The 57,671-nt window shown below is 72.0% G+C and carries 43 protein-coding genes and 6 pseudogenes (2 of these 49 running past the window's edge); 27 read left to right on the top strand and 22 right to left on the bottom strand.

What is annotated here, in order from left to right:
* On the bottom strand, positions 1–1,602 hold the 5' portion of the coding sequence (gene yicI, locus AB0G79_RS11660) for an alpha-xylosidase (RefSeq protein ID WP_360803975.1). 681 nt of this gene lie to the left of the window's left edge; 1,602 of the gene's 2,283 nt are visible here — the first part of the coding sequence; its start codon is at positions 1,600–1,602; the stop codon falls past the left edge of the window.
* Positions 1,603–2,060: 458 nt separating this feature from the next.
* Between yicI and AB0G79_RS11655 the strand changes: the two genes are divergently transcribed.
* From AB0G79_RS11655 to AB0G79_RS11635, 5 genes are all read left to right on the top strand, one after another.
* Positions 2,061–3,737: an extracellular solute-binding protein gene (locus tag AB0G79_RS11655; RefSeq protein ID WP_360803972.1), complete on the top strand. Its 1,677-nt coding sequence runs from the start codon at positions 2,061–2,063 to the stop codon at positions 3,735–3,737.
* On the top strand, positions 3,737–4,807 hold the full coding sequence (locus AB0G79_RS11650; RefSeq protein ID WP_360803969.1) for an ABC transporter permease subunit: 1,071 nt from the start codon (positions 3,737–3,739) through the stop codon (positions 4,805–4,807). The genes AB0G79_RS11655 and AB0G79_RS11650 overlap by 1 nt, the downstream gene beginning before the upstream one ends.
* Positions 4,804–5,730 carry a carbohydrate ABC transporter permease gene (locus AB0G79_RS11645; RefSeq protein WP_360803966.1) on the top strand — a complete coding sequence of 309 codons (927 nt, stop codon included), beginning with the start codon at positions 4,804–4,806 and terminating at the stop codon, positions 5,728–5,730. Before AB0G79_RS11650 ends, AB0G79_RS11645 begins: the two co-directional genes overlap by 4 nt.
* A gap of 99 nt (positions 5,731–5,829) precedes the next feature.
* Positions 5,830–8,040, top strand: a complete 2,211-nt coding sequence (locus tag AB0G79_RS11640; protein ID WP_360803963.1) for a 1,4-beta-glucanase — start codon at positions 5,830–5,832, stop codon at positions 8,038–8,040.
* Positions 8,040–10,007: a beta-galactosidase gene (locus tag AB0G79_RS11635; RefSeq protein ID WP_360803960.1), complete on the top strand. Its 1,968-nt coding sequence runs from the start codon at positions 8,040–8,042 to the stop codon at positions 10,005–10,007. The genes AB0G79_RS11640 and AB0G79_RS11635 overlap by 1 nt, the downstream gene beginning before the upstream one ends.
* Positions 10,008–10,077: 70 nt before the next feature.
* Here AB0G79_RS11635 and AB0G79_RS11630 read toward each other — a convergent pair whose 3' ends face one another.
* The 3 genes from AB0G79_RS11630 to AB0G79_RS11620 form a co-directional block, all read right to left on the bottom strand.
* Positions 10,078–11,082, bottom strand: a complete 1,005-nt coding sequence (locus AB0G79_RS11630; RefSeq protein ID WP_360803957.1) for a LacI family DNA-binding transcriptional regulator — start codon at positions 11,080–11,082, stop codon at positions 10,078–10,080.
* A gap of 152 nt (positions 11,083–11,234) precedes the next feature.
* Positions 11,235–12,749, bottom strand: a complete 1,515-nt coding sequence (locus tag AB0G79_RS11625; RefSeq protein WP_360803954.1) for a glycoside hydrolase family 43 protein — start codon at positions 12,747–12,749, stop codon at positions 11,235–11,237.
* 311 nt (positions 12,750–13,060) lie between these two features.
* Complete coding sequence (locus tag AB0G79_RS11620; protein ID WP_360803951.1) at positions 13,061–13,867, bottom strand: AraC family transcriptional regulator; 807 nt, start codon at positions 13,865–13,867, stop codon at positions 13,061–13,063.
* A gap of 95 nt (positions 13,868–13,962) precedes the next feature.
* On the opposite strand from AB0G79_RS11620, the gene AB0G79_RS11615 reads away from it, so the two are divergent.
* The 4 genes from AB0G79_RS11615 (at position 13,963) to AB0G79_RS11600 (ending at position 18,941) form a co-directional block, all read left to right on the top strand.
* Positions 13,963–14,778: a phytanoyl-CoA dioxygenase family protein gene (locus AB0G79_RS11615; RefSeq protein WP_360803948.1), complete on the top strand. Its 816-nt coding sequence runs from the start codon at positions 13,963–13,965 to the stop codon at positions 14,776–14,778.
* The gene (locus AB0G79_RS11610) at positions 14,775–15,137 is read left to right on the top strand and encodes a hypothetical protein (RefSeq protein WP_360803945.1); all 363 of its coding nucleotides are present in this window, start codon (positions 14,775–14,777) and stop codon (positions 15,135–15,137) included. Before AB0G79_RS11615 ends, AB0G79_RS11610 begins: the two co-directional genes overlap by 4 nt.
* Positions 15,138–15,216: 79 nt before the next feature.
* Positions 15,217–18,087 carry a glycoside hydrolase family 3 C-terminal domain-containing protein gene (locus AB0G79_RS11605; protein ID WP_360803942.1) on the top strand — a complete coding sequence of 957 codons (2,871 nt, stop codon included), beginning with the start codon at positions 15,217–15,219 and terminating at the stop codon, positions 18,085–18,087.
* Between the two features lie 689 nt (positions 18,088–18,776).
* On the top strand, positions 18,777–18,941 hold the full coding sequence (locus AB0G79_RS11600) for a hypothetical protein (protein ID WP_360803939.1): 165 nt from the start codon (positions 18,777–18,779) through the stop codon (positions 18,939–18,941).
* Between the two features lie 335 nt (positions 18,942–19,276).
* Here AB0G79_RS11600 and AB0G79_RS11595 read toward each other — a convergent pair whose 3' ends face one another.
* Positions 19,277–20,248 carry a helix-turn-helix domain-containing protein gene (locus AB0G79_RS11595; protein WP_360803936.1) on the bottom strand — a complete coding sequence of 324 codons (972 nt, stop codon included), beginning with the start codon at positions 20,246–20,248 and terminating at the stop codon, positions 19,277–19,279.
* A 216-nt stretch (positions 20,249–20,464) separates the two neighbouring features.
* On the opposite strand from AB0G79_RS11595, the gene AB0G79_RS11590 reads away from it, so the two are divergent.
* The 4 genes from AB0G79_RS11590 to AB0G79_RS11575 all read left to right on the top strand — a co-directional run bounded on the left by AB0G79_RS11590 (position 20,465) and on the right by AB0G79_RS11575 (position 23,713).
* Complete coding sequence (locus AB0G79_RS11590; RefSeq protein WP_360803933.1) at positions 20,465–20,869, top strand: hypothetical protein; 405 nt, start codon at positions 20,465–20,467, stop codon at positions 20,867–20,869.
* A gap of 95 nt (positions 20,870–20,964) precedes the next feature.
* The gene (locus tag AB0G79_RS11585; protein ID WP_360803930.1) at positions 20,965–21,435 is read left to right on the top strand and encodes a nuclear transport factor 2 family protein; all 471 of its coding nucleotides are present in this window, start codon (positions 20,965–20,967) and stop codon (positions 21,433–21,435) included.
* Positions 21,436–21,761: 326 nt separating this feature from the next.
* Positions 21,762–22,808, top strand: coding sequence for a permease (locus AB0G79_RS11580; RefSeq protein ID WP_360803927.1), 1,047 nt, complete (start codon positions 21,762–21,764; stop codon positions 22,806–22,808).
* Positions 22,805–23,713, top strand: coding sequence for a TIGR03943 family protein (locus tag AB0G79_RS11575; RefSeq protein WP_360803924.1), 909 nt, complete (start codon positions 22,805–22,807; stop codon positions 23,711–23,713). Before AB0G79_RS11580 ends, AB0G79_RS11575 begins: the two co-directional genes overlap by 4 nt.
* A gap of 39 nt (positions 23,714–23,752) precedes the next feature.
* On the opposite strand, the gene AB0G79_RS11570 is transcribed toward AB0G79_RS11575, so the two are convergent.
* On the bottom strand, positions 23,753–24,523 hold the full coding sequence (locus tag AB0G79_RS11570; protein ID WP_360803921.1) for a hypothetical protein: 771 nt from the start codon (positions 24,521–24,523) through the stop codon (positions 23,753–23,755).
* Between the two features lie 400 nt (positions 24,524–24,923).
* Here AB0G79_RS11570 and AB0G79_RS11565 point away from each other — a divergent pair, with 400 nt between their 5' ends.
* Positions 24,924–26,270 carry a PHB depolymerase family esterase gene (locus tag AB0G79_RS11565; protein ID WP_360803918.1) on the top strand — a complete coding sequence of 449 codons (1,347 nt, stop codon included), beginning with the start codon at positions 24,924–24,926 and terminating at the stop codon, positions 26,268–26,270.
* Between the two features lie 65 nt (positions 26,271–26,335).
* On the opposite strand, the gene AB0G79_RS11560 is transcribed toward AB0G79_RS11565, so the two are convergent.
* Both AB0G79_RS11560 and AB0G79_RS11555 read right to left on the bottom strand, forming a co-directional pair.
* Positions 26,336–27,856 carry a catalase gene (locus tag AB0G79_RS11560; protein WP_360803915.1) on the bottom strand — a complete coding sequence of 507 codons (1,521 nt, stop codon included), beginning with the start codon at positions 27,854–27,856 and terminating at the stop codon, positions 26,336–26,338.
* A 170-nt stretch (positions 27,857–28,026) separates the two neighbouring features.
* The gene (locus AB0G79_RS11555; protein ID WP_360803912.1) at positions 28,027–28,965 is read right to left on the bottom strand and encodes a hypothetical protein; all 939 of its coding nucleotides are present in this window, start codon (positions 28,963–28,965) and stop codon (positions 28,027–28,029) included.
* A 155-nt stretch (positions 28,966–29,120) separates the two neighbouring features.
* On the opposite strand from AB0G79_RS11555, the gene AB0G79_RS11550 reads away from it, so the two are divergent.
* The gene (locus tag AB0G79_RS11550) at positions 29,121–29,582 is read left to right on the top strand and encodes a CU044_2847 family protein (RefSeq protein ID WP_360803909.1); all 462 of its coding nucleotides are present in this window, start codon (positions 29,121–29,123) and stop codon (positions 29,580–29,582) included.
* Here AB0G79_RS11550 and AB0G79_RS11545 read toward each other — a convergent pair.
* Positions 29,543–31,123 (bottom strand): chloride channel protein, encoded by a 1,581-nt coding sequence (locus AB0G79_RS11545; protein ID WP_360803906.1) that lies wholly within the window; start codon positions 31,121–31,123, stop codon positions 29,543–29,545. The genes AB0G79_RS11550 and AB0G79_RS11545 overlap by 40 nt on opposite strands.
* 399 nt (positions 31,124–31,522) lie before the next feature.
* Between AB0G79_RS11545 and fxsA the strand changes: the two genes are divergently transcribed.
* Genes fxsA through AB0G79_RS11530 form a run of 3 tightly spaced genes read left to right on the top strand, consistent with a single transcriptional unit; the run spans position 31,523 to position 34,253 of the window.
* Complete coding sequence (fxsA, locus tag AB0G79_RS11540) at positions 31,523–31,780, top strand: FxSxx-COOH cyclophane-containing RiPP peptide (RefSeq protein ID WP_360803903.1); 258 nt, start codon at positions 31,523–31,525, stop codon at positions 31,778–31,780.
* 2 nt (positions 31,781–31,782) lie between these two features.
* A complete protein-coding gene (locus AB0G79_RS11535; protein ID WP_360803900.1) occupies positions 31,783–33,003 on the top strand; it encodes an FxsB family cyclophane-forming radical SAM/SPASM peptide maturase in 1,221 nt (406 codons plus the stop codon).
* Positions 33,000–34,253, top strand: a complete 1,254-nt coding sequence (locus AB0G79_RS11530) for an HEXXH motif-containing putative peptide modification protein (RefSeq protein WP_360803897.1) — start codon at positions 33,000–33,002, stop codon at positions 34,251–34,253. The genes AB0G79_RS11535 and AB0G79_RS11530 overlap by 4 nt, the downstream gene beginning before the upstream one ends.
* Positions 34,254–34,286: 33 nt before the next feature.
* On the opposite strand, the gene fxsT is transcribed toward AB0G79_RS11530, so the two are convergent.
* The 4 genes from fxsT to AB0G79_RS11510 form a co-directional block, all read right to left on the bottom strand.
* Entirely contained in the window at positions 34,287–39,056 is a 4,770-nt protein-coding gene (fxsT, locus tag AB0G79_RS11525) for an FxSxx-COOH system tetratricopeptide repeat protein (protein WP_360804302.1), read from the bottom strand.
* Between the two features lie 65 nt (positions 39,057–39,121).
* Positions 39,122–40,258: a MoxR family ATPase gene (locus tag AB0G79_RS11520; protein WP_360803894.1), complete on the bottom strand. Its 1,137-nt coding sequence runs from the start codon at positions 40,256–40,258 to the stop codon at positions 39,122–39,124.
* On the bottom strand, positions 40,255–41,787 hold the full coding sequence (locus tag AB0G79_RS11515; protein WP_360803892.1) for a hypothetical protein: 1,533 nt from the start codon (positions 41,785–41,787) through the stop codon (positions 40,255–40,257). The genes AB0G79_RS11520 and AB0G79_RS11515 overlap by 4 nt, the downstream gene beginning before the upstream one ends.
* Positions 41,784–42,863 carry a trypsin-like peptidase domain-containing protein gene (locus AB0G79_RS11510; protein WP_360803889.1) on the bottom strand — a complete coding sequence of 360 codons (1,080 nt, stop codon included), beginning with the start codon at positions 42,861–42,863 and terminating at the stop codon, positions 41,784–41,786. The genes AB0G79_RS11515 and AB0G79_RS11510 overlap by 4 nt, the downstream gene beginning before the upstream one ends.
* Before the next feature lie 564 nt (positions 42,864–43,427).
* Between AB0G79_RS11510 and AB0G79_RS11505 the strand changes: the two are divergent.
* Both AB0G79_RS11505 and AB0G79_RS11500 read left to right on the top strand, forming a co-directional pair.
* A pseudogene (locus AB0G79_RS11505) lies at positions 43,428–45,089 on the top strand (N-acetylglutaminylglutamine amidotransferase); the annotation flags it as partial.
* Positions 45,090–45,619: 530 nt separating this feature from the next.
* Positions 45,620–46,735, top strand: a complete 1,116-nt coding sequence (locus AB0G79_RS11500) for a glutamate--cysteine ligase (RefSeq protein WP_360803886.1) — start codon at positions 45,620–45,622, stop codon at positions 46,733–46,735.
* A 151-nt stretch (positions 46,736–46,886) separates the two neighbouring features.
* On the opposite strand, the pseudogene AB0G79_RS11495 reads toward AB0G79_RS11500, so the two are convergent.
* Both AB0G79_RS11495 and AB0G79_RS11490 read right to left on the bottom strand, forming a co-directional pair.
* Positions 46,887–47,018, bottom strand: a pseudogene (locus AB0G79_RS11495) (aldehyde dehydrogenase family protein); the annotation flags it as partial.
* Between the two features lie 250 nt (positions 47,019–47,268).
* A pseudogene (locus tag AB0G79_RS11490) lies at positions 47,269–47,628 on the bottom strand (IS5/IS1182 family transposase); the annotation flags it as partial.
* Between the two features lie 110 nt (positions 47,629–47,738).
* On the opposite strand from AB0G79_RS11490, the gene AB0G79_RS11485 reads away from it, so the two are divergent.
* The 3 genes from AB0G79_RS11485 (at position 47,739) to AB0G79_RS11475 (ending at position 49,394) form a co-directional block, all read left to right on the top strand.
* The gene (locus AB0G79_RS11485; RefSeq protein WP_360803883.1) at positions 47,739–48,053 is read left to right on the top strand and encodes a hypothetical protein; all 315 of its coding nucleotides are present in this window, start codon (positions 47,739–47,741) and stop codon (positions 48,051–48,053) included.
* 544 nt (positions 48,054–48,597) lie between these two features.
* Positions 48,598–48,786, top strand: coding sequence for a hypothetical protein (locus tag AB0G79_RS11480; RefSeq protein WP_360803880.1), 189 nt, complete (start codon positions 48,598–48,600; stop codon positions 48,784–48,786).
* A gap of 371 nt (positions 48,787–49,157) precedes the next feature.
* Positions 49,158–49,394: a hypothetical protein gene (locus AB0G79_RS11475; protein WP_360803877.1), complete on the top strand. Its 237-nt coding sequence runs from the start codon at positions 49,158–49,160 to the stop codon at positions 49,392–49,394.
* 295 nt (positions 49,395–49,689) lie between these two features.
* Here the strand turns inward: AB0G79_RS11475 and AB0G79_RS11470 are convergent, their stop codons facing one another.
* Positions 49,690–50,100: a lipocalin/fatty-acid binding family protein gene (locus AB0G79_RS11470; RefSeq protein ID WP_360803874.1), complete on the bottom strand. Its 411-nt coding sequence runs from the start codon at positions 50,098–50,100 to the stop codon at positions 49,690–49,692.
* Between the two features lie 362 nt (positions 50,101–50,462).
* Between AB0G79_RS11470 and AB0G79_RS11465 the strand changes: the two genes are divergently transcribed.
* Positions 50,463–50,741, top strand: coding sequence for a hypothetical protein (locus AB0G79_RS11465; RefSeq protein WP_360803871.1), 279 nt, complete (start codon positions 50,463–50,465; stop codon positions 50,739–50,741).
* A 271-nt stretch (positions 50,742–51,012) separates the two neighbouring features.
* Here AB0G79_RS11465 and AB0G79_RS11460 read toward each other — a convergent pair whose 3' ends face one another.
* Positions 51,013–51,399, bottom strand: coding sequence for a fucose-binding lectin II (locus AB0G79_RS11460; protein WP_360803868.1), 387 nt, complete (start codon positions 51,397–51,399; stop codon positions 51,013–51,015).
* A gap of 384 nt (positions 51,400–51,783) precedes the next feature.
* A pseudogene (locus AB0G79_RS11455) lies at positions 51,784–52,505 on the bottom strand (IS5 family transposase); the annotation flags it as partial.
* A gap of 120 nt (positions 52,506–52,625) precedes the next feature.
* On the opposite strand from AB0G79_RS11455, the gene AB0G79_RS11450 reads away from it, so the two are divergent.
* On the top strand, positions 52,626–53,264 hold the full coding sequence (locus tag AB0G79_RS11450) for an SMI1/KNR4 family protein (RefSeq protein WP_360803865.1): 639 nt from the start codon (positions 52,626–52,628) through the stop codon (positions 53,262–53,264).
* A gap of 21 nt (positions 53,265–53,285) precedes the next feature.
* Here the strand turns inward: AB0G79_RS11450 and istB are convergent, their stop codons facing one another.
* From istB to AB0G79_RS11435, 3 genes and pseudogenes are all read right to left on the bottom strand, one after another.
* Positions 53,286–54,056, bottom strand: coding sequence for an IS21-like element helper ATPase IstB (gene istB / locus AB0G79_RS11445; protein ID WP_360804299.1), 771 nt, complete (start codon positions 54,054–54,056; stop codon positions 53,286–53,288).
* 21 nt (positions 54,057–54,077) lie between these two features.
* Positions 54,078–55,473 (bottom strand): annotated as a pseudogene (gene istA, locus AB0G79_RS11440) (IS21 family transposase); the annotation flags it as partial.
* A 129-nt stretch (positions 55,474–55,602) separates the two neighbouring features.
* Positions 55,603–55,737 (bottom strand): annotated as a pseudogene (locus AB0G79_RS11435) (IS5/IS1182 family transposase); the annotation flags it as partial.
* Between the two features lie 90 nt (positions 55,738–55,827).
* On the opposite strand from AB0G79_RS11435, the gene AB0G79_RS11430 reads away from it, so the two are divergent.
* Positions 55,828–56,076 (top strand): hypothetical protein, encoded by a 249-nt coding sequence (locus AB0G79_RS11430; RefSeq protein ID WP_360803862.1) that lies wholly within the window; start codon positions 55,828–55,830, stop codon positions 56,074–56,076.
* Positions 56,077–56,339: 263 nt separating this feature from the next.
* On the top strand, positions 56,340–57,188 hold the full coding sequence (locus tag AB0G79_RS11425) for a DUF5655 domain-containing protein (protein ID WP_360803859.1): 849 nt from the start codon (positions 56,340–56,342) through the stop codon (positions 57,186–57,188).
* A gap of 150 nt (positions 57,189–57,338) precedes the next feature.
* On the opposite strand, the gene AB0G79_RS11420 is transcribed toward AB0G79_RS11425, so the two are convergent.
* Positions 57,339–57,671, bottom strand: partial view of a TIGR03618 family F420-dependent PPOX class oxidoreductase gene (locus AB0G79_RS11420; protein ID WP_360803856.1) — the 3' portion only. The gene runs 84 nt beyond the window's last position; only the last 333 of its 417 coding nucleotides appear in the window; its start codon lies off the right edge, out of view — the gene reads right to left on this strand; it ends in the stop codon at positions 57,339–57,341.

The raw sequence follows: 57,671 nt of genomic DNA, 5'->3' as shown, positions 1-57,671 counted from the left end.
CGAGGAGAGCAGCCCGAACTGCACCCAGCGCTTGAAGACGGTGGGAGTCGGGGTGCCCTCGAAACCGCCGATGTCGTGGCTCCAGAAGCCGAAGCCGGACAGGCCCAGCGAGAGCCCGCCCCGCAGCGACTCGGCCATGGCGTTGAAGTGGGACTCGCAGTCGCCGCCCCAGTGCACCGGATACTGCTGGCCGCCGGCGGTCGCGGAGCGCGCGAACAGCAGCGCCTCGCCCTCGCCGCGCACCTCGCGCAGCAGCTCGAAGACCGCCTCGTTGTAGAGGTGGGTGTAGTAGTTGTGCATCCGTTCGGGGTCGGAGCCGTCGTGCCAGACGACGTCCGTGGGGACGCGCTCGCCGAAGTCGGTCTTGAAGCAGTCCACCCCCGTGTCGAGGAGCACGCGGAGTCTGTCGGTGTACCACGCGCGGGCGGCGGGGTTGGTGAAGTCCACGAGGGCCATGCCCGGCTGCCACAGGTCCCACTGCCACACGCTGCCGTCCGGACGGCGCACCAGGTGGCCCTCGCGCATGCCCTCCTCGAACAGCGCCGACTTCTGCGCGATGTACGGGTTGATCCACGCGGAGATCCTCAGCCCCTGGTCCTTGAGGCGGGCGAGCATGCCGGCCGGGTCGGGGAAGGTCTCGGAGTCCCAGTCGAAGTCGCACCACTGGTAGCCGCGCATCCAGAAGCAGTCGAAGTGGAACACGCTGAGGGGGATGCCGCGTTCGGCCATGCCGCCCACGAAGCGGTTGACGGTTGCCTCGTCGTAGTCGGTGGTGAAGGAGGTGGTGAGCCAGAGGCCGAGCGCCCAGGCCGGCGGCAGGGCGGGGCGGCCGGACAGCGCCGTGTAGCGCTCCAGGACCTGCTTCGGGGTGGGGCCGTGGACGACGAAGAACTCCAGTGAATGGTCCTCCACACTGAACTGGACCCGGCCCACCGCCTCGGAGCCGACCTCGTAGCTCACCTTCCCGGGATGGTTGACGAAGACGCCGTAGCCGCGGTTCGTCAGGTGGAAGGGGACGTTCTTGTAGGCCTGTTCGCTGCTGGTGCCGCCGTCCGCCTGCCAGATGTCCACGGACTGGCCGTTCTTGACGAACGGGGTGAAGCGCTCGCCGAGTCCGTACACCAGCTCCCCTACTCCCAGGGCGAGTTGACCCAGCATGTGGTGCCGTCCCGCGGCGTCGGTGACGAAGCCGAGGCCTCGCTCGCCCACGGAGGTCAGCACCCGGCCGCCCGCGGAGAACTCCAGGTGCCACGGACGGGAGGTGTCCACCCGCAGCGACAGCTCACCCGCGACCAGCTCGACCACGGCGCCGTCGCGGTGCGCCTTTCCGGCGTCCGGCCGCGCGCCGGGCAGTGCGAACTCCGGCCCCCGGCGCACCGAGCCGGCGTGGTGGGTGGCGCGGACGCCGATCACTCCCTCGGCCGGGGACCAGCACTCGACCGTCAGCAGCGCGCTGTTGAGCATGTCGCCGCGGCCGCGCACGTGCTTCACCGGCGCGTGGAGGGTCACGCGGTGCTCGTCGGCCCGGACGTCGGCGACCTCGGTGGCGTAGTGAGCGGTCACTCCGGGACGCATCAGCCAGTATCCGTCGGTGAACTTCATCGGGTGGTTTCCTCCCGGTACCAGTGGTAGCCGCCCTGGGGTGTCCGGGTGGCAGCTCGGTGGTGAAGCGCTTCGACGCTGTCATTGCGCGAGAGGCGATGTCAATCCTTCGTACGGCGACGAACCATGGGAAACGCCATGAGGAAGCGCTTCGATGAGGGCCCGCGCCGAACTTCCCCCACCGTCGGCAACCTTCCGGCCGTCGGCGGCAACAGAGAAGGGGCCGGCCGTACCGATTCACCGAGGGCGTGTGAAGCGCTTCGATGCTGTGGATTCCTGCAGCCACCCTTGTGCGCCCCTAGACGTTCACTTAACCTCGCTGCAACATCGAAGCGCTTCGACTGCGCGTCACGCCGCAGTGGTCGGACCTCCGCTTCCAGCTCAGCCAGTTCCAGTCACGACACCGCAGCCGACGGCCCACCGCCGGGTGTCCAGGTGCGCCACGAAGGGTTGACGCAATGACGCCGAACGCCGCCTCCTCCGGACTGAGCCGGAGAAGTTTCCTCGCCTCCACGGCGGTCGCCACCGCAGCGGTGGCCGGGGGGATGCCGCTCCTCACCGCCTGCAGCGACTCGGGCAGCGGCGGGAAGCGGGACGGGGCCACGTCTGGCAAGGCCGCGGACAAGATGCTTCCGGCGTACGTCGCCAGCACGGTCGCCCAGCCGGACATCCCGTCGAAGAACGGATCGGCGGCGGGCTACACCGGCAAGGTCGACCTCCCGGCCCTCGCCTCCTCGGTCCCGACGAAGCTCGGCACCGGCGCTCCCCTGGAGGTCATGGCGCCGCTCTGGGGCACCCCGCCGAAGCCCGGGTGCGCCTACTACACCGCGCTCGACGCCGCCGCGGGAACCCGGATCACCTGGCAGAACCAGGACGGCAACACCTACGGCGAGAAGCTCGGCGCCGTACTCGCCTCCAGTTCCGTACCCGACATGGTGGTCGTGCCGAGCTGGGAACTGGTCGGCAAGATCTCGAGCGCCGTCACCGCGAAGTTCATGGACCTCGGCCCGTACCTGGCGGGGGACAAGGTCAAGAAGTACCCCAACCTCGCCGCGATCCCGTCCGACTCCTGGCGCATGAGCATCTTCGGCGGCGCGCTGCGCGGGATTCCGATGCCCGCCGCCGCCGTCCCCAACATCGTGCCCTTCTACCGCAAGGACGTCTTCGACAAGAAGGGCTACACCGTCCCCACGTCGGCCGAGGAGTTCCTCGGCTGGGCCAAGGAGGCCACCAGCGCCAAGGCCAAGGTGTGGGCCTGCGGCGACATGAGGTGGTCGGCGGCGGGCATCTTCGGCGTCCGCCCGGCCGGGTCGCTCGGCTGGAACATCGGGAGCGACGGCAGGCTGACGTACCGCATCGAGCACCCCGAGTACCTCGAACACCTGGAGTGGGTGCGCAAGTTGTTCGCCGCCGGCGTCGTCCACCCCGACGACAGGGCGAACACGGGCGACGCGAGACAGCGGTTCACCGCCGGCCAGATCCTCGTCTACAACAACGACATGTCCTCCTGGTACGGCCAGACGGCCGAACAGGCCAAGTCCCACCCGGACTTCCGGACCTCCGGCATGGACTACTTCGGCGCCGACGGCGGCAGCCCGACCCTGTACGCCGGCCAGCCCGCCGGCATCTGGTCGATGATCAGCAAGGACGCCTCGAAGGAGACGGTCGAGAACGCGCTGGCAGCCGCCAACTTCGCGGCGGCGCCGTACGGCACCAAGGAGCGGATGTTCGTCGACTACGGCGTCGAGGGCACCCACTACACCGTGGAGAACGGCGCCCCGATCAAGAACGACCGGGGCATCCAGGAGGTGAACAACGCCTGGGTGCTCCTCGCGGCCCCCGCGCCCTACCTCGCCCATCCCGACCTCCCCGACATCGCCCGCATGCAGGTCGAGTGGCAGCAGCGGCAGGGCGCCTTCGTCAAGAAGACGTCCACCTACGGCATGAACATCGTCGAGCCGACCCGGTTCGCCACCCTCTCCAGCCAGTTCGAGCAGCTGGAGATCGACTTCGTCCGCGGCAACAAGAAGCTCTCCGACATCCAGCAGGCCATCTCCACCTGGAAGTCCTCCGGCGGCGACAAGCTGCGCGACTGGTACAAGGAGCTCCTCGACAAGAACGGCAGCGGCAACTGATGTCCCTCACGGCCGGGAGCAGGCCCGAAGGGACGCGACCCCCCGCGGCCGCAGGCGCGGCCGGGGCGACGCGTGCGGGAAGGGCCACGCGTACGGGACAGGCGACGCGTACGGGAAAGGCGGCGCGTACGGCAAGGGCGGGCAAGGTCCCCTTCCGGGTCCGGTGGCGCCGGGACCGCGCGCTCATCCTGATGACGTCACCCGTCATCGCCCTGCTCCTGCTCTTCAACTACGTCCCGCTGCTCGGCAACGTCGTCGCCTTCCAGGACTACGACCCGTACGTCTCCAGCACCGGCATCACGGCGATGTTCCACAGCCCGTGGGTGGGCGCGGAACAGTTCGCGCGGATGCTCGACGACCCGCTGTTCTGGAGCGCCACGAAGAACACCGTCGTCCTGTTCGTGCTCCAGCTGGTGCTGTTCTTCCCCGTCCCCATCGCGCTCGCGCTGGTCATCAACAGCGTGGTCCGGCCGCGCGTGCGGGCCGTGGCGCAGGCGATCATGTACCTGCCGCACTTCTTCTCGTGGGTCCTCGTGGTCACCGTCTTCCAGCAGATCCTCGGGGGCGCGGGCATCATCGCCCAGACCCTGGAGGACCACGGCTGGACCGGCTTCGACCTGATGACCGACGCGGACCTCTTCAAGTACCTGGTCACCGCGCAGGCCGTGTGGAAGGACGCCGGCTGGGGGATCATCGTCTTCCTCGCGGCGCTGTCCGCCGTCAGCACCGACCTGTACGAGGCCGCCGCCATGGACGGCGCGGGGCGCCTGCGACGCATGTGGCACGTCACGCTGCCCGCGCTGCGCCCGGTGATAGCCCTGCTCCTCGTCCTCAGGGTGGGGGACGCGCTGAGCGTCGGATTCGAGCAGTTCCTGCTCCAGCGGTACGCGGTCGGGGCCGGGGCCAGCGAGGTCCTCGACACCTACGTGTGGAACATGGGCATCCAGAACGGCGACTTCAGCTACGCGGCCGCGGTCGGCCTCGCCAAGGGGCTCATCGGAGTCTGTCTCGTCCTGGGCGCGAACAAGTTCGCGCACCTGCTCGGCGAACAGGGGGTGTACAGGAAATGAGCCTCGACACACGGCTCGTCCGCAGCCTCAAGGCCCCCGCCCGCCCCGTGTGGGAGGAGCCGCCGAGCAGGGCGGGACTCACCGCCAAGGGCGGCTTCCTCACACTCTGCTGTCTGGGGGTGCTCGGTCCCCTCTGGATCGTGATCGTCACCAGCCTCTCCCCGAAGGCCGTGATCGACCAGGCCGGCGGGCTCGTCGTGATCCCGCAGGGGATCACCTTCGTCAACTACACGGAACTGCTGAGCGGCGGGCAGGTGAGCCGGGCGATCATGGTCTCGGTGGGCGTCACGCTCTTCGGCACGCTGTTCTCGATGACGGTGTCGGTGCTGGCGGCGTACGGCCTGTCGCGACCGGGGAGCCTGGGCCACCGGTTCTTCCTCATGACCATCATGGCGACCATGTTCTTCGGGGCCGGCCTCATCCCGACGTACCTCCTGGTGCAGTCGCTGGGCCTCACCGACACCTACCTGTCACTGATCCTGCCGAGTGCCGTCAGCGTCTTCAACATCCTCGTCCTGCGGGCCTTCTTCATGGGCATCTCGCCCGAACTCACCGAGTCGGCCCGCATCGACGGTGCCGGTGAGGTGCGCATCCTGCTGACCGTCATCATGCCGCTGTCGCGCGCGGTGCTGGCCGTCATCTCGCTGTTCTACGCGGTCGGCTACTGGAGCGCGTGGTTCAACGCGTCCATCTACCTCAGCGACCAGGAGATGATGCCGCTCCAGAACGTGCTCATCCAGCTGGTCCAGAAGAACACCGAGGCCCCCAGCGGCCTCCAGCAGGCCGTGCGCACCGGCCAACTCTCCTCGCTGGGGCTCCAGATGGCCGTCATGGTCCTCGCGCTGATCCCGGTCGCGGTCGCCTCCCCGTTCGTCCAGCGGCACTTCAAGAAGGGCATGCTCACCGGCGCCGTCAAGGGCTGAGGCCCTGGCCGCTCCCACGCGGCGGGGCCGTGCACGGACACGGCCCCGCCGCCCCGGTCCCCGCTCGCTCTCCCCCTTTCGTCAGGACAGAGGTATGTCATGAGCAGGTTCCACCTCAGCAGGCGCTCCGTTCTCGCGGGCTCCGCCGCCGCCGCGGCGGCCGTCTCCCTGCCCGCCGTTCCGGCGCAGGCGCGGAACGCCGCCCCCTCGGCCGCCGACGCCACCGGCTACCGGTGGCGCACCGCCGTCATGGGCGGCACGGGCTTCGTCAGCGGCGTGCTGTTCCACCCGTCGGTACGAGGGCTCGCCTACGCCAGGACCGACATCGGCGGCGCCTACCGCTGGGACGACCGTACCGACCGCTGGATCCCGCTCACCGACCACCTCGGCTGGAACGACTGGAACCTCCTCGGGGTGGAGGCCATGGCCGTCGACCCGGCCCACCCGAACCGGCTCTACCTGGCCCTCGGCACGTACACGCAGCCCTGGGCGGGCAACGGGGCCGTGCTGCGGTCCGAGGACCGCGGCGCCACCTGGGAGCGGACCGACCTCGCCGTGAAGCTCGGGGCCAACGAGGACGGGCGCGGATGCGGCGAACGACTTCTCGTCGACCCCCGGAACAGCGACACGCTGTGGCTCGGCACGCGCCACGACGGGCTGCTCAGGTCGACCGACCGGGGAGCCACCTGGCAGCCCGCGGAGTTCCCCGCCGCCCCGGGCCCCACCGGCCAGGGCATCACCCTCCTGGTCGCCGCGGGCCGAACCGTCTACGCCGGCTGGGGCGACTCCGACGGCACCGCCGACCACCCCAACCTGTACCGCACGTCGGACGGAAGGACCTGGGAGCCGGTACCGGGACAGCCGGCCGGCACCGCCGCGAAGGTGCCGGTCCGTGCCGCGTACGACCGCCTCACCCGGGAGCTGTACGTGACGTACGCCAACGCGCCCGGCCCCAACGGCCAGTCCGACGGCAGCGTGCACAAGGTGCGCACGGACACCGGCAAGTGGACCGAGGTCACCCCCGTGAAGCCCGGCGGGACGACCGGCGACGGGGGGACCGACGCCTTCGGGTACGGCGGCGTGGCCGTCGACGCCCGTCGGCCCGGGACGCTCGTCGTCTCCACCAACAACCGCTGGTCCGCGATCGACACCGTCTTCCGCTCCACCGACGGCGGCCGCACCTGGACGTCCCTGAAGGACACCGCCGTGCTCGACGTCTCCGAGACCCCCTACCTCAAGTGGGGTGACGAGAAGCCCAAGTTCGGCTGGTGGATCCAGGCCCTCGGCCTCGACCCCTTCGACTCCCGGCACGTCGTCTACGGCACCGGCGCGACCCTGTACGGCACGCGCGACCTCACGCACTGGGCGCCGCAGATCCGCGGCCTGGAGGAGACCGCCGTCCTCTACCTGGTCTCGCCACCGGCCGGCGAGGCACATCTGATCAGCGGCAACGGCGACATCGGCGTGATGTACCACGAGTCGCTCACGGCCTCCCCCTCGCGCGGCATGGCGTCGAACCCCGTGTTCGGATCGACCACGGGGCTCGCCCAGGCCGCGGCCCGACCCTCGTACGTCGTGCGCACCGGCTGGAGCGGGGGCGCCAACGGCGCCTCGTCGCACGACGGCGGTCAGACCTGGTCGCCCTTCGCGTCGCAGCCGGCCGCCGCCAGGAACGCGCCGGGCCCGATCGTCACCAACGCCGACGGCGGCGTGCTCCTGTGGTCCCTCGGCTCCGCCAACCCGGCGTACCGCTCCACGGACGACGGCGCCACCTGGTCCGAGGCCGCCTCCGTTCCGCCGGGCGCCGTCCTGGTCGCGGACCCCGTCGACCCGGCGCGCCTCTACGCGTACGACACGGCCGCCGGCACGGTCCACGCCAGCACCGACGGCGGCCTGACCTTCACCGTCACGGCCACCGGCCTCCCCTCCGGCGACTCGCAGTACCAGCTGACCGCGGCACCCGGCCGCTCCGGTGACCTGTGGCTCAGCGCGAAGGAGGCCGGTCTGCACCGCTCCACCGACGGCGGCGCCACCTTCACCGCGGTCGGCACCTGCCAGTCCTCGCACACCCTGGGCTTCGGCAAGGCCGCCCCCGGCGCCGCGTACCCGGCGATCTACCTTGTCGGCGCGACCGAGGGCTTCAACGCCGTCCACCGCTCCGACGACGAGGCGCGGAGCTGGGTGCGGATCAACGACGACCGGCACCAGTGGGGCTGGACCGGCCGGGTCGTCACCGGTGACCCGCGTGTCCACGGCCGGGTCTACCTCGGCACCAACGGGCGCGGCGTGCAGTACGGAGACCCCGCCTGATGCCCCGCCTGAACGACGCGACCCGCGGCCGCCTCCTCTTCGGCGGCGACTACAACCCGGAGCAGTGGCCCGAGGAGACCTGGCACGAGGACGTCCGCCTGATGAAGGCCGCCGGGGTCAACTCGGTCACCGTGGGCGTCTTCTCCTGGTCGACACTCGAACCTGAGCCGGGTGCGCGGGAGTTCGGCTGGCTGGACACCGTGATGGACCTGATGGGTGACCACGGCATCGGCGTCGTCCTCGCCACCCCGACCTCCTCGCCCCCGCCCTGGATGGGCCGCCTGCACCCCGACACCCTGCCCGTCACCGAGGACGGCCGCACCGAGTGGTGGGGCGGCCGCCAGCACTTCTCCCACTCCAGCGCCACCTACCGGCGCTACGCCGCCGCCATCACCGAGGACCTCGCCGCCCGCTACGGCGGCCACCCGGCGCTGACGATGTGGCACATCAACAACGAGTACTGCACCGTCGACCACGGCGACGAGGCCGCGGCGGCCTTCCGCCGCTGGCTGCGCCGGAAGTACGGCAGCCTCGACGCCCTCAACAGGTCCTGGGGAACCGCCTTCTGGAGCCAGGGCTACGACACGTGGGACGGCATCCTCCCGCCCCGCTTGCCCCACTACATGCGCAACCCCACCCACGTCCTGGACTTCTGGCGCTTCACCTCCGACATGCTCCTGGAGTGCTTCGTCGCCGAACGCGACATCGTCCGCCGCCACACCCCGGACACCCCGGTCACCAGCAACTTCATGCCGTTGTGGGTGGGCCAGGACGGCTGGCGGTGGGCCGAGGAGGAGGACGTGGTCTCCGTCGACATCTACCCGGATCCGCGCGACCCGCTGGGCGCCCAGAGCGGCGCCCTCGTCCAGGACCTGACCCGCTCCCAGGCCCGCGGGCCGTGGATGCTCATGGAGCAGGCCGCCGGGCCCGTGAACTGGCGGGGCGTGAACCACCCCAAACCCCGGGGCCTCAACCGGCTCTGGTCCCTCCAGGCCGTCGCCCGGGGCGCCGACGCCGTCTGCTACTTCCAGTGGCGGCAGTCCCGGCAGGGAGCCGAGAAGTTCCACTCCGGCATGGTCAGCCACGCCGGCGAGGAGGGCCGGACCTACCAGGAGGTCAAGCGGATCGGGGCGGACCTGGAGCGGATCGCCGCCGAGACAGCGGGCCGGACCGTCACCGCCGACGTCGCCGTCCTGCACGACTGGGACGCGTGGTGGGCCGGGGAGCAGGACGGCCGCCCGTCCGGCCGGGTGGAGTACCCGGAGGTCCTGCACGCCTGGCACCGCGCCCTCTGGCAGGCGCACCTCACCACCGACTTCGCCCATCCCGAGCACGACCTGACGCCGTGGCCCGTGGTCGTCGTGCCGCAGCTCTACGCCCTCACGGACGCGGCGATCGACGGACTCCTCGCCCACGTCCGCAGGGGCGGCACCCTCGTCTGCGGCTTCCAGACGGGCGTCGCCGACGAGGACGACAGGGTCCGCGCAGGCGGCATGGACCCCCGGCTGCGCGAGCTGTTCGGCATCCGGACCCTGCACGAGTGGTGGCCGCTGGACGAGGGGGAGACCGTCACCTGCGAGGGCTTCACGGCGTCGCTGTGGTCGGAGGAGCTGGAGGCCGACGGATCCGCCGACGAGAGCCTGCCGTACAAGGGCGGCGAGCTCGACGGGCTGCCCGCCGTGCTCCGCAAGGGCCGTGCCTGGTACGTCTCCACGCTCCCGGAGCCGGAGGCGCTGCGCGACCTCTTGTCCCGCGTCGCCGCCGCCGCGGGCGTCCGGCCGGTGCTCGACGGCCTCCCCGAGCAGGTCGAGGCCGTCCGCCGGGGCGAGGCGCTGTTCGTGCTCAACCACGGCCGCGAACCGGTGACCGTCGAGGTGCCCGGCACGCACCGCGACCTCCTCACGGGGACGTCCGTCACCGACCGGGTCACCCTCGGGCGCTACGGCGTGGCGGTGCTCCGGCCGTGACCGCGGGCGAGGGGGCGCCGCGACCGTGACGGTCGCGGCGCCCCCTCGTACGGCTTCACCCGTCCACGCGTCAGGGCGCGGAACCGGAGCTGGACCGCACCGTCAACTCGGGTGCGATCAGCGAGACCTCCTTGGTGACGCGGCCGTCGATCTTGGCGACCAGCCGCTCCACCGCCAGCCGTCCCAGCTCCTGGGCCGGGATGGAGACCGACGTCAGCCGCACCGAGGCCTGGACGGCCACCTGTTCCGGGCAGATCGCGACCACCGAGACGTCCTCGGGGACGGCACGGCCCTGCCGGCGCAGCAGGGCGAGCAGCGGCTCGACGGCGTGCTCGTTCTGCACGACGAACCCCGAGGTGCCCGGGCGCTCGTCGAGGATGCGGGTGAGGACGGCGGCGATGGCGTCGTAGCCTCCCTCGCACGGGCGGTGCAGCACCCTGAGATCCAACTCCCGCGCGCGGGAACGGATTCCGGACAGGGTGCGCTCGGCGAAGCCGGTGTGCCGTTCGTAGACGGCGGGGGCCTCGCCGATGACGGCGAGGTCGCGGTGTCCGAGCGCCGCCAGATGGTCGACGCACAGGGCGCCGGTCGCCCGGAAGTCGAGGTCGACGCAGGTCAGCCCCGAGCTGTCGGCGGGCAGGCCGATCAGCACGGACGGCTGGTCGGTGCCGCGCAGCAACGGAAGCCGCTCGTCGTCGAGTTCGACGTCCATGAGGATCATCGCGTCGGCCAGCCCGCTGCCGGTGACGCGGCGGACCGCCTCGGGTCCCTCCTCGCCGGTCAGGAGCAGTACGTCGTAGCCGTGCGTCCGGGCGGTCGTGGCGACCGCGATGGCGATCTCCATCATCACCGGTACGTACATGTCGGTGCGCAGCGGAACCATCAGCGCGATGATGTTCGACCTGTTGCTGGCGAGGGCCCGCGCACCCGCGTTGGGGTGGTATCCCAGCTCGCGGATGCTCTGCTCGACCTGCAGCCGGGTGGCCGCGGAGATGGGGCGCTTGCCGCTGAGGACGTAGCTCACCGTGCTCGCCGACACTCCGGCGTGCCGGGCGACCTCGGCGAGGGTTACCATCCAGCTCTCCCGGCTCGTGAAGCGCTTCGATCATGTGTGGGGCGTGCGTGTGAGGCTCTTCCCCCGTCTCACGCGCACGCCGACCCTAGCTCCGGCCCGGAGTGTTGTCCATCCTGTTGTCGAAGCGCTTCGACAGTGCGGCGAGGCCTCGTTCAGTCGTCGAGGGGCTCGTAGTCGAACCAGTCGAAGCGGACGGTGCCCTCGGTGACGTACATGCCGATGACCCGGCCGGTGAATCCGCCGGCCACCTCCGTCGAGAGGTAGCGCCCGTCGAGGGTCGCGAGCTCGGTGAACACGCCGTCGGGCCCCTCGAAGCCGAGCGTCACGACGTCGGGGCCCGTGCAGGGTCCGTACGGTGCCGGGTCGCGGGTGATCCTGACGGCGAGGACCACCGGACCGGCGGGCACGGCCCGCGTCGCCACGACCGTGCGCAGGGAGCCGACGCGGGCGACGGCCCGCACCTCGCCGCCGGACACCTCGACGGCGTAGTGGTGCCGCTCGTCGAGCCGGACGGCGAGTCCGCCGCTCCCCTCCGCCGGGTCGACCAGCGTGCGCGCCCGGCACGCGAGGTGCTGCTGACGCCGGCCGGTGAAGACCACGTCCGGCTCGTCCAGGGAGCGTCCCCGCGCGCGCAGGGTCAGCAGGCCGGGGCGCTCCTTCGTCGTGCAGAGCTCGGCCGGCCGGTCGCGCAGGGAGATCCAGGACGGGCGCAGCTCGGGGAGGTCGAAGTCGTCCCGCCGTTCCTCGGCGGGCCCGGGGGAGAGCGGCCACGGGAGCGCGGGGAGGTCAAGGGCGACCTCGCCGACGACCGGCCAGCCGTCCTCCCAGGCCACGGGGGCCAGGAAGGTCTCCCGGCCGAGCACGTGCCAGCCCGGCGTGCCGCCGCCGGGGCGGACGCCGAGCAGCACCATCCACCAGGAGCCGTCGGGCCCCTGGACCAGGTCGGCATGGCCGGTGTTCTGGACGGGGTGGTCGGTGCCGCGGTGGGTGAGCACCGGGTTGGCCGGGCACGGCTCGAACGGGCCGGCGGGCGTGGGGCCGCGGGCGATCGAGACGCCGTGGCCGCGCTCGGTGCCGCCCTCGGCGATGAGGAGGTACCAGTAGTCCCCGATCCGGTACAGGTGCGGCGCCTCCGGGGCCTTGGCGCCGGGCCCGCCGGACCAGAGGCGCCGCGGTGTGCCGTACGTGTGTCCGGTGGACGGGTCGATGCGCACCTGCGAGACCCCGGCGACGGTGCACCAGCAGGTGCCGTCCTCCTCCCACGCGAGGTCGGGGTCGATGCCGGGGACGCCCGGTGCGTGGACGGGGTCCGACCAGGGTCCGGCGGGGTCGGTGGCCGTGACGACCAGGTTGCCGCCGCCCTCGGCGCAGTTGGTGACGATCAACCAGAAGCGGCCGTCGTGGTGGCGCAGGGTGGGGGCGTAGATCCCGCCGGAGGCCGGCACGGAGGCGGGCAGGCGCAGCTGCTCGGGCCGGTCCAGGGCGTTGCCGATCTGCGTCCAGTGCACCAGGTCGCGGCTGTGGAACAGGGGGACGCCGGGGAAGTACTCGAAGCTGGAGCAGGCCAGGTAGTAGTCGTCGCCGACGCGGCAGACGCTGGGGTCGGGGTGGAAGCCGGGGATCACGGGGTTGGCCGGGCGCGGGTCCGGCCGGTGCGGTGCTGACACCCGAGGGTCCTCTCGTCGATGCGTGATCAGGACGTGGCGCGACGGCGCTTCGGGGAGCGCCGGGTCCGTGAGTGGTTGCTCCGTGCGCGGGGCCGGGCGTCTTCGCGCCGACGTCGGCGGCCGTCCGGCGTGCGGCGGAACCGTGTGCGGGGAGCGGTGAAGGGGAACCGGCGCTCCGCGGAGCGGGCGAGTCGCCGTGCCTGCCGCCGTCGTCCCGGGCGGCCTCGGACTTCCGGCTGTCGGAGTCCGTGCGGTTCCGTCGCAGGAGAGTAGACAGGCGCCAAGTACCCGTCAAGGGTGACCGCATGCCGCTAGGGGGTCGCGCTCCCGCGTGCGGCGGGTCCGGCGGTACGGATCCCACGGGGCGACGCCCCGAGCTCGCGTCGGCACGCCTTGTTGAAGGCCTGCAGGTCGGGGATGCCCACCGACGCGGCCACGGCGGCGACGGAGAGCGTGGTGGCCCGCAGGAAGTGGTGTGCGCGTTCCATTCGGCGGGCCCGGATGTACCCGACGACGGTGTCCCCGGTGGCGGCGCGGAAGAGCCTGGTCAGGTGGTTGTGGGAGACGCCGGCCGCCCTCGCGATCTCCGGCACCGTCAGGGACTCCGAGAGCCGCGCCTCGATCAGGGCCGTCGCGGTCGCCACCGCCGGATGGACGGCCCGGGCGCTCTGCTCCCGCGGCGGGGGGAGCAGGGCGATCCGCCACAGGGCGGCCCACACCTCGGCGGTGGCGCGGGCGGGGGTGCTCGGCCAGGCGGCCAGAGCCTGCCGCAACTGTGCTTTCAGGGTGTCGAGTTCGGGCCCCGCGCGCTGGATCACCGGAACGCTGTGGGGCGTTCCCGCCGAGCCCAGCCGGAGGTGGGCGTAGAGGTGCTCGGAGCGTCCCCGGTACCGGTAGCGCACCTCGGCTCCGGGCGGTACGAGGCTGACGCGTCCGGGGCGGATCGCGTGCGCGGTGCCGTCGACCGTCAAGTCCGCTTCGTAGTCGTAGAGGTGGAGCTGCCACATGTCCGGAAGCATGAACACGTCCACCTGGCCGGCCGGGCCGTGGACGCCGACCCCGAGGGCGGCGAGAACGGGGGGCTCGTCGAGATGGGCGAGGACCGTCTGCACGGCCACGAGTTCTACCACGGCCGGCGCCACGGTGAAAACCGACCAGTGGAGGGTGAGCGCGGCCCACGCGACGCGCGGCGGCCGGTCCTAGCGTGGCGGCCATGGAGAACGGACGAGAACGGTTGAACTCCGTGCAGATGGCGCGTTTCGTGGCGCGCGGGTCACTGCGACTGGACGCGGTGGTTCCGGCGGACATGAACACCGAGGGCCTGGCGGTTCTGGCCGACGGCGTGCCGCCCGTGCCGTACGGGACACCGCTGTCCGACGCGTACGCGACGGGCTCCTTCGTGCGCCGACTGCTGGAACTTCCCCGGGTCGCGGGGGCCCTGACCAGCCTGGTCGGTCCGGATCCCTGGGTGGACCACCACTTCGTGCACACCCGCGAACCGCACGGGGGCGAGGCGCAGCCGCTGCACGGGGACGCCGTCATCGACGTCAGGCCGGACGCCTTCGACGTCCAGGTGATGTACTACCCGCAGGCCGTCACGTCGGAGATGGGCGGAACGCTCACCGTGCCGGGCAGCCATCTGCGGCGGACCAACGAGTCGGACACGGGCCGCTACCAGAACCTGCGCGGTCAGGACCGGTTGGTCTGCCCGGCAGGCACGGTGGTGCTTCTGCACCACGGCATCTGGCACGGGGGCCGGCGCAACGACAGCGACACCCCCCGCCACATGTTCAAGATCCGCTTCAATCCCCGGGTGCGTCAACGGCGTCTGTGGGACACCTCGGACCTCCGCGACCCGCGGGTGGCGGAGGAGTTGAACGTGATGTTCCCGTGGTACGAGGGCGCGACCGGCCGCCTGGAGCGGTACAACCGCATCCTCCTGTGGCGGGAGCTCACCGGCGACGCCGGCTTCGACCTCGACCACTGGGTGACCAGGGTCTCCAACCGTCCGAAGGGGACCGTGGCATGACGAGCGAAGGAGACGGCGACACCACCCGTGCCGCCCTGGCCGCCGAAGCCGGCGAGGCTGCCGAGGCCACGGTTCCGCGCCAGCAGGTGCTCGTGCTGTACCTGTCGACTTCGGCGCTGGACTCCGCCGTCGTCGGCTGGTCGCGTTACGACGGCACCGGCCGCACCTCGCCGACCACGGGCGACGGCGACGAGCCGCCGTACGAGACGGGAGTGGCCGCGCTGCGGGACGGCTGGCGGCTGTTCCAGGCGGCCCAGTTGATCCCGCCGTACCCGGGCCACGAGTACGACGTCTCGTTCCTCAAGCACGAGTTCTTCTTCGAGCGGATCGTCGACCACTTTCTTCGCAGGCTTCATTGACAGGTCACACAGGCGAATGCGACCGTCGAAGCGCTTCGACGAACGGCTACCGTAACCAGCTCGCCCGAGGGGTTTCCACGTGAGTTCCGCGCCCGCGTCCGCATCCGAGGCATCCGAGGCATTTGATTTCCGTGATCCCGCGCTGCCGCTGCAGAAGCGCGTCGACGACCTGCTGTCACGGCTCACGGTCGACGAGCGGATCGCGATGCTCCACCAGTACGTGCCGGCCGTCCCGCGGCTCGGCGTCGCGGCCTTCCGCACGGGCAGCGAGGCCCTGCACGGCGTCTCCTGGCTGGGGGAGGCGACGGTCTTCCCGCAGGCCGTCGGCCTCGGCGCCACCTGGGACGAGGACCTCGTGCGCAGGGTCGCCGAGGCCGTCTCGGTCGAGCTGCGGGCCTTCCACCGCCACCGCACACCGCCGACCGCCCCCGACCGCGCCCCCATCAGCCTGCAGGCCTGGGCGCCCGTCCTGAACCTGCTGCGCGACCCGCGCTGGGGGCGCAACGAGGAGGGCTACTCCGAGGACCCGGTGCACACCGCCCGGCTCGGCGAGGCGTACTGCCGCGGCCTGGCCGGCGACCACCCGACCTACCTCCGGACCGCTCCCGTGCTCAAGCACTTCCTCGCCTACAACAACGAGGACGACCGCTGCACCACCTCCTCCGGAGTGCGCCCGCGCGTCCTCCACGAGTACGACCTGGCCGCCTTCCGGCCGGTCGTCGCCTCCGGCGCCGCCACCGGCGCCATGGCCGCGTACAACCTGGTCAACGGCCGTCCCTGCCACGTCAGTCCACTGATCGAGACCGAACTGCGCCGCTGGGCCCGGCCCACCGGCCACGAGCTGTTCGTGGTCAGCGACGCCGAGGCCCCCTCCAACCTGGTCGACCCGGAGCACTACTTCGACGACCACGCCGAGTCCCACGCCGCCGCCCTCAAGGCCGGCATCGACAGCTTCACCGACCACGCCGAGGACAGCGCCACCCCGGTCGGCCGGCTGCGCGAGGCGCTGGAACGCGGCCTGGTGGCCCAGGACGACGTGGACCGCGCGGTGCGCCGACAGCTCGAACTCCGTTTCCGGCTCGGAGAGTTCGACCCGGATCTCGATCCGTACGCCGGCATCGGCCCGGAGGTGGTCGACTGCCCCGACCACCGCGCCCTGGCGCGGCACGCGGCGGCCGAGTCGGTGGTGCTGCTCAAGAACGACGGGCTGCTGCCGCTCGACCCGGCGCGGACTCCGCGGATCGCCGTCATCGGCCCACTCGCCGACACCCTGTGCGAGGACTGGTACAGCGGCACCCTGCCCTACCAGGTGACCGTCGCCGACGGCCTCGCCGCAGCACTCGGCGCCCACGGCGGCGAGGTCGTCCGGGTCGAGGGTTCCGACTGCGTCGCGCTGCGCTCCGCCACCAGCGGCGAACTCCTCGGCAAGACCGCCTTCGACGTGACCGACTGGGGCGGCGGCATGCTGACACTCCGCGCCGCCGAGACCGGCCACTACCTCACCCTCAAGGACGACGCCACCGTGGCGGCCGACCGGACCGGACTCAAGAACTGGGAGGTCCACGAGACCTTCCGCCTCGAACCCGCCGGGGAGGACGCGGTGCTGCTGCGCTCCGTGTTCACCGGCCGCTACGCCGCCGTGGACCCGGCCGACGGCCGCGTCACCTTCACCGCCGACGCCCCGGACGCCGCCGAACACTGGGAGCGGGAGCTGCTGCGCGACGGCGCCGCCGAGGCCCGCGCGGCCGCCGCCACGGCCGACGCGGCGGTCGTCGTCCTCGGCAACCATCCCATGGTCAACGGCCGTGAGACCGAGGACCGCGCGGACACCGCCCTGCCCGCGGGGCAGGAGGAGCTGCTCCGCACGGTCGCGGCCGTGCGCCCGGAGACGGCGCTCGTGGTGATGAGCAGCTACCCGTACGCCGTCGACTGGGCCGACGAGCACCTGCCCGCCGTGGCGTGGACCGCCCACGGCGGGCAGGAGACGGGCCACGCGCTGGCCGCCGTGCTCCTCGGCGCGGCCGACCCCGCCGGGCGCCTCCCGCAGACCTGGTACCGGGGCGACGATCCGCTGCCGGCCCCGCTCGACTACGACATCGTCAAGGCGGGCTGGACCTACCAGTACCACCGGGCCGCGCCCCTCTACCCCTTCGGCCACGGCCTGTCGTACGCCGACCTCTCCTACCGCGACCTGCGGCTGTCACGGCGGTCGACCGGCCCCAACGGCGCCGTCGACGTCACGGTGACCCTGTCCAACGGCGGTGCCCGGGCCGGCAGCGAGGTGGTGCAGCTCTACGTCCGGGCGCTGGCCGCCCGGCACGAGGCCCCCGCGCGGAGCCTGGCCGACTTCCGCAAGGTGCGCCTGGAGCCGGGGGAGAGCCGCGAGGTGACCTTCCGGCTGCCCGTCGACCGGCTCGCCCACTGGGACGTCGCCGCGTCCGCGTTCACCGTCGATCCCGGCCCGTACGAGATCGTCGTCGCCCGCTCGGCCGGTGACCCGGTCCTGACCGCACCACTGACGGTGACCGGGAGGGCCCCGGCGCGCCGGACCGTCGTGGCGCGGCGCACCCCGGCGGTCGACTTCGACGACTACGAGGACGTCCGCCTCGTCGACGCCACGAGGACCGACGGTGACGCGGTCACGCCTGCGGGCCCCGCGCGTCCCGGCACCCTCCACTTCCGTGACGTCGACCTCTCCGGGGCCGTCCGGATCGAGGCCGAGACCGCCCGCGAGGACGCCGGATCCGGCGAGGCACGCCTCGTCGTCAGGGCGGGCGACCGGGTGCTGGCCGAGCTCGAAATCCCCGTCACCGGTGACCGCTACGCGTGGCGAACCGTCGCAGGCGAACTGGCCTCCCCACCGGAGGGCGTCCACGACCTCCGGCTGACCCTGCACGGCGACTTCCGCCTCTCCGGCTTCCGCCTAGGCACCCCGGACGAGACCGACTGAGCACCGCCGCCCGACCGGGGGAGGATCCGCCGCCGCCCCCGCTCCTCCTCGTCCGCCGCCCAGCACAGGAGCATCGGCATGGAACCGCTCACCACGCCCCCGGGAACCGCGGCTCCGACGCCGGCCGACCCGGGGCAGGCGACGGACACCACCGTCACCGTCGACTTCTCCGCCGTCGGGCACCCTCTACGGGATGTCCGAGGACGGCGCGCAGCCGCCGGAGCACTTCTACCGGGACATCAGGTGGAGGTTCATGCGCGCCGGCGGCGCCCAGCTGGACGCCCCGGGCGGCTGGGCCGCCGGCACGTACGACCGCCGGTGGAACTCCACCCGCGACCAGTACCGGTGCACCGAGGCACGGGGCCGTCGTCCCGCCGCACGACCCGCCGGGCGACCCCGTCGCCGACGCCGACGCCGGCAGGGCCGAACTGGCGGCACGGTCGATGACCACGAGCCGTCCGTTGCAGGTGAACGAGTACGCCGCGGACACCAGGCAGAATCCCGTGCCGCGGCGGTCGGTACATCGCCCGTCCGGAGCGCGCGGCGGCGGACGGCATGCGCGCCGACTGGGCCTGGGGCGCCGACCCGCACGACTGCGCGGCGAGCCTGCTCACCAGGTCGGGGGGCGGGTGCCTGCCCCTGGGGGAGTGGCACCTGTACCGGTACCACGGCTCGCAGCCGGCTCCGTCGTGCACCTCACGCCCAGCACATCCGGCACATCCGGCACGCCCGGCAGGGGCATCGACGGGGTTGCGACGAAGGACAACTCGGCGCGCAGCGCCAAGATCCTGCTGGGCAACAGCGGCAACAGCGGCAACAGCGGCAACAGCCGCACAACGCCGGCGGTCCGGTGACGGGCCCGGTCCACGGAACAACGACCGTGGCCGCGTCCCCCTTGACGGTCAGCGTCAGGTCGGAGACGGTCTCCGGACGCGGCGGACGGCCACACCGTGACCCTGCTGCCCCGTCGAGCACCACCGTCCACCGCCCACCGACACCCCACTCGTGCCGACCGACGCCGCGCGGGTGGCACGTAGCAGAGGGCCGCACCCCTCGGCGGCCATGGAGAGGGGTACGCCGTGGACAGAGCCGTACGGACGAAGCGGCTGCTCGACGCGTACGGGCAGACCGACGCCGAGGAAGCGGGAATCACGCTCCGCGACGAACCCGCCCTGTCCCGCAGCGGTCTTCAGGTCGATGCCTCGTCGCGGTACCGGGACGGTGGGACTCCGTAGCGGGCCAGGAACGCCTTGCGCATGGCCTCCGCGGTGCCGAAGCCGCAGCGGGCGGCCACCGACGCCAGGGGGAGTGAGCTCGACAGCAGCAGATGCGCGGCCGTCTCCGTGCGGACGCCCCGTACGTACCGGCCGGGCGGCACCCCGAGGCACCTGGTGAAGAGCCGCGTGAGGTGACGGGCAGTCATCCCGGCGCGGGCGGCGAGGGCGGGCGTGCTCAGGTCGTCGTCGGGGTGCGCGGCGATGTAGGAAGCCAGGATGCGCACGGTGTCCTCGCGTGGTGGCGGCGCCGTGGTGAACACGCTCATCTGGCGCTGGTCGCCCGGGCGTTGCATGTGGACGACGAGGTGCCGGGCGACCTGACGGGCCTGCTCGGGCCCGTGGTCCTCTTCTATGAAGGCCAGGGTCAGATCCAGGGCGCTGGTGATGCCGGCCGACGTGTACACGTTGCCGTCGCGGATCCAGAGGGGCGCCGCGTCCACCCGTACGTCCGGGTAGCCGTCCGCCAGGAGCGGGGCGAACCGCCAGTGGGTCGTGGCCCGTCGGCCGTCCAGGAGGCCGGCCGCCGCCAGCACGGCCGCGCCCGTGCAGACGGACGCGACCCGGCGGCTCTCCCGGCTGAGGCGCCGGACGTGGCCGACCAGCCGGGGATCCGCGGCGAACCGCTCGACACCCAGCCCGCCCGAGACGACGAGCGTGTCCAGCGGCCCCTTGGTCCGCTCCAGGGACTCGACTCCGGCCAGCGTGAGCCCCGTACCGCATCGGACGGGAGCGCCGCCCGGAGCGACGAGCCGTACGCGGTACGGCACAGCGGGGTCCCCGAGGGCGTTGGCCAGGGCCAGGCCGGTGGTGACGCAGGCGATGTCGAGCAGTTCGGCCGACTCGAAACCGACGACGGCGACGACCCGTTCAGCGCGATCCCCCATGTGCCGACCCTAGTCCGCGCGAACGTCGACCCCAAGGGGCCGCCCGCCACTGGGAGTTGTCCACCTCCGGAGGACGCGCGTCCCAGAGGGCGCACATCCCGGAAGGACGGACATCCCAGGAAGACGGACATCCCGGAAGGACGGACATCCCAGGAAGACGGACATCCTGCGGGCGAACCGGCCGCCGGCGCGGAGCCGGGCCGGACAGTGGGGCGCATGACGACGATCCGGTTCCTCGCACACCGCTGGCCGACCTGGCTCGCGCTCGCCCTCGCCCTGGCGACCTTCGCCGACGGGCTTCCGCCCGCCTCCTTCCTCGCCGCCCTTCTCGTGGTCATGCCGCTGTGCTATCTGGCCTTCGGTGCCGTACGCGGCGACCTCGGCGAACGGCGGACGCTCGCCGTCCAGACCGCCGGTCTCGTCGCCTTCGGCGCGTGGGCCGCGACGGCTCTCCTCCTGGACGGCGGGAATGCGCTGTACGTCGTCGCGGTCGGCTGGTTCGGCCACGCCCTCTGGGACTTCGCGCACCACCGCGGCGGCCGTGTCGTCCCCCGTGCCTGGTCGGAATGGTGCGGCGTGGTCGACGCGTCGGGTGCTGTGGCGATCTTCCTCATGGCCTGACCCCCTTGGCAGGAGAACTGGAGTTCTCCTAGGATGGGGAGCGCGACGAGAACGATCGTTCTCGTCGCTCGAGGCTTTGCAGAGGAGTGCGTGTCATGACCGAACAGCGTCCCCCGTTCCCGCCGTTCACCCGCGAGGCGGCGATCGGCAAGGTGCGCGGCGCCGAGGACGGCTGGAACACCCGCGATCCCGAGAGGGTCGCCCTCGCCTACTCGCCGGACTCGCGATGGCGCAACCGTGCGGAGTTCGTCACCGGCCGCGACGAGATCAGGAAGTTCCTGGCCCGCAAGTGGGACCGCGAGCTGGACTACCGCCTGATCAAGGAGCTGTGGGCGTTCGACACGCACCGCATCGCGGTGCGGTTCGCCTACGAGCACCGCGACGACTCCGGCCAGTGGTTCCGCTCCTACGGCAACGAGAACTGGGAGTTCGACGACAACGGCCTCATGCGCACGCGTCACGCGAGCATCAACGACCTGCCGATCGCGGAGGGGGAGCGCAAGTTCCACTGGCCGCTGGGTCGCCGCCCCGACGACCACCCGGGCCTGTCCGATCTCGGCCTGTAGCCCCCGGTGGAGTCCGCTGCGGCCCGGAATGTGCGGGGCCCGGCGTCGCCGGGCGGCCTGTCGGCCCCTTCGTGTGCGCAGGCGTCCTTCTCGCGGGCGTCCTTGACGCCGCGTGCGACCCTCCCGGTCCCCCTCGCGGTCCCGGGGGAGCCGCACGCGGACGAGGCAGACGTTAAACGCTCATGGCATCCATTTTCAATGGCCCGTCCGGATCTAGTTGAACATGAATGTCATCAGCTACTGTGTGCCCGCTCGCGCCGGGCGACCTCCGGGCGGGCGGGGCGCGTCCGCCGGATCCCGGTGGACCAGGAGCGAGGGGGCGCGGCGTGGCCGAGAGCTCGGCAGTTACGGCGACGGCATCACCACCACGCCCCGACCCCCCGGACGCGGCGGTCGCCCCGAAGCCGCGGCACCGGGCGAGGGTCGGAGCGATCGGATCGATTCCGGTCGGGGCCGCGTTGGTCATGGTGCCGGTCGGCCCGTGGCTGGAGCGGGTGCTCGGGCTCGCGGCGATCGGGGCGTGGCGGACGCTCCTGCTCGCCATCGTGGTGCAAGGCGTACCGTTTCTGCTGCTCGGCACCGTCGTCTCGGCGGCCATCGGCGCGTTCGTCCCCGCGAGGGCCTTCTCGAAGATCCTGCCCCGCAACCCCGTCCTCGCCGTGCCGGTGGCCGGTGCCGCCGGCGTCGTGCTCCCCGGCTGCGAATGCGCCTCGGTACCGGTCGCGGGCAGCCTGATGCGGCGGGGCGTGGCGCCGGCGGCGGCACTGACGTTCCTGCTGGCCGCGCCCGCCGTCAACCCTGTGGTGCTCGTCTCGACGGCCATCGCGTTCCCCGGCAGTCCGGAGATGGTGGCCGCGCGGTTCGGCGCTTCCCTCGTGACGGCGGTCGCGATGGGCTGGCTGTGGATCAGACTGGGCCGCGAGGAGTGGCTGAAGCTGCCGACGGGGCACGCGGAGGCCGCGCCCGGATCGAGCCGCCTGGCCGCCTTCCGCCGCGGCCTTCAGCACGACTTCCTGCACGCGGGCGGTTTCCTGGTGGTCGGCGCCATGGCCGCGGCGACCTTCAACATCCTCGTACCGCCGTCCGTCCTCGAGGTGTTCTCGGACTCGCCGTGGCTCGGCGTCCTCGTGGCGGCGGTCCTCGCGGTGCTGCTGTCGGTCTGCTCGGAGGCGGACGCGTTCGTCGCGGCCTCGTTCACGGGCTTCTCGCCCACCGCCCGCCTCGCCTTCATGGTGGTCGGGCCGATGGTCGACATGAAGCTCATCGCCCTGCAGTCGGGGGCCTTCGGGCGAGCGTTCGCGGTGCGGTTCTGCGCCGCCACGTTCGTCGTGGCCGTCCTCTGCTGCGTACTCGTCGGAGGCGTACTGCTGTGACCGGACGACCCCCCGCCCCCGTGGAGGAGCGGCGCCCGCTGAGCGAACTGGGCCTGCCCCTGCTGCTGGTGCTCACCGGTGCGGGCCTGCTGCGCGCCACCGTGGGCAGTGACGTGTACCTCCGGTACGTGAAGGAGGGGCTGTGGCCCTACCTCGTCGCGTCCGGGGTCCTGCTGGCCGTCCTGGGCCTGGCGGGGATCGGGGCCGAGGTGGCGCGCCGCCTGCGGCAACCGGTGCTGCGAAGGGACGCGTCCGGCCGAAGGTACTGGCACCATCCGGCCGACGGCCATGGGGAGGGCCACGGCGAGCACGGTCACGGTGACGGGAGTGATCACGATCACGATCACGATCACGATCGCGGGCACGGGCGCGGGCGCGGGCACGGGCATGGGCGCGGGCACGGCGGAGGCTCCCGCGTCGCCTGGCTCCTCGCCGTCCCGGCCCTCACCCTCCTCTTCGTCGCGCCACCGGCGCTGGGCTCGTACACCGCTTCGCGGGAGGGCGGGACGGCTCGCGTCGAGAGGACCGCCTACGAGGAACTGGCGGACGCGCCGACCACCCCCATGGCGCTGGAGGAGTTCATCGGCCGGACGATGTACGACTCGACGGGTCTGCGCGGCCGCAAGATCCGTCTCATCGGATTCGTCACCGCCGGCGAGACTCCGGACACCTGGTACCTCAACCGTCTGAAAGTCGGCTGCTGTGCGGGTGACGCGCGGACGCTGCGCGTGGAGATGCGTGGCGTCACGGCACCGGCCGACGACACCTGGGTCGAGGTCACCGGTGTGTGGAGGGCCGCTGACGTCGCTCCGGACAGGCCCGTGCCGATCGTGGAGGTCGGCGTGCTCAAGTCCGTGGCGGAGCCGCGCAATCCCTACCAGGACGCGCCGCCGACGGACTCCTGAGTACCGGGGCCGGGGTGCGCGCCCCGGCCCGTTGGCCGGTCAGGCCGGGTACGTGAGGGAGCCCAGCGGAGGGCAGGGGCCGAGGAGCGACGAACCGGCGCTGGGACGTTCGACGAAGGCCCGGGCCTCGGCCGCCCGTTGGCGCCGGGTGTCCAGCGCGTCGGCGTGCCAGGCGTCGAGCGCGGCCCTCGGGCGGTCCCATGAGCCGTCGATGAGATCGAGGCTCGTGATTCCGGAGCTCCGCTGGAACTCCGCCTTGAGAGCCGCCCGTTGGAGCGCGGACTGAAGCGCGGCGAGGTCCACGCGGGTGGCCAGGACGCCCTGGGTGTGCGGTTCGCGGGTGGGCAGCGGGGCCTGCGGGAGAGGGGACACGCCGGTGTCGAGGCGCCCGACGTTGTCGACCGTCGCGTCCCGCGCGTCCCTCACGGCGATCCGCATCTCCTGATGCAGCCAGTACAGCTCGTCGAGGTCGTCCTCGGTGATGCGCATGCGCCGGTAGAGCGCCTGGAAGCGCGGAGCGTGGTGAAGGGGGAGCGCGGGGCCGGCGTGCAGGGCCACGCAGTCGTTGTAGCCGGCCGCCACCGCGGCTTCGAGGTGGGAGATCGCCCGGTCCGCGCGCCCCTGCACGAGGGCCGTCCCGCTGAGGTTCGCGTGGGCCGCGGCGGCTATCCACGCCCCGTCGGGTCCCAGCGCGGAGCTCCGTGCGACGACGTCGTGGAGGCCCGGGACGATGTCGGAGGTCCCGTCACTCACGTGGGTCACGAGCAGGTCGTGAAGGCGGGCGACGAGCGAGTGGACGGTGTCGGCCATGGATCTCCTCGGTCCTGGGCGGTGAAGAGCGAGGACGGCCGCGGTGCCGGTGCGGGAGCCGCCCGTCGAGGAAAGACGCACGGCGGGGTGGAACGGTTGCGCGGGACGGGAGTTGCCAAGGGGGAATGGGTGGGCGCCGGACCCCTCGCAGAAGATGTTAGCGCTAACATTGCCTGCGGAGCAAGCGCTCTCCACGAGCACCACCAGTGAAATCGCCGTCAGTGCACGGGAGTTGCGTTGCGCTACCCCCGCGCACGCGCGAAGCGGTCCCGAACCGTCTCCGCCGTTTCCTGGCACGGCTGTTGACGGGACGGGACGCCCGGCGCGAGTATCGGCGCGTTGTCTCCGCGGTGGCGCCGGACCCCTCTCATGCTCTCGGCAATCCCGACGGAGAGGTCCCATGTCCCCATCCCGCTCGCTCGTCACCCGACTGCTCGGCATCGTCGCCGCGCTCGGCGTCGCGTTCGGCCTGAGCCTGCAGGCGGCCCCACCGGCCGCCGCCGCCTCGCTGACCCAGATCACGAACTTCGGCACCAACCCGACCGGCCTCCACATGCACCTGTACGTGCCGGACGGCGTCAGGTCCGACCCGCCGGTCCTGCTCGCCCTGCACGGCTGTCAGGGATCGGGCCCCGGCATGTACGCGAGCACCGACTTCGCCTCCCAGGCGGACAAGTACGGGTTCCTCGTCATCTATCCCTCGACGAACCCGGGCGGAAGCTGCTGGGACGTCTCCTCGGACCAGGCGCTGACCCGCAACGGCGGCAGCGATCCGGTCGGGCTCATGTCGATGATCACCTACGTGCAGCAGCGCTACGGCGGCAACCCGAACGCCGTGTACGTGACCGGTCAGTCCTCGGGCGGCATGATGACGAACGTGATGCTCGCCAACTACCCCGACGTCTTCAAGGCGGGGGCGGCGTTCATGGGCGTGCCCTACCACTGCTTCGCCACCGGCACGGTGCGCGGCTGGAACTCGGCCTGTGCCCAGGGGCGGGTCTCCATGACCCCGCAGCAGTGGGGCGGCCTGGTCCGGAACACCGCGTACCCCGGCTACACCGGCCCGCGGCCGCGCGTCCAGCTGTGGCACGGGACCGCCGACACCATCCTGAGCCACAACAACCTCGGTGAAGCGGTCAAGCAGTGGACCGACGTCCTCGGTGTGAGCCAGACGCCGTCGGCCACCGACACCCCCGCGGCCAACTGGACCAGGACCCGGTACGACAACCGTGCCGGCGTGACCCAGGTCGAGGCGTACAGCCTCGCCGGAACAGGGCACCAACTGCCGGTTCAGGGAACGAGGATGGCCGCCGACGCGATTCACTTCATGGGCCTGGACGCGGCGCCCTCCGGCGGCACGACCGGCGCAGTGCGTGCGGTGGCCGCGGGCAAGTGCCTGACCGACGCGAGCACGACACCGGGCACGCAGCAGCAGATCCACACCTGCGACGGCGGCGCCGACCAGACCTGGACGCGGACGGCGACGAACCAGCTGACCGTGAACGTCGGCGGCAGCACGCTCTGTCTGGACGCCAGCGCCAAGGGGACCACCAACGGCACGAAGGTGATCGTCTGGTCCTGCAACGGCCAGTCCAACCAGCAGTGGCGGTGGAACGCGAACGGCACGGTGACGGGCGTGCAGTCGGGTCTCTGCCTGGACGTGGCCGGCCTGGGAACCGCCGACGGCACGCCGGTCCAGCTGTGGTCCTGCAGCGGCGGCACCAACCAGCAGTGGACCATGGGCTGAGGCGACGGCCCGCACTGCGGCCGGCACGCGTGCCGGCCGCAGTGCCGGCCGCATTGTCGGCGGAGTCAGGCCTTGTGCTGCATGGAGCTCCGGGCCGGGTTGCCCTGTTCCGCCGCCTTGGGGTCCTTCTCGTCGGCCTTGCTGCGGACTCCGTCCTCGATGCGCCGGCCGATCGTCTGATCGATGTTCGACCAGTAGGTGAAGGCGCGTTCGAGGACGGGTTCGCTGACGCCGTTGAGGAGGTGGCCGACGACGTTGTCGACGAGGCGGTCACGGGCCGCGTCGTCCATCACCTCGCGCACCAGCGTGCCGGGCTGGCCCCAGTCGTCGTCCTCGGCGTGGGAGACGTAGGCCGCCCGGGTGATCTCGCCGTCCGCCGCCCAGCTCGGCGGAGAGCCGTACCGTTCGGTGTCGGCGGCGGGGCCTCCCTTGGAGTTCGGGGCGTAGACCGGGTCGGTGGTCCTGCGGTAGGCCATCGCCCCGTCCTTCGAGTACGTGTGGACCTCGGTGACGGGCGCGTTCACGGGGAGCTGCTGGTAGTTGCCGCCGATGCGGTGCCGGTGGGCGTCCGCGTAGGAGAACAGGCGGGCCAGCAGCATGCGGTCGGGGCTGGGCCCGATGCCGGGGACCAGGTTGTTGGGCTGGAAGGCGGCCTGTTCGATCTCGGCGTGGTTGTCGGTGGGGTTGCGGTCCAGCGTCATCCGGCCGACCGGGATGAGCGGGTAGTCGCCGTGCGGCCACACCTTCGTCAGGTCGAAGGGGTTGAAGCGGTATCCGGCTGCCTCCTCGTACGGCATGACCTGGACGTGCAGCGTCCAGGAGGGGAACTCGCCGTCGCGGATGTGCTCGAAGAGGTCCCGCGTGTGGTAGTCCGTGTCGACGGCCGCCATCTGGTCGGCCTCGTGCTGGGTGAAGAACTCGATCCCCTGGTCCGTCTTGAAGTGGTACTTCACCCAGAACCGCTCGCCGGACGCGTTGATCCACATGTAGGTGTGCGAGGTGTAACCGTTCATGTGGCGCCAGCTGCGCGGGATGCCCCGGTCGCCCATCAGCCAGGTGACCTGGTGCGCCGATTCCGGGGACAGGGTCCAGAAGTCCCACTGCATGTCGTGGTCGCGCAGGTTGTTGTCCGCGCGGCGCTTCTGCGAGCGGATGAAGTGCTGGAACTTCATGGGGTCCTTGACGAAGAAGACCGGCGTGTTGTTGCCGACCATGTCGTAGTTGCCCTCGGACGTATAGAACTTCAGTGCGAATCCACGCGGGTCGCGCCAGGTGTCCGGGCTGCCGCGCTCGCCGGCGACCGTGGAGAAACGGGCGACCAGATCGGTGCGGACCCCGGGCTGGAACAGCGCGGCCCTGGTGTACCGGCTGACGTCGTGGGTGACCTCGAAGTGACCGAACGCGCCGCTGCCCTTGGCGTGCGGCTGGCGTTCCGGGATGCGCTCCCGGTTGAACTGCGCCATCTGCTCGATCAGGTAGGCGTCCTGGAGGAGGACGGGACCTCCCGGTCCCACGGTGAGCGAGTGCTCGTCGCTCTCCACCGGCGCGCCGGAATCGGTTGTCGTCGCGGGTCGGCTGTCGGTCATCGCTACCTGCCTTTCGTTGTCACGCACGCCTACCCTCTTCCTCCGCGCCGAAAGCCGCTACTCGGGGACGCCCCCTGATCAGGCGAAAGTCCGGCTCCACCGGGGCGGCGGCCCCGCCGTACGCGAACGGGTGCGGACCGGGCCGCCACCCGGAGGCGTGGACCCGGCGGTCAGGCAGCCGAACGGCGACGGCGGCGGCGACGCACGTACCAGGCCGCGTTCACCGCCAAGGTCAGGACGATCAGCGAGACCGCGATCGCCGGGTACTGGCTGCCCATGAGCCGTACGTCGGCGAGGACCAGGAACACCACCGTGCCGATCGGCACCACCAGGGACAGCAGCGCGTTGACGATGCCGCCCACGAGCGCGGGTCGGGCCCGATCGGTCGCGACGGGAGGCGGGACGGTCTCGCCCAGGTAGTACCGGGAGGCCCGCTCGCCGAGGTCCTGCGTCGCCCGGTGGTAGGAGTGGCCGAGGTAGGGCAGCCAGATCAGCGGGGCGACGAGGCCGACGAGCAGCACCGCACCGACCAGCACCCACCGCCAGATCCGGACGGCCGCGGAGACCGGCCGCTGATCGGGAGTGACGAGGCCGAGCAGGTACGCCATGCGCTTCACCAGGATCACGAGCGCGGCGGTACGACCCGGAGGAGCATCGGGCCGCGCCTTCGCCGCGGCGGCCTCCAGCGCCGCCGCGGCCCGCTCCTCGTCCGGGTACACGCCCTGGATCACCAGCAGCTCGGCCGCCCGGGCCGGATCGGTCGCCTCCCGCCCGGCCACCGCCGCCAGCTCCAGCACCATCCGGCTCTGGGTGAGGAGCGCCGCGCAGAACGCGAACGGGGCGAGCACGAGCAGCGGACCGCCCACGAAGGCGCCCTCGGTCTGGCTGACCCGTCGGCCCCGCGTGATCACCATGGTGCGCAGCTCCGCCGCACCCGCCTCCGGGTGTCCGGTCCGGGCACGGGCGACCGAGTCGACGGCACGCCGTCCGAGGTGGCGGACGGCGAAGTTGGCGAGGAGTTCGGGCAGGTGGGCCGGATCCGCCAGGGCTGCCCGCAGCACGAAACGGCTCAGTGCGGATTCCGGGGCGTCGGCAGGGGGTTCCTCCACGCGGGCCAGCCTCTCATCGCGGCCCGCCACCCGGAGCGAGGACTCGTTCGCCGCGTTGCGCACGAGGTGCGCCGCCACCCGGGCGGGGGAAGGAAGGCCCGTCCCGCCGTACGATGAAACGCCGGGCAACGCGGCCCGGACCGGAGGGGGGCGGCATGCCGGAGGAGTTGGCGCGGTTCGAACTCGGTGACGGGGAAGCCGCGGTGTACGTGGCCTTCGAGGACCAGGACCCGGAGATCGTGCGGGCCCGGATGCGTGACCGGTCGGGAAGCGGGAGCGGGGCCGTGGAGGTCGCGGCGGGACGGTTCGAGGAAGGCATCGACCGGATCCGTGAGATGGCCGGGCGGACGCTGGAACGGATGGTGTCCCTGCCCGCGCCGCCCTCGACCGTGGAACTCGAGTTCGGGGTGAAGTTCAACGTCGAGACCGGTGCGGTCATCGCCCGGACCGGGGTCGAGGGGCACCTCAAGGTGAAGATGGTCTGGGAACGCGGCGACCAGGCGCGACGGACCGAGGAGGTCGAGGCCGCCTCGGCCGCGGGTGACGGCGGAGACCGGAACGGGGACCGGAGCGGAGATCAGTCGGAAGCGCAGGCCGGGGCGGCCGGCGACGGCTGAGCCATCGGCGGGACCGAGGGCCCGGTGACGGGTTCGGGCCCCGGTCCCGAGCCCGGTGCAGGTGCGGGCGCGGGTGGCGCTGCCGGTGCCGGAGCCGGTGCCGGTTCGGATGCGGGCGCCGGTGCGGGTGCCGGTGCCGGAGCGGATGCCGGTGCCGGTGTGCTCCGGGTCCGCGTCGCTTCGGGCTCGGGGGTCTCCGGCGGACGGCGTTCCAGTTGGCTGCGGTACAGCGTCGTACGGCCCGTCACCGCCGACGCGCACAGGACCGCCAGCATCCCCGGACCCAGGAGCGAGGCGTCCGCGACCATCTCCGTCGCCATGACCAGCACGCCGAGCGGGGCGTTGGCCACCGGGCCCAGGCAGGCCGCCATGCCCACGACCACGTACGGCAGCGGTCCCGCCGACGGCAGGTCCAGTGCCTCGCCCAGGCGCCAGGCGAGCGCGCCCGTTCCCGCGCCCACGACCATGCACGGTCCGAAGATGCCGCCCGAGCCTCCGGAGCCGACGGTCAGGGCCGTGCCCGCGATCTTCGCGAGCGGGATGGCGAGCAGCAGCAGGACGGGAAGGCCCGCGACGACCTCGCGGTCGGTGAGCGCCTCCATCAGGCCGTAGCCCGTGCCCAGCACCCCCGGCACGATCAGCCCGAGGAGTCCCACGAGCAGGGCGGCGGCCACCGGCGCGGCGATCCTGGCCGGCAGGGACCGCACACGGGCCTCGGCGCGCAGGTGCACGGCGTAGAAGGTGCCCGTGTACAGCCGTCCGGCCAGGCCGCACAGCAGACCGGTGACGGCGATCAGGGCGAAGTCGCCCACCCCGAGTCCCGGCCCGTCCGTCGCGTGCCGCCCGAGGACGGGCGCGAACCCGTAGAACCCGCCGAAGACCAGCCATCCCGCACAGGCCGCCACGAGCGCCTTCGGAAGCACCCGCGCGTCCATGTCCCTGCGGTACAGAAGTTCGGCGCCGAGCAGCGCCCCGCCCAGCGGCGCCTGGAAGATCGCGCCGACGCCCGCGGCGAGTCCGATCACGAGTGCGGTACGGGCCTGACGGCGCGACATGCCGGTACGGCGGGCGATCACCGATCCGAACGCCGCCGAGATCTGCGCCGCGGGCCCCTCCGTACCCCCGGATCCGCCGGAGCCGATGGTCAGCGCCGACGCGACCAGCTTGACCACCGTCACCCGGCCGCGCATCCCCGTGGGGTCGTGGTGCGCGGCGGCGATCGCCGCGTCCGTGCCGTGCCCGCGTGCCTCGGGGGCCAGCCAGACGGCGAACGCCGTGGCGAGCAGCGCGCCACCGGCGGCCACCAGCGGGACGGCCCAGGGGCGTTCGGACGGGATCAGGTCACGGGGACCGCCCTCGGCGGAGGTCAGGTACGGGCGGAACCCGGCGATGCCCTCAAGGAGCACCACGGTGCACAGGTGGAGCAGTCCGAACAGGGCCACCGCGCCGAGGCCCGCCACCACGCCGATCAGAAGGGACGGCACGATCCAGCGGGACAGCGGGTCCGCCGAGGCCTCCGGAGAGGGGAAGAACCGGGCCACGGGCCGCGGCAGAGGGCGCCCGGCGGTCGAGCGAGGGCTTGCGGTCCTTCTCTTCCAACTCATCGGATCCCCCGGGTTGTTCGGACGGTGCCGCCTAGCATTGTGGCGCAGGGGAGGGGGCGAGCGCTCCATCGCCTCGCCGCTTCGGCCGACCGCCCGGGCCGCCTCGATCACGCCATCGATGATCGGCCATCAGTTTGACCGCGTCGCTGATTGGCCATGAACACGGGGAGGAGCCCGCACGGCTCCGCGCTCGACGCGGCGCGGCGGCGCCGGAGGCGGACGGGCTGTGGGACACGAGCGCGACAGGGGGAGCGCATGAGGGCCGGTCCACTCGAGCGAGGTCCGGACGTCGACCTGCCCGCGAGGGCTTCGGAAGCGACGGGGCCGGCGGGCCTCGTGAGCCGGCCCGATCCCGAAGGCCCCCCGGATCTCGAAGCCCTCCCCGACCTCCCCGTCCCACCCGCCCCCGCGGCCCTCCCGGCCCTCCCGGCCCTCCCCGACCTGTCCGAGCTGTCGCTGGAGGAGCTCCTCGACGCGCCGAATCCCGTCCTCGCCCGCGCCGCCCGGCGCGTCCTCGACCGGCTGACCGCCGAGGAGGCGCCGATCGCCGCCTACGACTCGTCCGCCGTACCCACCGACGACCCGACGCCGTGACCGTGCCCGGCCACCTCCGACCGCCGCTCCCGTTCCGGGAGTTCCTGGTCAAGGTGCACAGCCGCTGCAACCTCGCATGCCGCTACTGCTACGTGTACGAGAGCGCGGACCGGGGCTGGCGCTCCCAGCCGGTCGGCATGGCACCGGCGACCGCCGGGCGCGTCGTCCGGCGGATCGCCGAGCACGCCCGCGGCCACGCCCTGCCCTCCGTCCGGGTCATCCTGCACGGCGGCGAACCCCTCCTCGCGGGAGGGGAGTTCCTCGCCCGCTTCGTCCGCGGACTGCGGACCGCCCTGCCCGCCGCCACCCGTGCGGAAGTGGCTCTCCAGACCAACGGCACCCTCCTCGACGAGACGCTCCTCGGGCTGTGCCACACGGAGGACATCCGGATCGGGGTCAGTCTCGACGGCCCGCCCGCCGTCCACGACCGGCACCGCCGCGACCCGGCCGGCCGCGGCAGCCACGCGCGGGTGGCCGATGCGCTGCGACTCCTCGCCCGTCCCGAACACCGTCCGCTCTGGGCCGGACTGCTCACCACGGTCGACCCGTCGACCGACCCGCTCGCCACCTACGACCACCTGCTCTCGTACGATCCGCCCGCCCTCACCCTCATCCTGCCGCTCGGCAACTGGACCGTCCCCCCGCCGGGCCGCGTCCCCGACCCCACCCGCACCCCGTACGCCGACTGGCTCGTCCCCGTCTTCGACCGCTGGTACGCGAGCGCCGGCCGGGCACCACGGGTCACCCTCTTCGACTCCGTGATCGACCTCCTCCTCGGCGGCGAATCCGGCAGCGAGGCGATCGGCGGCGCCCCGAGCCGGCTCGCCGTGATCGACACCGACGGTTCGCTGACCCTCTCCGACCACCTCAAGACGACGTACGACGGAGCCGACCGGACGGGGCTCAGCGTGCACCGCGACCCGTTCGACGCGCTGCTCCGCCACCCGGGCGTCGCAGCCCGCCAGGCCGGACGGGCGGGCCTCTGCGCGGGCTGCCGGGCCTGCCCGCTGGTCGCCGTGTGCGGCGGTGGCCACTATCCGCACCGCTACCGCGAGGGATCCGGCGGTGCGGGCCACGACAACCCGTCCGTGTACTGCCCGGACCTCGTCCGCCTCATCGGGCACGTGGCGAAGGCCGTCGCCGCCGACGCCCCGCCCGCCGGGAGGCCGGGAGCGGAGACCGCCGGCACCTCCGGCGGCCGGGGTGCGAGGCACGGCGGGTGAGCGTTCGCCCTCCGCCCGCGCTCCTCACCCCGCAGGACCTCTGGCAGCCCCTGGCGGCCGGCGTCCCCGGGCCGGCCGTCCTCGCCGCCCTGCGCACGGCCCGCCGCAACCGCAACCTCCTGCTGCTCCGCGTCGCCCACCGGCGGTACCGGTCCGATCCGCGCTGGGCGGCGGCCGTGGCCCTGCTCGCCGAGGTCCGCCGGGACCGACCGGAGGTCTTCGCCGACGTGCTCGGCGGCCCGGAGGCGGGCGCCTGGCTCGGACGCCACGCCCTGCCCCGTACCCCCGGGGGCGCGGACGTGCGCGACGCCGGCGGCCAACCCGCCGCCGAGCTGGCCCGGTTCGCCGCCGCGGCGGCACTCCGCGCCGGGATCCGCTTCCGGCTCCGGGTCCCGGTCGCGGACGGCGCGGCGCTGGTCCTGCCCGGACTCGGCGCCGTCCTCTTCCCGGAGCCCGGCCCCCGCACCGCCACCGTCCTGCGCGACCGGAACGGCGCCCGGGTCGTACGGGACGGTGAGGACCGGCCCGTGGCGCTCCACGGCGTCGGTGGGGGAGGCGGCTGGTTCCCCCTGCCGCGGATACGACTCGACGAGCGGGCCACCGTACGCCTCGACAGCCTCGACCCGTTGCGCCTCGGCGGCTCCCCGGCCCTGCCTCCCCGCCCCCTGCCCCCTGCCGAGCAGGCGGGCTGGACCCGTCGACTGGGCGCGTCCTGGCGCGTGCTGACGTCTCGTCATCCCGAGCGGGCCGGGACGGTCGCGGAGGTGCTGCGCGTGCTCGTGCCGCTCACGGGCGAGGACCGCACCGGCTGGCGCAGCGCCTCGTTCGGCGACGCGGCCGGACTGGTGGTGCTCTCCCCGGTCGACGACCCGGTCGAACTCGCCGCCGATCTCGTCCACGAGACCCAGCACTCCCTGCTCTACGCCGCGGCGGACCTCGTCGAACTCCTCGACTCACCGCCCGGAGCGCGGGCCGACGCCCCCTGGAGCGGCCGGCCCCGGCCACCCGCCGCGCTGCTCCACGGCGGCTCCGCCTTCCTCGTCACGGCGGGTTTCTGGCGCACCGAACTGCGGCTCGGCAACCCCGCCGCCCGCCGGCCGTACGAGCACTGGAGGCGCACCGCCGCCGCCGCACTGGCCGTCCTCACCGCCCATGACGACTGGACGACGGAGGACGGCCGACGGCTGCTCGGGGCCCTGCGGGCCGTACTCGCCTCCTGGCCGGAGGGGGACCGGTGCCCGCTCCCGTGACGGGACCGCCCCGCGGACGGGGACGCCCGGACCTCACAGCGGGGGCGGCTCGATGTCGCACTCCGCCCGCCGCCCCTCCGCCGCCGACAACGTCTCCCAGTGATCGGGGCCCAGCGTGTCGCGGTAGCGGCGCACCACCGAGGCCAGCAGTTCCGTGCCCCGCTCCTCCTCTCCGCAGGACACGAGGTCGAGCGACAGGTTGCACGAAGCGGCCAACGTCGCCGGATGCCGGTCCCCGTACCGGTCCTCCAGTGTCCGGACACACCGCGCGCTCAGGTCGCGCGCCGACTCGTGGTCGCCCGTCCTCGCCATCCCGGTCGCCAGGTTGACGTGCGCGAGCAGCGGCCACGGATGCGTCTCGTACAACGCGCGTTCGAGCCCCGGGGCGGTCGCCTGGTCGAGCCGGAGCGCCTGCGGGAACCTGCCCACCGCGCGCAGCGCCGCCCCGTGGTTCACGGCGGCCACGTACGTCAGCGGATGCTCGGCGCCCAGCACCTCCCGGTACCGCTCCACGGCCTGCGCGCCCTGCCGCTCCGCGGCCTCCGTGTCGCCCGTCAGCCGCAGGTCGTTGGCGAGGTTGGCGAACGCGGCCAGCGAGTCGATGTGCTGGGCCCCGAAGATGGTCAGGTACAGGTCGAGCGCCTCCTCGGCCAGCCTCCGCGCCCGCTCGAACCGGCCGGCTTTGCGGCAGGTCACCGACATGTTCTTGATGGCCCGCATGGTGTGCGGATGCCGGTCCCCGAACTGCGCGCGGTACTGCGCGAGCGTCTCCTCCTGGAGTTCGAGCGCGGCCGCGTACTCGCCGCACTCACGCATGTCGCGGGCCACGTTGTTGACGGAGAAGAGGGTGGAGCTCGCGGTCAGTCCGAGGACCGTCCGGCGGTCGCGGTAGACGCGCCGGTCGAGGTCCAGCGCCTCGCCGTAGCGCCCGTTGACCCGCAGGCTCACCCCGTAGTTGTGCCCGGCCCGCAGGGTGAAGGGATCCTCCGCACCGTACACGTTCACGCTGCGCCGGTACGCGTCCTCGTCGAGGCCCATCGCCTCCGCGAACCGGCCCGCCGTCCGCAGGTCCGCGGCGAGCGCGCCCGCGGCCGTGAGCGTGTACTCGTGGTCGTCGCCCACGGTCTCCCGGAGCCGCCGCAGCACCTCCTCGCTCAACGGCCGCGAGGTGGCGAACTCGGCCAACTGCCAGTGCGCGCTGGCCCGGTAGCGCGTCGCCCACAGGGTCTGGAGGTCGTCCTCGCCGAGGAGCGACCGCCATTCCGTGCTGATCCGCTCGCCGAGCTGCGCCGCCCCGCGCAGCACACCCCGCGCCAGCAGGTAGGAGATCAGGTGGATGGCGGTGTCCCGGATGTGCCGGTCCTCGCACCGCGGCAGCCCGGTCGGCTCCAGGTGCGGAAGGATGTCGGCGTAGTTCCGCCAGTGCTCGGGCCGCTGGGTGTCACCCGGATCGTGCGCGGCGATGACCTGGTGCACCAGGTGGCGCATGTCGCTCTGCTCCTCCGCCGACAGCTCGTCCTGGAGGACCGCCCGCACCAGTCGGTGCATCTGCACCGTGCCCGCCACGTTGTCCACGGTGAGCAGCGAGAACTGGTTGATCGCCCGGATGGTGCGCCCCCGGGCGAGCGGGTCGCGGGCGAGCCGCATCAGCGCCGGTGGCAACGGCAGCATCCTCGCGTCGTGCAGGAAGGCCTGAGCGACCGGCTCGGGCCCGAAGAAGGCCAGCAGGCGCAGGAGTTCGAGCGCGCCCGGAGTCTGGGCGGACAGGGCGTCCATGGAGGCCCGCCACACCACCGCCACCGGCAGGGTGATCGAGTCGACGCCCTCGGCCAGCACCTCGGCCCGCCGCTGCTCGATCATCGCCAGGAAGTCCGGAACCGCGATACCCGTCTGGCGCTGGAGCGCCGCGCACTGCTCCAGGGCGAGCGGCAGATCGCCGAGGAGGTCCGCCAGTTGGTCCGCCTGCTCCGAACTCGCCCAGGGTGCGCGCGCCCGCAGGAAGGCCCGGCTCTCGGCGCGGGTGAACACGTCCACCCTGGTCGCGAGGACCCGGTCCGACCAGCCCGCGTGGCGCGAGGTGATGAGGATGCGCCCGGCCCCCTCGGAGTCGCCGATCAGCGACGGCAGGTACGGGATGACCTCGTTGGGCTGTCCCGCGTTGTCGAACACCAGCAGCCAGCGGCTGTGCGGCGCGCCCGAGGCCAGCGCGGCCAGCACGCGGGCCACCGTGTCGCTCTGCGGGTCGGGTACCAGACCGAGTTCGGGTGCGAGCATGGTCAGTTGGGCCCTGATCACGGCGGGCTGCTCGGCGTCGATCCACCACACCCGGTCGTACTCGTGCCGGTGCAGCTGGACGTACTTCAGCGCGAGCTGTGTCTTGCCGACGCCCCCGAGGCCGTGCAACGCGTGGGGCAGGACGGCGGCCCTGGTGCTCGAACCCAACTGTCGGTGCAGTTCGCTCAGTTCGGCCTCGCGCCCGGCGAAGTGCGGGTTGGGCAGGGGTACGGACCGGGGCGAGCGGGACTGTCCGGAAGGCGACTGGCCCGAGGAGCCCGGCCCTCCGCCGGAGCCGGCTCCGGATCCAACTCCGGCTCCGGCGGAGGCTCCGGCCCCAGAGGCGGTGCCCGAGGCGGTGCCGGTGCCGCCGGGTTCGGCGCCGGGGGCGGCGACGGGGGGCGTGGAATCCGGTGCGGTGCCGCCCGCCGATGGGGGTTCCATGCTGGTGGTGTCCTTTGCGTTCGGGGACGTGGTGTCGTTGTCCTGGGCGGCGTCGGCGTCGGCTTCGGCTTCGGCTTCGGCGTCGGGGGCGACGTCGGCGTCGGCTCCGGCTCCGGCGTCGGCTTCGGTTTCCGTTTCGGTCGTGGTTCCCTTCGCGGTTCCGGCCTTGCCTTCGGCTTCGATTCCCGCCCTGCCTCCGGGGTGTGGGCCGCCGACCGCCCGCCCGGGCTCCGGAGCGCCGTCCGCCGGGACGCCGTCCGCCGGGCCCTCCTCCCGCGGCACCTCTTCCCCGGTGGTGACGGGACCGAACGGCGTCGTCCCGCGAACCGGGTGCCAAACCACTCCATAGGGTGGACCGAGCGCGCTGAGCGCGGGTCCCGCGGCGTCGAGCAGTTCGCGGTCCAGGTCGGTGAGGGTGTCCGCGTCGAGCTCCTCCCGGCTGCCGATCACCGTGCTCAGCAGGTCGGGCCGGGCGCCGACCGCGTGGCCGGCCAGAGCGGAGGTCTCCTGGAGCGTGCGCAGCAGTTCGGTGCGGCCGATGCCGCGCAGCAGCCGGGAGCGCACCCCGTCCAGGAACTCGAAGGCGTACTCCTCGCCGGTCCCGCCCGGACCGGCCGTGGTGCGCGAGGAGAGCAGCCCGCCCAACAGGATCTCAGCGAACGCCAGCGGTCCGCCGACCGCGGCCGGCCCCTGGCGTACCGCCTCCACCACCTCGGGCCGCAGCGGCACCATCGCCAGCCGGGCGGCGAGCCGCCGTGCCGCCGGCGATGCCTGCTGCAGGAACCGCCGTACCGCCAGGTCCGGAGGGACCGGCCGGCGCCGCTCCTCCCAGGAGAACGGCGGCAGGCAGTGCGCCGTGAGCCCCTTCTCGTCCACCAGGAGCGACGTCGTCTCGGCCCAGGGCAGTGCGCCCCCGGTCACCATCCGGGCCCAGCCGGCGAACCAGTCGGGCTCCAGCTCCAGTACGGGCACGGGGACGGGCAGCGGATCGGCCGGGTCGCTGTCGCGCGGACGCTCCCACCGTCCGTGCCGCAGCAGTTCCAGACGGGCGTTGGGCAGGCCCGGCGCGGAGGCGCGCACCCGCAGTTCCCTCGGCACGCCCTCGCAGAGGTCCCACAGGTGGGTCGGAAGGGGCTGCAGGACGGCGACCGGCGCGCGTCTGCCCCAGGTGTGGAGGAGCCGCGGTACGGCTCCGCACGCCCAGGCGTCGCCCACGCAGTCGCTCATCAGCAGGACGATCCGGCGCCCGTCCGGATGGAACAGCTCCGCCGGACTGTGCCGCAGCCCGCGGTCGGCCGAGCGCAGCACCGCGTGCTTGCCGTCCCGGGTGTCCAGCGTCCAGAGCCGTACGTCGGCGAACGCGCCCTGCATGCGCAGCAGTTCCGCGAAGGCCCGGGCGACGGGCTGCCACACCGTCATGGACACGCTGCGCTCCACGACGAGCGCCACCTCGAACCAGCGGTCGGGCGGCCGGGTGAGCACCGGGTCCCAGTGACCGGTCTCGACCGCCCGTACCGCGGTCGCCTCCTCGTCCAGCACCCGCCGCCGGGCGCCACCCGGCAGGCGGCGGTTGAGGGGTCGCAGGGCGCGGGACAGGTTCCGGGGGCTCTGGAGCACACCCGGTAACTCCTCCCCGGTGACGGCGCCCCGGCCGGTGGACAGTGTGTGGGAGACCCGGGGGAGGGCGGGCACCCGACCGTCGGGGACGGCCGCGCCGGTGGCACCGGTTCCGGGAGCGGGGGAAGCGGTGCCGGCGCCGGCAGCGCCGGCTGAGTCCAGGCCCGGGTCCGAGCCCGGGGCTGACTCCGGGGCTGACTCCGGGTCCGCTCCCGAGTCCGAGCCAGGGTCCGCGCCCGGGTCCGCGGGGTGATCCGTACCGTCGGCAACGCTCGACGAGCCCGCTCCGGTGACGGCTCCCGCTCCCCCTCCCGCGTCCGTGCCGACGCGGGTCCCGGCGCCTGCGGCTCCGGCCGGGTCACCTGCCGTACGCGAGGGCCGGGAAGGTCCGGAGGACGCGGCGGCACCGCCGCCCTGGCGGCCGGGGTCACGGTCGGGGCCCGGCGGCCCCTCCTCCTCCCCGATCACCTCCGCGAGCCAGATCGCCTCCGCCCACTCGCGGGCCGTAGGCCCCGCGGAGCCCGCGGGTCCGGTCACGGTGACAGGTCCGAGGACAGGTTCCGCCAGAGCGCGTCGCGCAGGTGTCGCCAAGAGCTGCCGTCCGCCTCGGCGGCACCGTTGGTGAGCATGTGCACCGTGTTGAGCAGCTGGTCGACGGCGAGGTCGGCCGTGTCGCCCCGCCGCTCCACGAACTCGCGCACCAGCTCCCGCGTCGGCTCGTCGAGCGCCCCGCCGAAGTGGGAGGCGACCATCGCGGCGAGCCGCTGCCCGTCCGGCGCGGGCATCCGCACCTCCAGACACCTGCGGCGGAAGGCGGGCGGGAAGTCGCGCTCCCCGTTGCTGGTGATCACCACGACGGGGAACTCGGCACACCGCACCCGGCCCGCCGTCACGGTGACGCGGTGGTCGTGGTCGGCGGTGGCCACCTCCACCTGGCGCTGCGACTGGGCGAGCCGCTCCAGCTCGGGGACACGGAACTCGCCCTCCTCGAAGACGTGCAGCAGGTCGTTGGGCAGGTCCACGTCGCTCTTGTCCAGCTCGTCGACGAGGAGCACGCGGGGCCGCTTCCACGGCAGCAGGGCGGTCCCCACCGGGCCGAGCGTGAGGTAGCGGCCGATGCCCGGCAGCGGGCCGTCCCCGGCGGGGGAGCGGCGCCCCGGCTGCGGGGCGTCCTGGACCCGGCCGATGGCGTCGTAGTCGTATAGCCCGTCGCGGAGCGTGGTGCGGCTGACCACAGGCCACCACAGCACCCCGCCGAGGCCCAGCTCGGAGGCGATCTGGTGGGCGAGGGTGGACTTCCCGGTGCCGGGCGCGCCGGTGACGAGCAGCGGGCGGCGCAGATGGATCGCCGCGTTCACGACGTGCAGGACCTTCGGGTCCAGCGTGCCGCCCCGCCGCCTGCCGAGTCGCCGCCGGGTGTCGTGGCCGTCGGCGGGCACGGGGACGGTCAGGGGGCCGCGCTCGGACTCCGGCCGGAAACGACGCCAGGTCGGCGGCGGGGGGAGCTTCGGCAGCACCTCGTCCCGCGGCGAGCGGTGCTCACCGGTGTCCCGGAAGACCCACCAGTGGGGGACGGTGAAACCGCCGCCCCCGCCGCCCCTGCCGTTCCCGCCGGCACCCGCGGCGTCGCCGCTCGTGCCCTCCGTCGCGCGGTCCACGGTCCCGCTCATGGCAAGCCACCCCCGGTCGACGGATGCCCCAGTGCGGCGTCCGCCCCCTCCAGTCCGTCACGACCGTCCCACACTAGGCTGATGTGGCGATGCAGGTCCAGAACGGAGAACGCCTCCGCGTCCGGTCCCACTTCCCCCCTCACCATCCTTACCCGCTCGGGGAGTTCCATGAGCCTCCCGGCCAGGATCTTTCGCGTCTTCCGTTCCGCTTCCGGATGGCCGCCCACCTCGCGTACGGCCACGATCACCGGAATGCCCATCTCCAGCAGCACGTTGACCGCGTCTCCCTCCAACCCCCCGGTGTACGGCGGAGGTTCGAGGAACAGCCAGCCCATCTGGTCGCTGTCGTGACGCAGCTGCCGGAGCAGCTCGACCGGCCGCAGCCGTTCTCCGTACGGCACCACGCGCACCGCGCCCGAGTCGAAGGCGGTCTCCGGGGCGGTGGTGAGGGCGTCGGCCCGCGCGTGGAGCCGCGGTCGCCAGTGCGGCTTCGCCCACCGGTCCCGGCTGCGGACCAGGACCGTGTGGTCGGCGCCGATCGGCCTGGCCACCGAATCCGGCGGCCAGGCCATGATCTGGTCCACCGGCAGCCACAGCAGCGGCCTCGGCAGCAGGAACTCCACCACCATCCCCGCGCTCAGCTCCCCGAGCATCTGCACGCAGGAGAGGTAGCGGCCCGCGACCTCCTCCTCCAGCGCTGCCCGCGAGGACCGGCGCACCGGCTCGCCGTACGGCCGTGCCCCCTCGGGACCGGGCGACACCACCCAGGTCCGCACGGTGTAGACGTCGGGCACGGGCGTGCGCGCGGTGATCTCCACGAGCAGCCGGTACGGGGAGAGCGGCCGGCCCGCCCGGGCGGCCACCTGGGCGCGCAGCCCGCTCAGCCGCTGCGGGCTGCGGCAGCCCAGATGCGCGGCGACCCGTCCGCTCCAGGCGTGCAGTCGGGCCCGGAGCGGGGTGTCCTCCAGGACGGCCACGGTCTCGACGAGGACGAGCAGGGGATGGGGCTCGTCCGCCCAGCCGTACGGCAGGTCCTCGAACACCGCCAGCAGCGCGGCGATCTCGCCCTGCCGGTCGCCGTGGCCCCGGTCGGCCCCCCAGTCCTCCGGCGAGGTCGGACCGGCACCGGACTCGTGCAGGACGCGCAGGGCGAGGGAGCGGAGCCGGGATGCCTGCTCGCAGGATTCCAGGAGTTCGCGCAGGTCGAGGCGCTGGCGCGGCTCCAGGAGGTCCGCGGGGAAGAGCTGGCGGTGAAGCAGTTCCACCTCGCGCCAGCTGGCCGTCTTCTGGTGGCCGCGGGAGAACTCCTCCAGGTAGACGGCCAGCCCGCCCGGGTGGTCGGCGCAGTAGGCCAGTTCCTGGGCGAGCGCCTCCACGGTGACGCCCTCGGGCGCGCGCGGGTCCGCCCCGCACTCCGCCGCGACCCGCCGCAGCGCCGCGGAGCGGGCCGACGAGGTGTCCGCGAGCGAACGCCGGAGCCGGACCATCTCGTGGGCCAGCCGCCAGTACGGATCGCGGGAGCCGCTCACCGGGCGGCCCCACCGCCGGGCCCCCGCGCACGCAGCCGGGCGACCTCGCGGTCGAACTCCCGCATCGGCAGCGAGCCCGACTCGTACCAGCGCAGCGCGGCCGCGAACCGCTCGATGCCGTCCTCGTACTCCAGACAGAGCCCGAGCACGGCGCGCGCGTCGTTCATCAGGACGCCGGTCCGCTCGACGTGGAAGGCGATGTCGTCCCCGGTGTCCCGGAGCACCCGCTCGCGACGGTGCGGATCGGCGAAGCTCCGTACCTTCACCAGCACCCGGGCGAGATCCCGCTCGGCGCTGAGCGGCCACGACGACGGGGGAACGTCGTCCGAGGCGTCCGAGACGTCCGAGGCGTCGGAACCGGGCGAGCGGAAGGTGTCGTACGGGGCCGGGCCACGGTCGCCGCCGTACGCGTCGGGGGCGCGGTCCGCCGCGGCGGAGCCGGTCACCGCGTCCGCCAGATCGGGGCAGTACCGCACGGCGACCTCGACCGGGATCATCCATCCGGTACGGCGCTCCGCGCGGGTGTCCTCCGCGACCACCAGACCGAGCACGTCCCCGGAGTCGTCCACGACCCCGGCCCCGCTGTAGCCCTGCCGCAGCCGGTCCCCGGACTCGGCGGCGGCCTCCAACTGCATCCACTCGGGGCTCAGTCCGCCGGACCCCACCAGCCGTGCGCGCACCCACAGCCCGGCGGGCGCGCCGACGACCTGCCCGAAGGCCCGGACGATCCGGTCACGGGCGGGGCCGCACGGCCGCAGCCTGGCGGGCCCGCAGTCGGCGGGGACGTCCCCGTGCAGGTCGAGCACCGCGACGTCGGCCCGCTCCGCGTCCGGGGGCGCCCACCCGCGGGGCGCGACCCCGGCGCGCACCGGCGCCGCGCCGGGCACGAGGGAGCCGGGAAAGTCCACCGTGAGCTCCGCCTCCCGCGGATCCCCGTCGTCGGGGCCGAGCGCGCCCTCCACGACGTGCGCACAGGTGACCACCCGGCCACCGGCCACGAGCACCCCGGCGCCGACCGGTGTGCCCCGCGCGTCCAGGATCCGGACGCGCCATGAATCCGCGAGCCTGTGTCCCACCCCTGTGCCCCCGTTCCCCACTCCGCGAGCCTCCGCCGGACGCCCGGTCCGACCGGTCCGACGGGACGGCCCGGTCCGCGGGGTCCGGGCACAGCGGTGAACCAGGTACGGGAGGAGCGCGTGTTGCAGCCATGCTAAGCAGCAATACCCGGTCGGCGTCATGACAAGTCGTCGAATCCGGCGGCACGGCCGAGGTGTGGCCGAATGTCGCCGCCCGGCCGTTCCCCTTCCCGCGACGCCGGCCCCGGCACCGACGAGGACGGCGGACGGGGTCGACGAGCGGAGTCGGCGGGCGGGGTCGACGAGCGGAGTCGGCGGGCGGAGTCGGCCGGACCCGCGTGCGGGGCGCGGGGCGCGGACCCGGAACGCCGGCGACCCGCGTGAGGTCCGGCCGGACCTGCACCGCGCCCGCCGGGGTGACGCGCCGGTCCGCTTAAGGCCCGCCGCGGCGGGCAGGCGCCCCGTATGTCGATCGCCCGTTCGGCCCGGCGCGAACCGTGCCGGCTCGAACCGGCACAGGAGTGCGGGAATGATGTGTGTGACCGGCGCGGCAGTAGGTGACCCATGTGCGGCTTGAGCGGAGAGGTGCGTTTCGACGGCAGGTGGCCCGACCTCGCCGCGGTCGAGAGGATGACCGATGTGCTGGAGCCGCGGGGTCCCGACGGCAGGGGTGCCTGGACGCAGGGAGCGGTGGCGCTGGGGCACCGGCGCCTGAAGATCATCGATCTGTCCGAGCACGGCGCCCAGCCCATGACGGACCCGCAACTGGGCCTGACCGCCGCCTTCAACGGCTGCGTCTACAACTACCGGGAACTGCGGAGTCGTCTCCAGGGACTCGGGCACCGCTTCTTCTCCGATTCGGACACCGAGGTCGTGGTCAAGGCCTACGCCCAGTGGGGCCCGGAGTGCGTCGAGTCCCTCGTCGGCATGTTCGCCTTCGCCATGGTGGAGCACCACACCGGCCGGGTCGTCCTGGCCCGTGACCGGCTGGGCATCAAGCCCCTGTACGTCACCCAGGACGACGAGCGGCTCCGCTTCGCCTCCACCCTGCCTGCCCTGCTGGCGGGCGGGGGAGTCGACACGTCCCTCGACCCGGCGGCCCTCCACCAGTACCTGAGCTGGCACGGTACGGTCCCCGCTCCCCGCACCGTCCTGAACGGTGTGCGGAAGATTCCGCCGGCGACCGTCCGCGTCGTCGAGCCGGACGGCACACACCGTGACCACTGCTACTGGCAGCCTTCGTACACCCGTCGTTCCGAGCTCGGCGAGGACCCGGTGCTGTGGCAGGAGGTGCTGCACGACGCGCTGCGCACGGCCGTGCGGCGGCGCACGGTCGCGGACGTCCCCGTGGGCGTGCTCCTGTCGGGCGGCCTGGACTCCAGTCTGATCGTGGCGCTGCTGGCCGAGCAGGGGCAGGAGGGCCTCGCGACCTTCGCGATGGGCTTCGAGGCGGAGAACGGCGAGGACGGCGACGAGTTCCGCTACTCGGACCTCGTCGCCCGGCGGTACTCCACGGACCACCACCAGTTCATGATCACCTCCGACCGGCTCCCCGCCGCGCTGGAAGCCGCGATCGGAGCCATGAGCGAGCCGATGGTCAGCCACGACGCCGTGGCGTTCCACATGCTGTCCGAGGAGGTCTCCAAGGAGGTCAAGGTCGTCCTCTGCGGCCAGGGCGCCGACGAGGTGCTCGCCGGCTACCACTGGTATCCGCAGATCGCGGCGGCCGCGCGGGACGACGCGGACGAGGCGTACGCGAGCGCGTACTTCGACCGGACGCACGCCCATCTCACGGGCATGCTCACCCCCACGTTCGCCGCCGGCCACGACGCCTCGACGGACTTCGTCCGCACCCACATGGCCGCCCGGGGCGCCGACAGCGCCCTCGACGCGGCGCTGCGCATGGACGTTCACGCGCTCATGCCGGACGATCCGGTCAAGCGGGTCGACAACATGGCGATGGCCTGGGGTCTGGAGGCCCGGGTGCCGTTCCTGGACCACGAGTTCGTCGAACTGGCCGCGGCCTGCCCGCCGCACCTGAAGCTCGCGCAGGGCGGCAAGGGCGTACTCAAGGACGTCGGCCGAACCGTCCTGCCGCGGGAGATCATCGACCGGCCGAAGGGCTATTTCCCCGTGCCGGCGGTGCGGAACATGGCCCCGCCCGTGCTGGCCCGCGTACGCGAGGCGCTGACGGCTCCTCCCCCTGAAGGTGCTGCACGGGGACTTCGAGGTCCGCACGGCGGGGCGCAGCTACGACTTCGTGGTCTCGAACCCTCCGTACGTCCCGGCTCCCGGCGGCCTGCCTTCGCGCGGGCCGGAGCGGGCCTGGGACGCCGGGGTCGACGGACGGGCGGTCATCGACCGCATCTGTGCCGCCGCCCCCGGGCTGCTGAGGTCCGGCGGGATCCTGCTCATGGTCCACTCGGCACTGTCCGGGGTCGGGGAGAGCCTGCAGCGGCTGACCCGGGTGGGGATGACCGCGGAGGTCACCGCGAAGGCGACGGTGCCGTGGGGGCCTGTCCTGCGCTCGCGCAGGGCTTGGCTGGAGCGTCGGGACCTGGCGGACGAGGCCGAGGAACGGGAGGAGCTGGTGGTCATCCGCGCCCGGCTCCACTGACGAGACCGCCGACGCCTGAGTCGTTCTGACCGGCGCCTTCCGATACGGCGGCCGGCGCAACGCGCGACACGGTCAGGGATGGTCAGGGAAAGGCGGGGCAGGAGCAGGGCATCCAGTCAGTCGATGCTCGGACGGCGATATGCGAAGCGTAGGTGTGGAAGAAGAGCTGCTGCTCGTGGACGTGCGGAACGGCTCTCCGGTGGCCGTCTCCGGCGCGGTCCTGGCGGCCGCGGACCGGTCGGCGTGGCAGCACACCGTACGGGCCGGCGGGGCGGGCCACGAGTTCGAGCACGAGCTGCAGAAGGAGCAGCTGGAGTTCGCGACCAAACCGTTGACGGACATGGGTGAACTCCGGGAGGAGATCGTCCGCATCCGGGGCGAGGCCGCCCGGCACGCGGCGAGTGCCGACGCCATGGTGGCCGCGGTGGCGACGTCGCCGCTGCCGGTGCAGCCGTCGTTGAACGCCGGCCCGCGCTACCGGTGGGTGGGTGAGCAGTTCGGACTGACGGCGCAGGAGCAGCTGACGTGCGGCTGCCACGTCCATGTGTCGGTCGCCTCGGACGAGGAGGGCGTCGCGGTCCTGGACCGCATCAGGCCGTGGTTGCCCGTCCTGACGGCGATGAGCGCCAACTCGCCGTTCTGGCAGGGCGAGGACAGCGGGTACGGCAGCTACCGCAGCCGCGTGTGGAACCGGTGGCCCTCGGCCGGCCCGGTCGACGTCTTCGGCTCCGCCGACCGGTACCACGAGCAGGTCCGCACGATGATCGAGACCGGAGTGCTGCGCGACGAAGGCATGATCTACTTCGACGCCCGGCTGTCCGCCACCTATCCCACGGTGGAGGTCCGGGTTGCCGACGTCTGCCTCGACGCCTCCACGCCCGTCCTGCTCGCCGCCCTCATCCGCGGCCTGGTCGAAACCGCCGCACGGGCCTGGCAGGACGGACAGCCCCCGGCCAGGATCGGTACGAGCCTGATGCGACTGGCCTCCTGGCGAGCCGGCCGCTCCGGCCTGGACGGCCCCCTGCTGCACCCCGAAACGATGCGGGAGACCTCGGCCGAGCAGGCCGTGGAGGCCCTGTACGAGCACGTGCGCGAGGCGCTGAAGGACCACGGCGACGACGAGCGGGTCCGGGAAGGCATCGCCCACCTGCACGAACGGGGAAACGGCGCCCGGGTACAGCGCAGGCTGCACACCGAGGGGCGGAGTCTTGCGTCCGTCGTCACCCGGTGTGCGGAGATGACGGTCGGACGGTGAGACGGAGGCCGCGGGCGACCCCGCCGGCCTTCTCCCTCCTGTCGAGCACCAGCTGGAGCATCGTCTGGTCCGGCCCGCTCCCTGCGTGGAGGCAATTCGTCGAACGGGCCGCTCGCGAGGCGGGCTGCTCAATGCGGCCGCAGCGGCGGTCTCAGAACAGGCCGAGCTTCTTCGGCGAGTAGCTGACCAGCAGATTCTTCGTCTGCTGGTAGTGGTCCAGCATCATCCGGTGCCCCTCCCGCCCGATGCCCGACTGCTTGTAGCCGCCGAAGGCCGCGTGGGCGGAGTTTGATGCAAATCCGTAGGCCGAGCGGGAGGCTGACCAGGCATGATGACGGATGCAGAGTGGGTTGATCGCTGGCTGCAACGGGCTCCGGACCTCTCGACGGAGACGTTGGAGCGACTCATGGAGCATCTGACCGAGGATGAAGACGAGTGACCACCGCGCCTGCGTCGCCGGTGCTGTGTCCGCTGGCGTCGGCGGCGTGGGGAGCGGGATCGGGTCGGCGGTGGAGGCTGCAGTGGCCTCAACACAGGACGGGAATCATCTGCGGTGCGTCACCCCACTGGCCGGGCGGGATGACAAACTCAAGCGGGCGGATCCCACCCTCCCCGGCAAGGTGGATCTTGCTTGTGAGCCCGCCTGGCGAGCGTCCCAGGGCCTCATCGGGACGGTGACGTGCCGGGCTCCTACGCCGACCCGGGATCTTCGGGACACGGGTGGAGGCGCCGGCCGCGTGCTGATGAGCGCGACAGGTCGTGGAATCGACACTGACCATGCTCCAGTCGATCCGGCCCTCTGCATCGGCGTCGGCCTGGACGGCCCGCAGGATTCTCTTCCACGTGCCATCCGCCGACCACCTGCGATGACGGTCGTGGACCGTCTTCCAGCTAGGGTGCCGGACTTTTGGATCGTCAGCGTGAAGCTCTGGACCTCACGGTGCTCGAACTTCGGGGGTGAGGGCTGGACGACGGTCAGCCGGCCCGAGGAATCGGCGACGTCGTGCTGCTCGATGTCGAACGTCATTCCATTCGACCCCTGGGCGCTGACCATGAAACCGACAGTGCGCAGCCGCACACTGTTCAACGGGTCGGTGGGGTCGGCCTCGACGCGGTACTTGATCCCTCCTTTGAAGTCGAGCGAGAGAACGGCCCCGTCGTACAACTGCAGGAAGGCGCCGACCGCGAGGACGCTACAGGGGATCTCGGCACCGATGGGGGGCAGCAGCGGGTTCATGCAATCTCCGTAGTGAGTGCGGGGTGGTGGCGCTCCGAGCATGCCGGGCGACGTGACCGCACAATTGGCCATCACGTGTGAGCTGCTGCCGTGCCCCGCGCCGTGGAGCGGTCCTTGTCCTCCGACTGCCACGACGTCACGGACCGCCAACCCGACGGCCCGCCAAACCCCGGGCAGTGGCTCGGCTCTGGTCATCCGCCGCGACGTCAGCACACTCCGCCCCGGCGGCGGCATCGCCCTCGACCTGTGGCTCCTCACCTCACGGCGCCTGGACGAGGTCCACGACCGGACCCGCCAGATCAACCGCCTGCGTGCCCAGCTCCTGGAGTTCTTCCCCGCTCTCGAACAGGCTCTGGACCTGACCAAGAAGGGTCCTGCCGTCCTGCTGAACGCCTACCGGACCCCGGCCGCGATCAGCCGCATGGGCGTCCGCCGACTGAAGACCTGGCTCCGCAATCGCAACAGACAACACCTGGCCGTAGCTATACGAGAACCGGGCCGAGGGCCAGAAGCCGACCAGCCGTGGAAGAGCCCGCGATGGGGTCAGGGCGGGAGGGCGGAGGACCGCCGGCCACCGCCAGGACGATGTTCGTGACTGATCCTTACGGAGAACGTTAGTCAGGGCATGAAGCAGACCATGCGACTCCTTGCCGTTCTCACGACCGTCGGCGCGGCCCTCGCGGGCCCTGTGGCCGCCGTGCACGCTGCCGGAGCACCGGCCACCCCTACCATCGCCCGCAGCGGCAACGACCTGACTGGCATCACGAAGGCGCTCAACGACATCTCCCGCGGCCTCGCGCAGGAGGGCAGGTAAAGCGCTCCAATAGAGCGGCTGTGGCCGTATCTCCGCGCGCCGCGGACGCGCTGTCTTCCTGAGTAGGACGGGGCGTTAACCCGCACGAAGTTGCGAGTCCTACGAGGCCGCGGTCACCCTCGCATCATTCCTGATGCGGGCGTGACATTTGACGACAGAACCTAGAGCGTGTCCCCTTGGTGGGGTGTCCGTACTCGTCCGCCCGATGTGGGGGTCTTCTGCGGGATCAGGGGCGGTCTGTTGGACTGCCCCTGACGGCTCGCCTCTCTCGGGCTCCGCCCGCGTGGGTGCTGTGCGAGTGGAGGCCCGCCAGGAAGCCCGGTGGATGACGGGATACGTGTCTCTTGATCCCCTGAACCGTTGATCACGACATGAAGCCACGCACCGTACTCACGGCCGTCGCCCTCGCGACCATGCCCCTGATCCTGACGACGCCCGCCCAGGCCACCACACCCGAACCGTCCCAGGGGGTCGGCGGGCCCAACACCATCTCCGACGTTCTGAAGCCCGGCACCGACAAGGACACCAGAAACGGGGGACCTGCAGGCCCGGGGCTCAGCGGCCTTGTCGAGATCGCAGAAGGCATCCTCAGCAGCGACGGAAAGTAGGGCATCGTCGCAGCCCCCGGCATATCTGTCCGTCGGAAGGCACAGCCAGCCTGCCGACGGACATGCTGATGGGTCTCGACCAAGATGCCCGCCGTCACCAGGGCTTGGCGTTCGTCGGTCCGTCGTCAATCGACCTGTCCAGTCGCACCGATGGTGCCCGACCGGACGACTCGCTGCCCCGCCTGGGAGTGCGGGGCGGCCGATGGCAACGTCTGGCCACCGGCCACCGGCCGCCAGGCGCCTTGCCCGCCCACGCCACCAGGCCGGCTACGTGGCGGGCAGTACGACGGGGCCGCTACCCGACCTTCTTGTACAGCCGGACCGCGACGATGCCTGCGCAGGTGTGAGTGGCCGTCATCTCGGTCGAGGTCTGCTCCCGCACGATCACGGCCTCACCCGATTGGCCCTGGAACCTCTGCACCAGCTTGCCCGCCTCCTCGGTGAAGACCGACGTCGTCTGCAGGCCGCCGGAGAACAGCAGGGTGGAGACCTTGCTGCCGAGGGTGAACGAGTACGTGTCGTCGCGCAGCTCTGAGCGGGTGGTGAGGGTCCAGGTGTCGCCGCTTCGGCTGAGTTCCTCCGAGGGCTTGACCATGGCCCCCGCTTCCCGGTGGGCGTCGCTCACACCCACGGTCTTGAGGAAGCCGTCCCACGCCTTGTCCTCGGGGTCGGACAGGAGTTCCCACGTGCCGGTCTCTACAGCCATGAACGTCCCGCTCTCTTCGTGTGTCGTCCAAGCCCCGGAGGGGGCGCTGGCGATCCTACGGGCCATTGCTGGGGCTGGTGTTGCGGATACGATGTCCGAACGGGCCCGGTGGGCGGCGTCGTTGGCTGGCCGGACCTCGGCGCGGTTGCCGGCCGCCGTTCGTGAGCAGGTCTTCAAGGCGGGGCAGGTCGCGGGAGAGCGCGCCGGGGGCTCGCGGCTTGGGGGCCGTGACTGGTGCCGGCGAACTCCGGCCGCAACTGGCCGGGAACAAGGGCGACATGCGGTCGGGGCGGGCCAGGGCGGGACCGGACCCGAGACGGAACTTCCACACGTCAGATCATCAGTTCTCAGAGGGGGACATCGTGGCCGACGGCTTCGACATCAATGACCGCGACACCTGGGCATGGAACGACGTCCACGACGTCGCGGTGAAAGAGGACGACTACCTGCTCAACCCGTTGAACGCGGGCTCCTACTACCAGGTCGCGAAGGGCGTCCTCGTCCTCCGGCCGTGCGGCGCCAGCACGGTCTTCGACCCGACGTTCGCCGCCGGTCCGACCTGCAGCCCGCCCTCGGACGGCCTTGAGGCGCGGATCTACGCATGGGCCGTTGCTCGCGGCCAGGTCACCGACCAACGCTGATCGCGCCTTCCCCCGCAGTGCGAAGACGCCCCCGCCGAAGTCCGGCGGGGGCGTCTTCGCACTTCCAGACCCTACGAGGGGCAGCGGTCCACCAACGGTCAGGAGCTCAACCGCGACCTCGACGTACCCGCTGCGGACGGTTGCCGCCAGCCGCAGCCAGGCCGCTGGACGCGGGAATTGGCTTCAGCAAGAGGCGTCATCCATCCCCTGCCGACGTGCTCCTTCCCGACCCGGCAGGTCGAGAAGGACCCCTGGGGTGCCGGGGGCCTGCCTACTGCTTCGGCGTGTACCAGCTGAATTCGAGGATGGAGTCGTTGTAGTCGCTGTCGTCGCCGTTCTCGGCCACGATCAACAGCACGTTGTAGGTGCCGAGCTCGTACGGGCCGCCGCTGTTGAGCTTGCTCGGGCTGAAGGAGCCGCTGGGGCTGAACTCGAAGGTGGCACCGAGCCGGCTGGCGCCGGTGAAGGTCGCCTGGCCGATGACGGTGTTCGCTTCGCCGCTGCCGGTGAACAGGTGGTTCACCGTGCCGTCCTGGCTGGTGAGCGCCACCTTTTGGGGGAGGCGCGAGTTGGTCTTCGCCGTGACGGTGATCTGCGCGTCGGCCGGGAGGTTGATCTCGGCCTTGTTGCCGTTGACGAGGACGTAGGCGTCGGCCACAGGGGCTCCTTGGATATCGACGGGATACCGGGACGGATCGTCACGCCGGGTCCCGCCTGACTGTCAGGGATTGAGGCGTCCGGGAAGGCCGCACACTGGCGTGCCCATGCCCGCCAGATGCTCAACACCCCGCACGCTACTGATCACCGCACCGGGCCCACCGAGCTCCCGACCACCCTCACTCGAACGAGTGAACCACTGCCGTTCACGGAGTGTCCGACGGCCAAGGAGACCTCGGCAAGCGGTAACCAACAGACCCACGGGTGGCATCGTGCCACGGCCGATCCTTCATCAGCGGCTGCACGGTGCAGGCCCCCGCAACCGGCGAGCACACCTTCACCACCCCGCACGGGCCGGCAGCAGCACCGACGGCCGTCTCCTTCACTACCTGCGGGTCCAGATGAGGACGGCCGCCAGGTGGAGGGTGGCCCGGTAGGCGAGGGCGAGCTTGTCGGTGCGCAATGCCAGACCGCGCCACTGCTTGAGGCGGGCTATGCACCGCTCGACCGTGTTGCGGTCCTTGTACGCGTCCGGGTCGAAGCCGGGCGGCCTGCCGCCGTGCGACCCGCGGCGTTGGCGGTGACGGACCTGGTCCGCCGGCTGCGGGATGACGGCCCGGATCTGACGGGCGCTCAGGTAGGTGCGGATCGCGCGGGAGGAGTAGGCACGGTCTGCGAGCACCACCTCGGGGCGGGTCCGCGGCCGACCCACACCGGTGCGCGGGACACGGATCGCGGCCATCACGTCGTGAACACCGGCGCGTCACCGGCCTGCCCCGCAGTCACGACCACCGACAGCGGACGGGCATGACCGTCGCTTGCCAGGTGGACCTTCGTACTCAAGCCACCGCGTGAGCGCCCCAAGGCGTGGTCGTCGGGCTCCGGCCTCCCAGGTACCTGCACCCTCCGGGCGCCAGCGGCGTGCTGGTGGGCCCGGCAGACGGTGGAGTCCACCGACACCGTCCACCCCACCTCGCCACCAGCGTCGGCCGCCGCCAGCACAGCAGCCAGGATCCGCTCCCACGTGCCGTCCACCGCCCACCGCAGCAGGCGCTTGTGCGCGGTCCGGAACGACCCCAACTCCGCGGGCAGGTCCCGCCACGGCGCCCCTTGTCCGCGTACTGGTCGGAGTGCTCAGCCAGGTACGGATGAACGTGCTCAGCTCGACGTTCGGTATCGCGGAGGCTCGGAGGATTTCGGGAGGCCACGGAGTGCGACAATCTGGCCGTGTCTGAGGAGTTGTCGCGCTGGTATCGAGGCCGCCTGGTCGTGGGGCCGTTCGCGCCGTTCGGGGTCGGTGAAGTTGAACGTCTCGAACGGGAGGTCGGGCTTCCACTGCCGTCTTCCTATCGCTCGTTCCTGGAGGCGGCGGGTGGTGAGAGCCTCACGTACTCGGTCCGGCTGCCGGCTTGCGAGCCGGAGCCGCTCCAGAGTTTCGACGACCTCTTTCGGCTCGGCCGTGACAACGATGGTGAATACGGCTGGGGCACCCTGCTGGGCGAATACCGCCGCAGCCGTGATGGGGGGCTCGCCCATGAGGTCTCACTGGCCGGCCTTCTCCCGATCGCCCGCAACGGCGGAAGCGACACCCTGTTTCTGGACCTGAACCCGGCGGCCCACGGCCAGCTCCATGCCTTCGTGCATGGCATTCCTCACCCGGGATACCTGTCGAAGGGGGTCTTCACTAAAGTTGCTGACGACTTCGACGCCTACCTCGACGGCCTCGTTGTCGATCCGGACATCGCTGAAGAAACCTGGGTCGATGTCGTCGACAGTGACTCCACCGATCCTTGGCGACGGACCGTCGAGGAGTGGCTGGACAGGGAACTGCCGGGCTGGCGTGCTGAGCCGTGGGCAGCGGCCTGAGTTCCCGAGCGAGGTGATCAATCAAGCGACGTTGGTGTCGCGCTCGATGGCGGCGATCCGGTTCTTCAGCCGGTAGCTCGGACCGTTGATGGAAACGACGTCGCAGTGGTGCAAGAGCCGGTCGAGGATGGCCGTGGCGAGGACTTCGTCACCGAACACCTGCCCCCACTCGCTGAAGGTTTTGTTCGAGGTCAGGATGATCGAGCCCTTTTCATAGCGCTTTGAGATCACCTGGAACACCAGGTTTGCCTCAGCCCGTTCCAGCGGTTGATAGCCCACTTCGTCGACGACGAGGACCCCTGGGCGGAGGTAGGTGCGGAGCTTGCTGTTCAGGCGTCCGGCTGCCTCGGCGACCTTGAGCTGGCGAACCATGTCGTCGAGGGTGGTGAAATAGACGGAAAAACCGGCCCGGCAGGCGGCGACCGAGAGAGCAACCGCGATGTGGGTTTTGCCGACCCCGGGCGGCCCCAGCAGGGCCGCATTGGCCTTGGCCTCGACGAAGGCGAGGGTCGCCAGGTCTTTGATCTTCCGGGGATCGAGCTCGGGCTGGAAGGCGAAGTCGTACTCGTCGAGCGTCTTGTGGTGCGGCAGCTTGGACAGCCGCAGGCCCTGCCGGAAGCGCCGGTCGTCACGAATGGCGAGTTCCTCGGCCAGGACCAGGTCGAGAAAGTCGAGGTAACCCATCTTGGCCTCGTCTGCCCGGCCGGCGTACTGGTTCAGGCTCTCAGCCAGGTGGGGCAGGCCGAGCTTGGCGGCTGTGCTGCGGATTCGGGTGCTGACCAGCTCGCTCAACTGGGCTCCTCCGGTGTGGGGGGGGGTGGTGAAGGGACGGGTCCCGGTCAGTTCGTCATAGACCGACAGAGGTCTGCGGCCGACCTCGACGCGGACGGCCGCGGCCCGGTTCAGGAGAGCCGTCAGCGAGTCGGACATCTCCTTGCCGAGGGCGTTCTGACGAGGCTGAGAAGGCACATCGCCGGTCGTGGTCCGTCGGTTCCGGCCATCGGGAAGACCGTCCCAGTGCTTCTCGTCGACGACGTAGGCTCCGCGGCCGACGGCCCTTGGGTGGATCGACAGCAGGGTTTCGCCGTTGGCGTCCGGGACGGTGGAGTGCAGCGTGATCTGTGACTTCGTGGCCCTGACTTCCACCAGCTGACGTGGGCGGACCTTGCGGGCCGGGACCGAGTAGAGGTTCGCGTCGAAGGCGACCAGGCAGTCCTTGCCGACGTAGCGGAGGTGTCGCTGGGTAATGACATAGGGCGTCGCTGGCAGCGGTCTCAGGGCCATGTGGTCGCGGATCGCGCGGTGCCCGATGACCTCGCCGTGGGTGCCATGGGACTTCGCCCGGCGCAACGGAACCCAGGCGTTGAAAGCGGAGTCGAGTTCCTCGATGGAGGAAAAGGACCGTCCGGCCAGGACGTGGTCGCGGACGATCAGGACTTGCCGCTCGACCCGGCCTTTCCCGGTGGGCCGGTAGGCGGCCAGGACGTCGATGTCGAAGTTCGTAGTGCCCGGCGAACCCGACCGCTTCCGGGTGCAGGGGAACGGCCTCGCCCGGTGCGACGTGGCGTCGGACGACGGTCTTGGTGCGGTCGTAGACGATCGACATCGGCACCCCGCCGAAGTGAGCGAACGCCTGCCGGTGGCAGTCGAAGAAGGTGGCCAAGTCCTGGCTGTTCGTGAAGCAGCAGAACGGGTCCCGCGAGTAGGACAAGGTCATGTGGAACGAGTAGACCTTCGGGATGCCGACATGGGCGAGGATCTGCCCTTCGTCGCCCCAGTCGACCTGGGCCTGTGCTCCGGGCACGACCTCGAACCTGCGGTGCAGGCCGGCCAGCTCGCTGGGGCTGATGCCCAGTTGCTCAGCGATGCGAGGGCGGGCTTCCTGCATGTAGAGCTTGACCCGCTGGTATGTGCCGGTGAAGCCGTACTCGGCCACCAGCCGCTCGTGAACGACGGCCCCTTTGATCAGAATCTCGGACCGCAGCATCGCGTCGATCAGCGGCGCGACCTCGTCCACCTTCCGCTGACGGCCATGTCCGGGAGCAGCCCGACGAGGCGGGGCCACGGGGCTTTCAGAGGACAGGTACTTACGGACCGTGCGGCGGTTGAGCCCGGTCTCCTTCGCGATCTCCGACAGGCTCATCGCCCCGGACTCGAACAGCCCGCGGAAGCGTCGAAGCTCGATCCATCTTTGCGGGTCCAAGACCACGGTCAGCCGCCCTCCGCCACCCCTTCACAAGCCGGCAGCAGACTGCCCACGATCAGTCCTCGGTACGTCAGCAATTGGGCACGTTCACCCGTACGTGACTGGGCACGTTCACGCGTACGCCGACACCCCTGTCCGGTACTTCCACGCGATGGCCTCAAGCGTCCGGCGATGGTCAGCCCACCGACGCCCACGCACTGGATCCGATGGCATCAACGGACCTATCCGCACCCACATCGTATCCGTGATCACCAACCGAACAGCCATGCCTGATCAACAGCTCAACACACCAAGGAGACACGCTCTAGCTCTAGGGATACCGCCACGTTGTCAGTGGGGCGTCGTAGCGTGGCCGACATGAACGACATGAAGCTGATGCAAGTCAACCCTGGGCAGGTCCAGACCGGAGACGTCGTGCTCGGGTGGCTCGATGGGCCGTACTTCGAGGGGGAGCCGAAGGCCATCGGCCCCGGACTCCTCGTTGAGGCGGGCGGCTTCTACTCGATCCCTATCGGCAATGAACTGTCGTTCACCATGCCGACCGACGCAGTGGTAATCGTCGGTCGGGTGGCAGGCGAGCGACACGTGATGACCCTCAGGGAATAGCTGCCGGGATCGGGGTGACGGGAGATCTAGGGAGCATCGAGACCGCAGTCTGGGATGGCGCAATGCGAATCCAGCAGCCATCCACCACGTGAGCCCGGCGGCAGCGGCCGATCTGGACGCAGTGGTCTTCGACTTGAGCGACCTCGTATGCATAGGCGGCTGGAAGGCTTTCTGGAAATAACCCTCCGTTCGAGAGCGTTACCGCTCGGCAACCATGAGCGCGGAGGTGGCTGGACCTGAAACTGTTCGACACGACAAGCGGCGTGACCGAGGTCACGCCGTGGCTGGCTGAGGCTGAGGCCGATGTGCAGGCGCTTGTCGAGAGCGCGATGGAGCCCATGCTCGGGGTCCGCTTCCTGGCCACCGAGTACAGCACCGGCCCCGTCCATGGTGGGCGCATCGACTCGCTCGGGCTCGACGAGAACGGCTCGCCCGTTATCGTCGAGTACAAGCGGGCGACTGACCCCGGCGTGCTGTCGCAGGGTCTGTTCTACGTGGCTTGGCTGATGGACCACCGGGAGGAGGTCGAGGCCCTGGTCCGCGAGCGGCTCGGACCGGCGGCAGCCGCTGGCGTCCTGTGGAGCACGCCCCGGCTGATCTGCGTGGCCGGCGGCTTCACGCGCTACGACCTGCACGCGGTGCGCGAGCACCGGCGGTCCATCGACCTCGTGCGCTACACCATGCTCGGCGAGCACCACATCGCGCTGGAGACGGTCGCGTCGGTCGCTGCCCAGGGCGGCGGGACGCGGCGCCAGAGCCTGCGCGGCGGACGGGGCACGTCACCCCGCCGGCGGACCGACGCCATGGCGGAGCTCGCGGCCGTGGTCGACGAGACGCTGCTCGGGCTGGGCGAGGGCGTGACGAAGGTCGAGCGCAAGCAGTACGACGCCTACCAGCGGCTGCGGAACTTCGCCTGCGTCACCGGACGGCAGGACAAGCTGCTGGTGTACCTCAAGGTCGCGCCGGCCACGGTGGAACTCGTGCCGGGCTTCACCCGGGACGTAACCGGGCTGGGCCATCACGGCACGGGCGACCTGGAGGTCCAGCTGCGCTCCGAGAAGGACGTGGAGCGGGCACTGGAGCTGTTCCGGCTGTCGTACGCCGCGGCGTAGCGCCTGGCGGGGCAGGGATCTCGGTGGCGAGGTGCCTTTCGACGGAGGGGCGGGGGAGTGGCGGTGGTGTCGTCCATCCTCCGCGGAATCCCCGGTTTCGGAAACCGGGGATCCTCGCCTATATTGCGCCCCCGCCGAGGCCGGACGGGGTCACCAGCCGGAAGGCTTGGTGGGCCCCAGGGCGCGCGTGACGGTGATCTCGATGACGACCCGGTTGGGGTTCACGCGCGGGGTCTTGTACCGCTCGGTGTAGCGGCGCTCGGCGTCGGCGACGACGGCGGGGTCGTCCTTGATGACGGCGGTGCCTTCGAGGGTGGACCAGCGCCGGCCTTCGGCCTGGCTGACGTTGACGCGGGCTTCGCCCCCGGAGGCCAGGGCGGCGCGGACGTTGTGGACCTTCTTGTTGCCGCCGTCGGTGATGACGCGGGCGATCCGTGTCTCAGGGTCGTAGGTGACGCCGACCGGGGTCGTGTGAGGCGAGCC

Source organism: Streptomyces sp. NPDC020807, assembly GCF_040641575.1.
Lineage (GTDB): Bacteria > Actinomycetota > Actinomycetes > Streptomycetales > Streptomycetaceae > Streptomyces.
Note: the sequence above shows the minus strand (reverse complement) of the source record. Positions and strands in the feature narration are given on the sequence as shown.

What these genes read in the sequence shown, in the direction of transcription:
- AB0G79_RS11655 (WP_360803972.1), top strand. Translation starts at nt 2,061, where the DNA reads ATGACGCCGAACGCCGCCTCCTCCGGACTGAGCCGGAGAAGTTTCCTC.
- AB0G79_RS11650 (WP_360803969.1), top strand. Translation starts at nt 3,737, where the DNA reads ATGTCCCTCACGGCCGGGAGCAGGCCCGAAGGGACGCGACCCCCCGCG.
- AB0G79_RS11645 (WP_360803966.1), top strand. Translation starts at nt 4,804, where the DNA reads ATGAGCCTCGACACACGGCTCGTCCGCAGCCTCAAGGCCCCCGCCCGC.
- AB0G79_RS11640 (WP_360803963.1), top strand. Translation starts at nt 5,830, where the DNA reads ATGAGCAGGTTCCACCTCAGCAGGCGCTCCGTTCTCGCGGGCTCCGCC.
- AB0G79_RS11635 (WP_360803960.1), top strand. Translation starts at nt 8,040, where the DNA reads ATGCCCCGCCTGAACGACGCGACCCGCGGCCGCCTCCTCTTCGGCGGC.
- AB0G79_RS11630 (WP_360803957.1), bottom strand. Translation starts at nt 11,082, where the DNA reads ATGGTAACCCTCGCCGAGGTCGCCCGGCACGCCGGAGTGTCGGCGAGC.
- AB0G79_RS11615 (WP_360803948.1), top strand. Translation starts at nt 13,963, where the DNA reads ATGGAGAACGGACGAGAACGGTTGAACTCCGTGCAGATGGCGCGTTTC.
- AB0G79_RS11610 (WP_360803945.1), top strand. Translation starts at nt 14,775, where the DNA reads ATGACGAGCGAAGGAGACGGCGACACCACCCGTGCCGCCCTGGCCGCC.
- AB0G79_RS11595 (WP_360803936.1), bottom strand. Translation starts at nt 20,248, where the DNA reads ATGGGGGATCGCGCTGAACGGGTCGTCGCCGTCGTCGGTTTCGAGTCG.
- AB0G79_RS11590 (WP_360803933.1), top strand. Translation starts at nt 20,465, where the DNA reads ATGACGACGATCCGGTTCCTCGCACACCGCTGGCCGACCTGGCTCGCG.
- AB0G79_RS11585 (WP_360803930.1), top strand. Translation starts at nt 20,965, where the DNA reads ATGACCGAACAGCGTCCCCCGTTCCCGCCGTTCACCCGCGAGGCGGCG.
- AB0G79_RS11570 (WP_360803921.1), bottom strand. Translation starts at nt 24,523, where the DNA reads ATGGCCGACACCGTCCACTCGCTCGTCGCCCGCCTTCACGACCTGCTC.
- AB0G79_RS11565 (WP_360803918.1), top strand. Translation starts at nt 24,924, where the DNA reads ATGTCCCCATCCCGCTCGCTCGTCACCCGACTGCTCGGCATCGTCGCC.
- AB0G79_RS11560 (WP_360803915.1), bottom strand. Translation starts at nt 27,856, where the DNA reads ATGACCGACAGCCGACCCGCGACGACAACCGATTCCGGCGCGCCGGTG.
- AB0G79_RS11550 (WP_360803909.1), top strand. Translation starts at nt 29,121, where the DNA reads ATGCCGGAGGAGTTGGCGCGGTTCGAACTCGGTGACGGGGAAGCCGCG.
- AB0G79_RS11520 (WP_360803894.1), bottom strand. Translation starts at nt 40,258, where the DNA reads ATGAGCGGGACCGTGGACCGCGCGACGGAGGGCACGAGCGGCGACGCC.
- AB0G79_RS11500 (WP_360803886.1), top strand. Translation starts at nt 45,620, where the DNA reads ATGCGAAGCGTAGGTGTGGAAGAAGAGCTGCTGCTCGTGGACGTGCGG.
- AB0G79_RS11480 (WP_360803880.1), top strand. Translation starts at nt 48,598, where the DNA reads ATGAAGCAGACCATGCGACTCCTTGCCGTTCTCACGACCGTCGGCGCG.
- AB0G79_RS11475 (WP_360803877.1), top strand. Translation starts at nt 49,158, where the DNA reads ATGAAGCCACGCACCGTACTCACGGCCGTCGCCCTCGCGACCATGCCC.
- AB0G79_RS11470 (WP_360803874.1), bottom strand. Translation starts at nt 50,100, where the DNA reads ATGGCTGTAGAGACCGGCACGTGGGAACTCCTGTCCGACCCCGAGGAC.
- AB0G79_RS11430 (WP_360803862.1), top strand. Translation starts at nt 55,828, where the DNA reads ATGAACGACATGAAGCTGATGCAAGTCAACCCTGGGCAGGTCCAGACC.